The following is a 57,671-nucleotide window of genomic DNA, read 5'->3' as shown; positions in this document are numbered from 1 at the left end:
CGTAGTCACGGCCGAGTTCACGACTGCTTGCGAACTTCAGCTTGTACGCAACCGGATACAGCGTCTCGATCGACGCCGCGAACTGTGGTGTCGAGTTGGGGTCGCCCGATCCGTCGATCATCAAGTAGCGCATGGCCGGAACGTCGAGAATGCGGAACTGGCCGCGCCGCGCCTTGTACGAGTCCAGCGTCTTCTTGAAGTCCACCTTCTCGGGCACGCCCTCGACACTATCCGGGAATGCGTCGCCGCTCATAGGTTCGCAGCGCGAGAAAGAATGCGGCCCCGCCGATGGCGAGACTCCAGGCGAGCGAGGCGACAACACTCGCGGTGTGGACCGGAGCGTCGGTGAGGGTTCCGCGCAGGACCTCGATGACGGGGGTGAAGGGCTGGTACTCGGCGAACTGCCGCAACCCGGTGGGTAGGGATTCGGCCGGGACAAACCCCGTACTGAGGAACGGCAGGATCGTGAGGAACATCGGTGTGTTGCTGGCGGTCTCGACGCTCTTGGCCGCCAGCCCGAGGTAGACCGAGAGCCAGATCAGCGCGACGGAGAACACGGAAGTCACGCCGAGCGCGCCCAGCCAGTCGAGCGGACCGGCCGACGGCCGGAATCCGATACCGACCGCGACGGCGAGGACCACGACGATGCTGAACAGCGCCTGCAGGAGGCTGGCGAGTACGTGACCGGTGAGGACAGCGGAGCGAGCGATGTCCATGGTGCGGAAACGGTTGATGATCCCCGAGGTCATGTCCATGGCAACGACGATGGCGGTGCCCTGAACCGCCGACGCGACAGTGACCAGCACGATCCCGGGCACCACATAGTCGAGGTAGGCGGCCCGCCCGCTGTCGCCGGACTGCGTGGTCATCCCGGCGCCGAGCTGGCCCCCGAACACGAAGACGAACAGCAGCAGGAAGACCACCGGGATGCCGACCAGCATCACGGTGAGCACCGGGAACTTGATGAGCCGCCGAACGTTGCGGCGGACCATGACCCGCGAATCCGACACCGTGTGTGCCAGGGTCGTCATGAGGCGGCTCCGGACGGATCCGGGTCGGTGGCACCGGGTTCGCCGGTGTCGGCATCGGCGGCCGCGGAAGCGGGATTGCCGGTGAGCGCGAAGAACACATCGTCGAGGGTCGGGGCGTGGACACCGACGTCGGTGACCGTGATGCCGGCGGCCTCCAGCTGGTTCAAGGTGGTCCGGACAGTGGTGACGGTGTCGTCGGTCGCGATGTCGAGGCGTCGTGCTTCGGGAACCGGACGCGCATCCGGCAGAAGCGATGCCGCCTTGTCGAAGGAGTCGCGGTCGGCGAAGGTCAGGCGCACCTCGGAGTCGTGCACCCGGCTCTTCAATTCGGCGGCGGTGCCCTCGGCCACGATGTGGCCGTGGTCCAGGACGGCGATGCGGTCGGCGAGCTGGTCGGCCTCCTCGAGGTACTGCGTGGTGAGGAAGATCGTGACGCCTTCGGCGGCGAGCCGGGAGATGGTCTCCCACAGCATCCGTCGACTCCTGGGGTCGAGACCCGTGGTCGGTTCGTCGAGGAAGATCACTCGCGGAATGGACACCAGAGTCATGGCGAGATCGAGGCGCCGACGCATGCCGCCGGAGTAGGTCGACACCGCGCGGTCGGCGGCCGCGATCAGATCGAACTGCTCGATCAACTCCTGGGCGCGGGCCTGTCCGTTGCGTCGGCCCAGCCGTCGTAGGTCGGCCATGAGCACCAGATTGTCGCGCCCGCTGAACAATTCGTCGACCGCGACCGACTGGCCGGTGACACCGATCATCGCGCGCACCGCACGCGTCTGCGCGAACGTGTCGTATCCGCCGATCGTCACCGTCCCCGAGTCGGCGGGGAACAGGGTCGACGCGATGCCGACGGTCGTGGTCTTGCCGGAACCGTTCGGCCCCAGCAGGGCGGTCACGCTGCCGGCGGGTATCTCGAGATCGATGCCGTCGAGAACGCGGTGTCCGCCATAGCTTTTCGTCAACCCGCGGATCTCGATGTCGGCGCCGGTGGTCAACCGATCGGGTCCGTCCGGCGGGCCGGTGCGCTCATCGGTCCTGCGCGTCGAGCCGGGCCGCGACCTCGGCGGGGAATCCGCCGGTGGCCACCGGACCCCACCTCGTCGGCGTGATGCGGATCAGCGACTTGCCCTGTGTTCGCATCGCCGCTCGGTACTCGTCCCAATCGGGGTGCTCACCGGAGATGCTGCGGAAGTAGTCGACGAGCGCGTCCTCGGCCTTGGGCATGTCGAGGACCTCGGCATCACCGTCGACCTGGACCCAGGCGCCGTTGAAGTCGTCGGAGAGCACCACGACACTGGCCACCGGCGTGTGCCGGAGGTTCGCCGCCTTCGCCCGGCCGGGATAGGTCGAGATGACGATGCGGCCCTGCTCGTCGACCCCACCGGTGACCGGCGACATCTGCGGGCTGCCATTGGAACGGACGGTGCTGAGGATCATGTGGTGGCGCGGCCGGATGAACTCCAGCAGTTCGGCACGGTCGACACCATCGGCTTTCGCGACTGTTCTGGCCATGCGCCGACCTTACGCCGGGACCGGGGTCTCAGGGCAGCGCGGCGATGAGGCCGGCCTGGACGGCGCTGACCGGGGTCGTCGACTTGCCGTCGACCGTCATCGCGTCGTCGGTGTTGATCACGATGATGATCGTCGTGTCCGAATCGTAGTTGTGGAACAACGAGGTGTTGTATCCGGGGAAATCCCCGTCGTGACCCCACCATCCGTCGCGGTTGCCGATACCGATTCCGTATCCGGAGGTGGCGGTGTTCGGTGGCGGCGAGGTGAGAATCGAATCCCGGCGCAGTTGCTGGGTCGCCGGATTCAGGACGCCCTGCCCGGTGAACAAGGCCTCACCCCAGCTCTGCAGGTCGTCGACGGTCGAGATGACGGCACCGGCGGTGGACGCGAAGGACGGATTCCAGCGCGTCGAGTCGACCGTCTGCCCGTCGGGCTGACCCTGATCGGTGAGGCCGTCGAGATGCGGATCGGGGATCTCGACCGACCCGCCGGGCCACGAGGACTCGTCCATGCCCAAGGGGGTGAAGATCCGGTCGGCGAAGACCTCGCCGATGGGTTTCGCCAGCACCTTCTCGATGACCAGGCCCAGCAGGACGTAATTCGTGTTGGAGTACTCCCAGCCCTGCCCCGGCGGAAAGCTCGGTGGCAGCGCCTTCGCGGTGTCCACCAGTTCGGTGGGCGTCCAGACGGATTCGGGGTCGGCGAAGAACTTCCGGTCGAAGGACTCGGACGCGGTGTACGACGGGATGCCGCTGGTCATGTCGGCGACCTGGCGCAGCGTCGCGCTGCCGTTGGGGGCGTCCGGGACGAACCTGTCGATGCGGTCGTCGAGCGAGACGCGGCCCTCCTGGACGAGCTGCAGCAGCAGGGTGGCCGTCATCGTCTTGGTGAGCGAGCCGATGCGGGTGTGATCCGCCGCCTGGATGGGATCGTCCCTGCCGGCCGCCCGGACCCCGGACGTCCCCGTCCAGGTTCCGGCCGGTGAGATGACCCGGGCGATGACGCCGGGGAGATTCCCGGCGGCCCGGGTGTCGTCGATCGCCTTCTGGAACGCCGCCGCGGTGTCGGCCGGCACCGAGGTCGTCTGACCCGAGCCGGGCGCTGCACTCGACGATCCCGCACCGGATGCCGTCTCCGAGGGTGAGCATGCGACGAGGCCGAGTACGGCCGCTGCACCGATCGTCACCATGCGGAGGAGGGCCGTGGCGCGCACGGGGTTTCGGCTCATGTGGTCACTCTAACGGCAGGTCGGCGCACCGAGGCGACTTGGCGCAAATGGGACAACGTCCGGGGCGGGTATGTCAGATGCGGTGCGCCAGCGCCGGCGAGACCGGGTAGATGTCGACGGCCGTGGCGAGCTTCGAGGCGACGGCCCGCTCCCGCGCCACCGGGTCGAAACCCCGCCCGTACGGCCGGTCCGGGACGGACGTACCGGAATCCACCACCGTCCAGTCCGAGCCGGCCTCGACCAGTGACCAATGTTTGGTGGTGTAGTAACCCGGCATCGCCGCGACCGCGATCCCGGGATCGCCCGCGGCCGCGGCCATCAGGTGCGGGTGGAACCGCGTGCTGATCCAGGTGTTGTGGTGACCGGCGGGCAACCCGTCGTTCCAGACGTCGCGGAAGGTGCGCACGGTGGCACCGGCCAGACGTGTTCCGAGCCGGTAGGGAACCTCGTAATCGTGCCCCGGGATTCCCTCGACGACGGTGACCGCCGAACCGGGTACGTCCCAGGCGTCGAGCGTCGCCCGCACGAAGTCGGCCAGGGCTTCGACGCCGGTCGCCCGCGGTCCGGTGAACCGCTCCGTGAGATCGGACTGGAAGCACAGGACGACGCCGTTCTCGGCCGGTGCATCCATCTCGCGATACAGCGGAGGTCGCGGTCGGTGCAAGGCCAGCCACGCGTCGTCGCCGGAATGCCGTGCGCCGACGACGCCGTCGAGCACGTCGTACGACGCGGTGTCGCGCACGTCCACGACGTCGAATGCGGCGAACGCCTCGGTCAACGCCGCCCACGCGGCGCCCTGCAGCGCGGGAACGAGTCCCTGACCCGTCGCGGCGAGGCGCGCCCCGGAGCGCCGGGCCACTGCGGCAGCTGCGACGAACAACGAGACATGGTGTGGCCACACGGTATTGAGGTAGCCGCCGCCCAGGAGGTGGATGGTGGTCGCCGACTCCAGGAGGTCGATCCCGGCGGTCAGTCGCGGCGCCAGACCTGAGTCGAGGGCGGCGGCGCCGACCCACTCCCAGGGCGCGGGTTGTTCGGCCTCCGCGGCGTAAGTGGTCAATTGCCACAGGGTGTCGACGACGAGCATGTTCGGGTGGGCATCGCGCAGCAGCGTCGTGGCCGTGCCCGGGCTGTGGCAGTCCAGCACGATCGTGGCATTCGGACGCACCCGGGTCAGGTGCCGCAACCAGGTTCTTGCGATCAGTTCGTCGCCGTAGTTCGGGTGGCCGGCCGGTGCCACCAGGTAGATCACCTCGCCGGCACCCATCGCGCGGCCGAGACGTGACTCGGCGGAGCGCTGCCGGGCCGAGGTGCCGATGCGGTCGGCGAGCACGCCCGCGGCCCGGAACAGGGGGCGGTTGGGTGCCGGTCTGCTGGTCACGATCCCCAAGGTTACGGCGTGCGCGGCCGGTGGCCCCGGTCGGACAGAGATCGGACGACACGGCGCGCGCTGGTACGAGGTGTCGCCGCTACCCGAAGGTGCCCTCGAGGTGACGCAGCGCGGCCTTGCCGTCGGTGGTCGGCCCGCGGTACCCGACATACCCGTCGGGACGGATGACGAACACCGTCGAACCGTCGGGGCGGTAGCCATCGGCGAAGCGGCCGTCGGTGTCCCGGAGCAGCGGTAGTTCGGTGCTGCCGACCTGCGCGGTCGGCGCGGCGATCACATGGATGTCGAGGTGGCCGTGCGCCTTCGTCGACATCTCGTCGGCGAGTGATTCGAGCACCGCGACCTCGTCGGCGCCGGCGGTGGGGTCGGCGTACAGGACGAGCGAATGGTCGACGCCGCCGATCACGTCGAACAGTCGCAGCGGGAAATTGACGGAATCGCGGCTGAGGCCGGCGGCATCCGGTGCGCGTTCACCGGCACGCGGCGCGGCCGGCGCCGTGGGCACCGCCGACCCGGCGACGAGCGGACTGTCGGCGTAGGAGATCAGCAATTGGCCCTCGCGCCGCATGATGAAGTCCAAGTCGTTGGAATCGGCGCCGATGCCCTCGCGGGCGTCCCGGACCGTGCGTCCCACGACCTCCTCGCCGACGGGCCGACGTTCGAGGTCGTAGCTGTCGAGGAGCCCGTCGGAGCCGACACCCGCGACAGCGAGGGCGAGCTTCCAGGCGAGGTTGTGTGCATCCTGCACGCCGGTGTTCATCCCCTGCGCACCCGTGGGCGGGTGGATATGGGCGGCGTCGCCGGCGACGAACACGCGTCCACGACCGTAGGAATCGACGATGCGGTGACTGATCCGGAACACCGAGGACCAGCGCAGGTTCGACACCGTCGCGGGTTCCGGTGCGAGGCGGTCGACCACGGCCTGGATGTGGGACAGTTCCGGCGCCCGGGTTCCCTCGAAACCGTGCGCCACACCGTCTCCGCCGGTGGTCGGTGCGACCGCGAGTTCGTCGGGGACGAGCATCGACATCCGGTAGCGGCCGCGGCCGGGAAGGGGGATGCACACCAGCTGGTCGTCGGTCGTGCCGTCCGCGGTCTGGTGCATCGAGCGGATCGCGTACCCCTGGGGCATCGACCAGTCCGCCACGACGTCGCCGAGCATGTACTGCTCGGTGAAGGCGGCCCCTTCGAAGGACAGCCCGAGTCCCTTGCGCACCACGCTGTGGGCGCCGTCGGCGCCGAGCAGATAGCCCGCACGGACGGTGGTGTCCCCGTCCGGACCCGTGAGCGTCACGGTCACCCCGTCCGCGTCCTGGTCGAACGCGGACACGGCGGTGCCCCGGTCGACCTCGGTACCCAGATCGGTCAGGCGCGCACGCAGGATGCGCTCGGTCGCGTACTGGGGGAGCAGGTGGAATCGGTAGGGCACATCCGGTGGCGTCGACAGATCGACCCGCGAGACCTGACTTCCGTTGACGTAGACGAGTTGTCCGCGCATCTCGAGCCCGGCGTCGAGCACCTGTTTCACGACGCCCATGCTCTCGAAGACCTCGAGCGTCCGCGGTTGGATCCCGACCGCCTTGGCGTACTGCGGGGGTTCGAGGAGCGGATCGACGATCCGCACGCGAACTCCGCGCCTGCGCAGCTCGATGGCGGCGGTCAAGCCGATGGGGCCCGCGCCGGCGATCAGGACATCGACTTCGGTCATGGAATCCTCCCGTTGTCGGCAGTCGCCGACGCTCTGAGGATTATCGGGCGGGTGGCATCCCACCGCCACCAGAACGGAAAAATAGGACGTCAAACGGACGGTCGACTCCGGCCCGGTCACCTCGGGATGGCGGCGGGGCCGATCGTCCGGGCGCCCAGTTGCGCGACTCTGGCCCGCAATTCACGGTCGGCGGTGACGACGATGCGCTCGCGACGAGGATCCGAATCCGCGACGACGCCGACGATCGTGTCGTCCCCCGAACCCGGCGCGTCGACGATTCGGACCTGTTCGCTCGCCACGACACCGCGGGCCCGACCCTCGACGACGAGCACCACCTCGAGTGGCCCCGGCAGTCCTTCGAGTCCGCCGACGGCGACGGAATCGAGACGCGTCCGCAACCGTTCGGTGGCTCCGCGGCGATCGCGCCACCACCCGTCGGGCACCGAACCCACGACGTTGGCGGCGTCGACGACGAGCAGGGGCCGGTCGTTTGGGGTGCGATCGTGCCGGGGTTCGGACGATTCAGACATGCCGACCATCAGTCCACATCCGGCCACCCGGGGCAAGTGCGCCGTCCGGTCGGCCGATCACAGGTCGCCGTGACAGAAGCGATTCGCCGGGTCGAGGGCGGCCTTGATCTCGTCGAGCCGGCGACGGTTGTCCGCGCTGAACGCGTCCGCGGCCCGGGCGACGCGTTCGGAGCCGGAGGTGAAGTTGAGGTAGGCGGCGCCGGTCACGTAGGGCTCGAGCTCGGCGCGGGTCACCCGCAACGTCGACTCGACGGCCAATGCGACGTGCGGATCGGGCACCGCCGCAACGAGTTCGAGAAGGAACCGGCCCTGTCGCCCCCGATCGTTGGGCGCGTTGTCCGCGCTGCGAGCGATCGCTCCACCGGCGTGGCGGATCTCGCCGCACACGATGAGCGGCGCCGACGCCGGGGCCGGCCGGACCCGCGCGGCGACGATGTCGACGGCCACGTCGGGGAGATCGTCGAACCATTCGGTGGTGACCATCACCGGCATCGGCTCGGTCGGGTCCATGCTGACGGCGTCGATCGCCGCGAACGGCAGCGCACCCCACATGTCGACGACCGGCGTCCGCCACTCGCGCCATTCGTCGACGACCGCGCGACCGGCGTCGAGATCCCCGGACCAGCAGCCGCGCACGACGGCGAAGCTCCGGCCGCGGAGCGGCGCCGGGACGTCGTCCGTGGGCGGGAGGTTGAGAATCGCGACCGCGGACGTCAGCTCCTCGGACTGGGCGGGGGCCCAGTCGCGGAACCGGCGGATGATCTCCTCGGCGTCGGCGGCCGGATAGAAGAGGTTGCCGGCGTATACGGTCGACACCTCGACGAGCGCGATCTCCATGGACGTCACGACACCGAGACCGCCGGCGCCGGCGCCGCGCAACGCCCAGAAGAGGTGCGGGAAACTGGTGTCGGTGACCCGGATCGGCGTCCCGTCCGGAGTCACCAGGTCGAACGAGAGCACGCGGTCCGACGAGAGGCCGTGGCGTCGACCGAGCCAGCCGAAACCGCCCCCGAGCGTGTAACCGACCGCCCCGACCCCGCCGGCCGAGCCCATCAGTGGCGCGAGACCGTACGGCGCCGCCGCGTCGACGACCGTCTGCCATGGGGCGCCGGCGCCGACCCGGGCGGTCCGGGTGACGGGGTCGACGCTCACCGACGAGAGCCGGGAGGTGTTGATCAGCAGTCCGCCGTCGGCCGGTCTCCCCGTGCCGTGACCGGTCGCCTGGACGGCGACGCGTAGATCTTCCTCGACGGCGAAGCGGACCGCCTCGACCACGTCGAAATGATTGTCGGGCACGGCGATCACGGCCGGGCGGTGCACGTCGAGCCGGTTGAAGCCGGATCGCGCGTCGAGGTAGCCGGCATCGCCGGGGCCGAAGACGTCGCCGGCGATCCGGTCGCGTAGTTGCGCGAGGACCGAGGTACGGGTCCGGACGGTGAGGCGCTCGGCGTGCTCGGGCAGGGAGGAGGCGGGTGTTGCGGGCATCGGCAGGTCCTCGGTCGCGGCCGGAACGATCCGGCGGAATTCGTCGGGCTCCGGACGACGCCGGAGTCCTGACCAGGGTCGCCGACGGCGCTTGAAGGCGACTTGAGGCGGACTTGGCGACTCAGGTCGGGGACGTCAGACCCCAGGTCGTGGCCAGCGAATCGATCCGTCGGATCAACCCGGCCGCCTCCTGCGCGCGGGCGGTGTCGCGCGCGGTCGCCAGCGTGGCGCCGACCACGGACGCCGGACGCCCGTTGGCGTACTCGTAACGTGCGCGGACGAGGAGGCGGTGGGCGTCGGCATAACGTTCACCGGTGCGGTCGGCGAAGTCGTCGGCCCGGTCGAGCAGTGTGGCGGCGTCGGTGAGCTTGCCGGCGACGACGAGGACCTCGGCGTGCAGACCCAGCCAGTAGCCCTCACCCGTCCGCGGGTGATCCTCCATACCGACCTCGTCGGCACCCAGTCGCTCGATGTGCTCCAGGGCGTCGTCGAGGTCGCCGGTGAGGGCGCGCGCCCACCAGTACATGCGTTCGCCGCCGCGACGGAGGTAGGCGAGGGGCCCGACGCCGTCGGACGTGATGGCCGGGCCCGCGTCCAGAACCCACCTCGTGTCGCCGAGCATCGACGCCGCGCCGACGGCGAAGATGGCCATGGCGAGCCGGGACCGTGGATCGGGATGGGCATCGGCCATCGCGGCGAAGAGGTCTCGGCCGGCGTCGACACCGCGATGCACGGTCGCCGCCCAGGCGCGGAAACCGCGGGCCATCGCGAGCTGATCGTCGCGGAGACCGTCGACGACGACGTCGATCGGCGCATAGTCCTCCAGGATGCGATGCGCCGCACCGAAATTGCCGCGTGTGAACTCGTCGATGCCGGCGGCGTGCATGCCCAGATGGGTGACGACCGGGTCGTCGGATCTCTCGGCGCGCCGACGCAGATCCTCCGCGAGACGGTGGCCGGTGTGTGCATCCGCGATCTGGATGTGGGCCGCGCAGCGGGCGTAATCGAGGGTGGCGAGGAGCCGGGCGTCGCCGAGGGCGGAGGCGAGTACACGGGCGCGGTCCTGCAGCTCGGGATCGGCGGCGAAGTACCCGTGCGCCGCGACGTCTCCGGCCAGTTGGGTGGTGATCGCGACGAGCTCCGCCTGCTGGTCACCGGTCGCGCGGGCGAGCGTCGCCGCATCCCCGAGATGCCGGCGCGCCCCGTCGAAATCGTAGGTGCGCAGCGCGATGTTCCCCGCCGCGAGGAGGGCGGTCGTGGTGCGCTCACGGTCGGCCAGCGGCCCGGCGGACCACAGATGCCGCGCGACTCTCGCCACGGCATGCGGCGAGGAGTTGCCGGCGAGGGCGTCGGCGATCGCGAGATGCAGTCGCCGTGCGCGCATGGCGGCGATGCCGTCCGCGATCGCCTCCCGGATGATGTCGTGACTGAAGCCGAATCCGAACGGATCCTCCGGTCCGAGATCGATGACACCCGCCTCGCCCGCGGGTTCGAGGAGGTCGAGCGCCTCGTCCACCGGGCGCTTCGCGGCGGTCGCCAGCAGGACCAGGTCCACGCGGGTCCCGATGAGGGACGCGAGTTCGAGTAGTTCGGTCGTCGCCGCGGACATGCCGACCAGTCGCTGGCGCACCACATCACGGATGCCGGACGGGACGGCGCTGCCCGCGATGGACCCCCGGTCGGCCAGGATGCGGGCGAGTTCGCGCACGAAGAAGGCGTTGCCTCCGGTGCGTCGCTGGATCGACGACACGGTGGCGACCTCCGGCCACTGCCGGGTCTCGCGCCGGATGAGCTCGGAGATGTCGTCGCCGCCGAGCGGGCCGACGTGGAGGCGGCGATGCTCCGGCAACCGGGCCAGCGTCGCCAGGGTGGTGGCGACGACGGGCCGGTTCGACGGCGAACGCAACGAGGCGAAGAACGTGACCCCCGCGGTGCGTCGGGCGGCCATGTGCGCGAACAACTCCAGAGACGCACCGTCGGCCCACTGCAGATCGTCGAGCACGATGATCAGCTTCGACGTCGCGGCCACCCCCTCGAGGAGATCGGCGGCCTGGTCGTAGAACTGGAATCGAGCGGCCGCGTCCGGCATCTGCCGGGGCGGCGGGATCACGTTGACGCCCTCGGTCACCATCCGGCCGAGTGAACTGTCGAGGAGTCGTTCCCGATCGGCGGGATCGAGCCGGGGGAGGACCGCACCGAGGATCTGCACCCACGGCCACATCGAGGGTGCGGCCGGGTCGTCGACGCAGCGCCCCCACAGCACCCGGAGGTCGGCGGCGCCCGCGGCCCGACGGCCGGCTTCGTCGATGAGCGCCGTCTTGCCCGCGCCCGGCTCGCCCTCGACCACGACCACGCCGCCGTGTCCTGTCATCGAGGCGAGCACCGCCCGATGCAATGCCGCGAGTTCGTCGGTCCGGCCGACCACCGACGGGCCGTCGTCGAGGTCGGCGTCGTCGACCGATTCGTCCGTCATCGACTGCGCCGACGTCCGCGGGCCCGGTGCCGGGACGTCCGGCGCAAGCGTCACCTTGCCCGCGGCGGTGGCGGCCGGGGCGTCGAGATGCGGAGCGTGGTCGAGGATGTCGCGTTCGAGGGTGCGGAGACGGGGTCCCGGGTCGACGCCGATCTCCTCGGCGAGGGTCCGGCGGGCGGTGGCGATCGCCCCGAGTGCGTCGGACTGACGGCCGAGTCGGTAGAGGGCGGTGGCGAACAGCACCCACAAACCCTCGTCGAGCGGCGCGCGTTCGACCTCGGTCTCCAGTTCGGTGACGAGCAGGCGGTGGTCGCCGTCGGCCATGCGGGCCTCGAAGGACATCTCCCGCGCCGCCTGCAGCATGCGGTCGAGGTGATCGGCGGCCTCGTCCCGGAAGGCGAGGCCCTCGAACTCGGGGAGCAGGGGACGATAGTCGGCGAGCACCTGGTGCAGCAGCGGTGCGGCACCCGCCGCGTCGCCCTGTTGCATCAATGCACGAGCATCGCCGACCCGGGCGGTCAGCCGGCGCACGTCGACGTTGTCGGCGGCCGTCGGGAGGCTGTACCCCGTCCCGTGGGTGAGCAGGACCGTGGAGGGAGTCCGAGGCTTTCGATGCGGCTCGAGGACTTTGCGCAGGCCCGAGATGTAGGACTGGAGCGACACCTCTGCGCGCTCCGGAGGCGAATCGCCCCAGATGCCCTCGATCAGACTGTCGGCGCGCACCGGAACACCCTCGGCAAGGATCAGCTGGGCGAGTGTCGCCCGCTGCTTGCGCGTGCCGAGTTCGACGGGGTCGGAACCGATCTGAGCCCCGAGGCCGCCCAAGACCGTATAGGAGATTTCGAGCATCAGCGTGAGTGTAAGTGGTGATCGGGTCCTTCCGGGCGGCTAGCGGCGAACGTGCCGACGATCTGCCCGCGACCGCCCGGGGATGTCGGTGGCCGGGAGTAGCTTGGCAGGCATGAGTCTCGCACTGGGCATGATCACCGTCGACGCACTCGCGCCCGCGCCCCTGGCGACGTGGTGGGCCGAGCAGCTCGGCGGCCGCATCGTCGAGGACAACGACGGTTACTTCGTCGTCGTCGCGGTCGGGGAGGGCGGGCCGCTGTTCGCGTTCCAGCAGGTCGAGGACCCCACACCTGGCAAGAACCGCATCCATCTGGACCTGACCACCGACGATCTCGAGACGGAGGTGGATCGACTCGTGGCGGCGGGCGCGAGCCGGATCGCCGATCGTGAGATGCCCGGCTTCGCGTGGGTGACGCTCGCCGACCCCGACGGCAACCAGTTCTGCGTGTCGGCCCGACACGGTGCGGAGACGGCATCCTGACGCGTTCCCGCATCGCCCGGCCGGATACCCGGTGTGCCTGATGGGATTCACCCGGGCCGACCTGCTCGCCTACCGAGACCGCACCGTCGACGACCTCGTGGGCGAGGGCTGCAAGCTGCTGTTCGTCGGCATCAACCCCGGCCTGTGGACCGCGGCCACCGGTGCGCATTTCGCCCGGCCCGGCAATCGGTTCTACCCGGCGCTCGCCCGGGCCGGCATCGTCGACCACGTGATCGACGCATCGACGGGCATGTCCGACGCCGACCGGACGATGCTGCTCGACAGCGGCGTGGGGATCACCAACGTCGTGCCACGCGCCACCGCGACCGCCGCCGAACTGACCGTCGACGAGTTCCGCGAGGGGGGACGCCGCCTGCGCGAACGGGTTCGTGAGATCCGCCCACGGGTTGTCGCGGTCGCCGGGATCACCGCGTATCGCAGCGCGTTCGGGCGCCGCGATGCCGTGCCGGGGCGGCAGGACGAGACGTGGGACGGGGCCGAACTCTGGGTGGTCCCCAACCCGAGCGGACTGAACGCGCACGAGACGGTCGAGTCCCTCGCGGCCGCCTACCGCCGGGCCGCGGTTGCCGCCGGGGTCGTCGACGACCTCAGAAGTCCTCCGAGCTGACGACCCGGCGTCGCACCGACAGCAACTCGACTTCGGGATGGGCTGCCGCAGAACGTTCGACGGCGTCGAGCACGTCGACGACATGTCCGCGGTCGGCGGCCACCGCACTGACCCCGATGACGGTTCGCCGATGGACGTCGAGGTGTCCGACCTCGGCAGCCGTCACCGTGTACCGCTTGCGCAGGTCGGCGACGATCGGTCGCACCACGGACCGCTTCTGTTTCAGCGAGTGCACGTCACCGAGCAGATAGTCGAACTCGCAGAACCCGATCCACATCAGTGGTCGGTGCGGATCAGCGTCGCCACGTGGTCGGGTACGTACTTGGACAGCGAGCGCGGCGGGCGGTGATAGTTGCCCGACTCGATCGGATGCTTGGGCAGCGACACGCGGGGGCGGGGGACCTCGGCGTACTCGATGGTCGACAGCAGATGCGAGATCATGTTCAGGCGAGCATGCTTCTTCACGTCGGATTCGACGACGTACCACGGACTCAGCGCGGTGTCGGTGTGGACCATCATCTCGTCCTTGGCGCGCGAGTAGTCCTCCCACCGGTACACCGACTCGAGATCCATCGGGCTCAGCTTCCATTGCCGCACAGGGTCGTTCATGCGTGACCGGAACCGCTTGAGCTGTTCGTCGTCGGACACCGAGAACCAGTACTTGCGCAGCAGGATGCCGTCGTCGATGAGCATCTGCTCGAAGATCGGGGTCTGCCGCAGGAACCGCGAGTGCTCCTCGGGGGTGCAGAAACCCATGACCTTCTCCACGCCGGCGCGGTTGTACCAGGACCGGTCGAACAGGACGATCTCGCCGGGCGCGGGCAGATGCGCGACGTAACGCTGGTAATACCACTGTCCGCGTTCGCGATCCGTCGGCGCCGGGAGCGCGGCGACCCGTGCGATCCGTGGGCTCAGATACTCGGTGATGCGCTTGATCGTTCCGCCCTTGCCGGCAGCGTCACGCCCCTCGAAGATGACCACGACGCGGGTGCCGCTGTCACGGACCCATTCCTGGAGCTTCACGAGTTCGGTCTGCAACCGGAACAACTCCGCCTCGTAGACCTTGTTCCCGATCCTGGCCCTTTTCGCCTTGTCCTTCTTCGACATGAGCAGAAACACTACGGGGTGGACACGGCCTCGCGCTCGGATTGGAGTTCGGCGACCGACGCGTCGATCCGCGCCCGCGAGAACTCGTTGATGTCGAGACCCTCGACGATCTGCCACCGGCCGTCGACCGAGCGCACCGGAAACGAGCACACGAGTCCCTCGGGGACTCCATAGGCTCCCGGGGACGGCAGCGCCACCGACGTCCAGTCGTCGGGCGGTGTCCCGAGCACCCAGTCGTGGACATGGTCGATGGTGGCGTTCGCCGCCGAGGCCGCCGACGACGATCCGCGAGCCTCGATGATCGCGGTGCCACGGCGGGCGACGGTCGGGATGAAGTCGTCGACGAGCCAGTCACGGTCGGCGGCGATGTCCGCGCCGCTTCGGTTGCCGACCCGGGCGTGGAAGATGTCGGGGTACTGCGTGGCGGAGTGGTTGCCCCACACGGTGACCCGGCTGATTTCGTCGACGCCCGCGCCGGTGCGTCGGGCCAACTGGGCGATGGCGCGATTGTGGTCGAGGCGGGTCAGGGCGGTGAACCGGTCGGCCGGGACCTCGGGCGCGTTGGCGGCGGCGACCGCGGCGTTGGTGTTGGCGGGGTTGCCGACGACGATCACCCGGATGTCATCGGCGGCAACGTCGTTGATGACCGAGCCCTGGGCGGCGAAGATGTCGGAGTTGGCGGCCAGCAGGTCGGCGCGCTCCATGCCCTTGGTGCGCGGACGGGCCCCGATGAGCAGACCGAAACTCGCCCCGTCGAACGCCTTGCGCGGATCGTCGAGGACGTCGACGGACTTCAGGAGGGGGAACGCGCCGTCGTCGAGTTCCATCGCGGTGCCGACTGCGCCGGAGATCGCCTGCGGGAGTTCGAGGAGTCGGAGAGCAACCGGTTGGTCGTGACCGAGCATCGCGCCGGCGGCGATGCGGAAGACGCTGGCGTATCCGATGCTGCCGGCGGCACCCGTCACGGTCACCGTCACCGGTATCCGCCGGTTCATGCCGGCTTCTCGGTCAACAGGACCTGCGCCGCGGGGCCGACGAGGATGAGCGCGTGGCCGACCGAATACCAGGTCAGCGGTTCCTTCGTGAACTCGGTGACCCAGGTGTCGGCCTCGGCGCGCGGCCCGGGGCAGGCCATCATCGTCGAGGCGAGGGAACCCAGGCGCAACAGCGAGTTGTCGACGCGGAGGTCGCCGATGTGTCGGTTGCAGCCGGCCGACAGAGCGATCCGGTTGGCGGCGGGGAAACTGACCTCCAGCGGTCCGCCACCGGGGATCTGCTCCCCGGCCACCGCGGTCGAGGTGTAGGTCTTGCCGACGAAGCCGGGGGCGGGGGGAGCGGCGACCGCGGACCCGGGGCCGACGAGCATCGTGCCGGCCGCGGCGATCACCGCGCTGAGCAGTAAGGCCATGCGTAGGCTGATGCGGTGTTCGCCGGAACTCACGTGCACAACGGTAGCCGACCGGACAGGGGATGGATATGACGAATGTGGGGGATCCATGGTCCCGGTGACGTGTCGGACCGAGTACCTGACCGGTCGCCACCATCGTTCGGCCACCGCCGCCTGGGTCCTCATGGTCGCCGGGATGATCGCACTCGTCGCGCTCAACATCGCCGGGGTCGACGGTCTCATCACGTCGGCGGTGGTCGGTGGCGCGATCGCGGCGTCGTTGCTCGGGGCGGCCTTCGGCCGGCTCGGTGAACGCGGCGCGGTCCTGCTGACCGTCGACGACGACACGGTCTACTTCGGGAACGAGGACCGCACACTCGTCGGCTACCCGCTCGACTCGCTCGTCACGGTGGCCGTGGGTGGGCCGGCGGACGCGACTTCGGAGATGGCCGGCGAGCGTGCGCGTCACCTGACGGTCGTCGGGCAGAAGTATCTGAAACTCACCTTCGCGAGCCGGGACGGTGAGCCCGTTCCCGCCGACCGGACGCCACCCGGCTCGCGGGACGAGTCCGACGACACGCCCGAGACGGAGTTCTGGCGGGTCGCCGTCGTCGAGGGGGATCCGGCGGTCGCGGAGATCCTGGCCCGACTCCGCCGGCACGCGCCCGAACGCATCGCCACGAAGAAGAAGGGCGCCCCGACGCCGGCCGGGTCGCGGGCGGCAGCGGCGAGCGCCCCGCCGGACGAAACGGTCGACCTGACCCGACCCGCATCCGGCGGGCCCCGGATCGCCGACGCGGGTTCTGACGAAGCGGCGCAACGGTTGTGGGAGGAAGCGGCGCGTCGCCACGACGAGGTCCTCGGCGCCTACGGAACATACGAACTCGATCCCGCCATGCTGCTGAGGTATCCGGCCGTGACCGACGTGACGGTCGAACAGACGCAGACCTTCCATCTCGCGCTCGACGAGGCGATGGCTCTGCGGACCGACGACTACCCGGACAACCGCTCGCGCGCCGACGCCTACCAGCAGTCCGTCGCCAGACTGCGGCGGGCCTGGATCGCCTGCGAGAAGAACGGCCGGCGGGTGGGCGCAAGCTACCTGGAGCAGACCGATCAGGACGACCTCGATCGCGCGCTCAAGCTCTACAACCACGCCGCCGCCAGCAGCACGCCGGCCGAGCAGGCGACGTACTACGGCCGCGTCCGCGACATCGTCACCACAATGACCGATCGCGGGGTGCTGCATCCGCCCGAAGCGGCGGTGGCCGAACTGCAGGCCGTCACGCGGAGGGCGCTGGAAGCGGGGACGCCGAAGGTGTGAGGCCGGCCAGTGTGGTCGCGCCGGCCGGCTCCGGCGTCAGTACCGGCCTTCCTTGATGAAGCGTCCGTCCAACGAATAGACCGCCTCGGCGTCGTCGGTGTTGGCGATGTCCATGCGGATGACGAACTGCGGAGCCTCGTCGATGCGGTTGCGTTCGACCTCGACGCCCACCGCATCGCGGTCGTACTCCGGGACCGACGCACGTCTCATCAAGTCGGCCCTGACCTGGTCGAGGGTGTCTGCCGAGATGCTGTCGAAGCGGAAGCCTTCGCTTCGGTAACGGCCTTCGCTGACAGAGGCCACCGGGAATTCGCCGGGCGCGACGGCGACTTCGCCGCCACGGTCGCCGAGCCGGTACCGGACCAGGACCCCGCCAGAGTTCTGGATGATGCTCGCTGTGACCGGGGACACACCGTCCGCTGTCCCCTGGATGATGAACTCCTCGATGACGGGTGCGTCCAGAGGGACACGCGCAGCCGCCAGTTCACGTCGTGCCAGTTCAAACGACTTGGCGAAGTCCGCGGGGTCGAAGAACTCGGCGACGGTGCCGTCGGGTGTCGCCTGGACAACGTAATCATCGACGACGCCCTCGTCGGGTTCGATGGTCCCGGTGATCAATACCGGACCGTCCGGTCCGCGCCGTTCGATGACCACCTTGTCCAGTTCCGGTTCGGTGGAGTACGGCCGGACCGCCGCCACCATCGGGTCGGCGAGTGAGCCAAGCGTGTTCGGGTCGATGGCCGCGGCGTCGAAGGTCTTGTTCGCTCTTTCGGTGTTGGGCACGACTGACGAATTCGAGTACCCGTCACCGATGTTGATCGTCCTGGCACGGCCGGTAGTGGGATCGAAGACGCGCGCAGAGGCCGACGGAGAGCCGATCTCGTAGTCGAGTTGCAGCACGTTGTGTACGCCCTGCGGGCCCGCGTATTCAGCGATTGCATCCAGCATCCGCCGATGGTGATCGGCGAGAGTCGCCGCGTTGTCTTCGTCGGCCTCGTCGTCGGAATCAATCGCGGAATCGAACCCGGAGAGCGACGGCCCCTCGACGTGCCACCCGCCGGCGACACCGAACAGCAAGGCGCCGGCCACGAGCAGGGTGACCGCGGGATAGACGAGCGCCCAGCGGCCGGGCTGATCGTCGAATTCGGGGGTCTCCGGCTGGTCGCGGGGCGGGAGAGCATCCGGCGGCAGTGTCGTGAACGGGGTGTCGGTCAGCGACTGGAAATTCCCCTTGGTCATCGAGGTGATCCAGCGCGCCCGGTACGCGGTGTCGTTCGGTGGGTTGATCCTCGCGGTGACCATCGTCGGTTGCGAGTCGTCGGCGGTCAGGCTGCTGCGGGTGAGCGCCTCGACCTCCACCTGCGGGGCGTCCGGCGACGTGGCGCGCCGGAACTCCGGCAGTTCCGACACCCGGGAAGCGCGGGGACTGACCGCGATGCCGGCGAAGACCAGGGGGATCCCGAAGAACAGCGCGACCCACCAGTCGTTGAATGCACCGAGGCCGACCCCGACCGCGATGAGCGACCCGGCGATCGTCGCGCGCAGGAGACGGAGTCGAACCCTGGTCCGGCGAGTCCTGGTCATGGGCCGTCCTTAGTCCTCGAACCGAATCGGGTGGACTGATCATAATGTCGGCGTCCTCGGTCGACCAGCGGCCGCGTACCGTTGTTGCTGACCTGACCCGCCCGGAGGGGGTGGGTCGCGACGGAACCGGGAACGATCAGGAGAAATGTTTCGGTGGGAAAGCTGAGCAACAGCATGTGGCGCCTTCTGGGCGCCCAGTCGACTCGCAACCAGTCGAAGTCGTTGGGTGTGATCAAGGACGCCGAAGCCCACACCGACTGGGCCGCCGAACTCGCCGACGACGCGTTCGGCGCGGAGGCCGAGAAACTCGACATCGCCGAGAAGCCCGCGGACCGCGCGAAATTCCTCGCCCTCGTCCGCGAAGCCGCCGACCGCACCATCGACCTGCGGCCGTTCGACGTCCAGTTGCAGGGCGCCCTCCGGCTCCTGGAGGGCGACATCGTCGAGATGGCCACCGGTGAGGGCAAGACGCTCGCCGGCGCCATCGCCGCGATCGGCCATGTGCTGCAGGGACATCAGGTCCACGTGATCTCGGTCAACGACTACCTGGCGACCCGCGACGCGGAGTGGATGAAGCCGCTGTTCGATGTCTTCGGCATCACCGTCCACGCGGTCTCGGAGAACTCGAGCCGCGAGGAACGGCGACGCGCCTACACCGGGGACGTCACCTACGGGTCGGTCAACGAGATCGGCTTCGACGTCCTGCGCGATCAACTCGCCCTGTCCGAAGCGGACCTCGTCTCGCCGACACCCGACGTGGCCATCATCGACGAGGCGGATTCGGTGCTCGTCGACGAGGCGCTCGTGCCGCTGGTGCTCGCCGGTTCGACCGAGACCGAGGTACCGGACGCGGCGATCCACGACGTCGTGTCGCGGATGAAGAACAAGCACTACGAGGTCGACGCGGAGGGCCGCAACGTCACCCTGACCGACGAGGGTGCGGTGTTCGTCGAGGAAGAACTCGGCGGCATCGACCTCTACAGCGAGGAACACGTCGGCACGACGCTCGTACACGTCAGCATCGCCATGCACGCCCACTATCTCCTCGAACGCGACATCCACTACATCGTCCGCGACGGCGGCGTGCACCTCATCAACGCCTCGCGCGGCCGCGTCGCGCAGCTCCAGCGCTGGCCCGACGGGGTGCAGGCCGCGGTCGAGCTCAAGGAAGGGCTGACGCAGACCGATTCGGGTGAGGTCATCGACACCATCACGGTGCAGGCACTGATCGGCCGCTACCCGAAGGTCTGCGGCATGACCGGCACCGCGCTCGCCGCCGGCGAGCAGTTCCGCCAGTTCTACGAACTGCGCGTCTCGCAGATCCCGCCGAACACCCCCAACGTCCGGACCGACCTGCCCGACCGGGTCTACGACACCAAGGCCAACAAGGTCGAGGCGATCGTCGCCTACGTCAAGGAGATCCACGAGACCGGACAACCCGTCCTCATCGGTACCCACGACGTGGCCGAGTCCGAGGAACTCGCGTACTTCCTCGACAAGGCCGGGGTGTCGTCGGTCGTGCTCAACGCGAAGAACGACGCCGAAGAGGCGAAGATCATCGCCGAGGCCGGCGCCCGGGACGCCGTCACCGTGTCCACCCAGATGGCCGGACGGGGCACCGACATCCGCCTGGGCGGTTCGAAGGACGACGCGGACGCCCACGACGAGGTCATCGAACTCGGCGGGTTGTGCGTCGTCGGCACGGGCCGCCACGACACCGAACGTCTCGACAGTCAGCTGCGCGGACGCGCGGGGCGTCAGGGCGATCCCGGTACGTCGGTGTTCTTCTCCAGCCTCGAGGACCCGGTCGTCACCAAGAACCTCGCGTTCAAACGAGATCCCGTGTCGCCCAACGAGGACGGTTCGATGGGCAGCAAGGGTGTCGACCTCATCGAGCAGGCCCAGCGGATCGCCGAGGGCGTGATGCTCGAACTCCACGCGAACACCTGGCGTTACAACAAGCTGGTCAATCAGCAGCGGGACATCATCGTCGAACGTCGTATGCAGATCCTGACCACCGACGCCGCGCTCGAAGAGCTGGCGGATCTGGAACCGGACCGCTACGCGCAGTTGACCGGGAGCACGACGACGGCGGAGACCACCACCGATGAGGCCGACGCCGAGAAGGCCGACGCCGAGAAGGCCGACGCCGAGAAGGCCGCGACCGATCACGGGGCCACCCCCGCCGTCGCGCCCGTGCCTCGCGAGGTGTTGTCACAGGCCGCGCGCGAGATCGTGCTCTACCATCTCGACCGCGCCTGGGCCGACCATCTCGCGTTCGTCTCCGACGTCCGCGCCAGCATCCACCTCCGGTCGCTGGGCAAGGAGAGCCCGCTGGACGAGTTCCACCGGCTGATCCTCGCCGAGTTCGCCGATCTGCCCGGTACGGCCCTCGCGAAGGCGCGTGAGACGTTCCGGGAGGCCGACATCACCCCCGACGGCGTCGACCTCGGGTCGGCGGATCTGCACCGGTCGACGACCACCTGGACCTACATGGTCCACGACAACCTGTTCTCCTCGGGCGGAGCGAAAACCCTGCAGGGCATCATCGGGATCTTCCGGTGACCGAGCCGGAGGCGGCGACCACGCCGGCTCCGGACCGGATCGTCACGGTCCCGAACGCGTTGAGCGTGCTTCGGCTCGCACTCATCCCGGTGTTCGTGTGGCTGCTCCTCGTCGAGAAGGCGGACGGCTGGGCCTTCGCCGTCCTCATGTTCTCGGGCTTCTCCGATTGGGCCGACGGCAAGATCGCGCGACTCCTCGACCAGTCGTCGAAGATCGGTGCGCTGCTCGACCCGGCCGCCGACCGGCTCTACATCGTGATCATCCCGATCGCGTTCGGCATCCGGGAGTTCCTGCCGTGGTGGCTGATCGGTGTGATCATCGCGCGCGACGTCCTGCTGTTCGCGTCTGCGCCGCTGTTGCGATCGCGGGGCGTGCTGGCGCTCCCGGTGCTCTACATCGGCAAGGCGGGGACCTTCGCGTTGATGAGCGCATTCCCGTGGCTTCTTGCCGGACAGCTCGATTCGATCGTGGGGACCATCGCCTACCCGATCGGCTGGGCTTTCATGATCTGGGGCGTCGGACTGTATCTGTGGTCCTTCGTCCTGTACTGGTATCAGACGATCCTGGTGATGCGGCTCATGCCGCCGCGTCACCCGGCAGGCGACTCGGCAGACAGTAGAGTCTGACGAGGACGAAAGGGGTTCGCGTGACCGACAGCAAAGTGCCAGAGACCTTGCGCTACACCGCGGAGCACGAGTGGATCGAGCGACTCGGGCCGACGACGGTGCGCGTCGGGATCACCGACTACGCCCAGGACGCCCTCGGCGACGTGGTGTTCGTCCAGCTACCCGAGAGCGGTGCGGAGGTGACCGTCGGCGAGTCGTTCGCCGAGGTCGAGTCGACGAAGAGTGTCTCGGACATCTTCGGGCCGCTCGCAGGCACGGTGTCGGCGGTGAACGACGCCCTCGACGCCTCGCCGGAACTGGTCAATTCGGACCCGTACGGCGAGGGGTGGCTGGTCGAGATCGAGGCGGCAGACGAGGCGACCCTCGACGAACACCTGGGTGAGGTACTCGACGCCGCGGGGTACCGCGCCGTCATCGAGGGGTGAGTTCTCCCGGCCGTGAACGGCCGGAGCCCCGATCGACCCGGCTGATCGCCTCCGGAACGATATGATCGTCGATGCCGGAGTCGACTCGCGCGCCGGTGGGATCGGCAGGACCGGTACGGTTACGGCAGTGGGAACGAGGCGCGACGTGACACCGATGCTCACGATCTCGCGCCGAGAACTACCCGGCCGCACAAGTCATGTAGATTCGACCGGCCATCGTGGCGAGAGCCGACGGGCACCGTCCCAGGCGATGCCGGCGGTTCCGAGAACGAGGTTGGCGACTGTGCGGTCGGCACTGACGACGACGAAGGAGAAGTGGTGAGCGAAAACGACAGGGACTTCGAGGCGCCGGTGGAGACCACATCGGTGTTCCGGGAGGAGTTCATCAATGAACTCGATGCCGGGACCAGCACCTCGAGTGAGCCGGCCGACACGGGGGTCGAACGACTCGCTCCCGGGACCGCGCTGCTTGTCGTGAAGCGAGGACCCAATGCGGGGTCGCGGTTCCTCCTCGATCAGCCGACGACCTCGGCCGGCCGGCACCCCGACAGCGACATCTTCCTCGACGACGTGACCGTCAGCCGTCGTCACGCCGAGTTCCGTCTCGGCGACAACGACTTTCAGGTCGTCGACGTGGGCAGCCTCAACGGTACGTACGTCAACCGCGAGCCGGTCGACACCGCGTCGCTGAGCAATGGCGACGAGGTTCAGATCGGCAAGTTCCGTCTGGTGTTTCTCAGCGGTCCGCGCGACGAAGCAGACGCCTGACACCCGTGACGGCGTCCACGGCCCCCCGCGGCGAAGGATCGATGTCGATCGGCACGGTTCTCGCCCAATTGCGTGATGACTTCCCGGACATCACGATCTCGAAGATCCGATTCTTGGAGTCGGAGGGTCTGGTGACCCCGGAGCGGGCTCCGTCGGGGTATCGGCGGTTCAGTCAGGCCGACTGCGAACGGCTGCGGTTCGTGCTGACCGCGCAGCGGGACCGGTATCTCCCGCTGAAGGTGATCAAGGAACAGCTCGACGCGATCGACAACGGCAACGGCGGTTTCGGTCCTGGCGGAACGCGCGTGCTGTCCGCGGCCCGCGGGACCGTGGCGCCGGCCACCGACTTCGGTGCGCGCGCCGGACGCGTCTCCCGGGAGTCGCTGATCGAACGCACCGGGGTGGATTCGGCGTTCGTCACCGAACTCCAGCGCAACGGCCTGTTGGCCGCCGGGCCCGCCGGGTTCTTCGACGAGGACGCCGTACGGCTCGTCGAGGCGGCCGCGGCCCTGGCCAGTTACGGCCTGGAGACGCGTCATCTCCGGGCATTCAAGGTGTCCGCAGATCGCGAGGCGGGCCTCGTCGCCCAGATCGCCAACCCGATCGCCAAGGGCAAGGGCACCGGTGCGCGCGACCGTGCCGAGGAACTCGTGCGCGAGATCGCGGCCTTGTCGGTGACGCTGCACACGCAGTTGGTCAAGGCGGCCGTCAAGGGTGCGCTGGACTGAGATCGCGGTGCGCGCGTGCGACCGCCGCACCGGACTGAACAGCGACGATCCGTCGAGGGCATCCGCTGAGGGGATCCGCTGGGGCGCCGCGAGTCGGCCGCCGCTGTCCGCTCAGTCGGTGTAGCGTCGAGGTCACTGAATCGAGCGCCGTACAAGGCGTCTGGGAGGTGCGAGATGAGCGAGATGCGTGTGGTGGGCATCAGGGTCGAACCCCCGCAGAGTCAGCCGGTGTTGTTGCTGCGCGAGGTCGAGGGCGAACGCTACCTGCCGATCTGGATCGGGCAGAGTGAAGCTGCGTCGATTGCGCTGCGGCAGAAGGGGATCGAGCCTCCTCGTCCGTTGACCCACGATTTGATCGTGAACCTCATCAAGGAGTTCGGGCAGACCCTCGTCGAGGTCCGGATCGTCGACATGCAGGAGGGCACCTTCTACGCCGAGATGATCTTCACCGGCGATCTGCGGGTGTCGGCGCGGCCGTCGGATTCGATCGCGGTCGCGATGCGTGCCGAGGTGCCGATCATCGCCGACGAAGAGGTTCTCGCCGAGGCGGGGTTGCTGATCCCGGACGAGGATTCCGACGAGTCCGCCGAGGTGCAGCCCGAAGAGGTCAAAGAGGACGAGGTCGAGAAGTTCAAGGAGTTCCTCGACAACGTGTCCCCGGACGACTTCAAGGCAAGCGGCGCCTGACCGGTTCGTGGAATCCGTCGACGAACGTGTTCGCCGACCGGAACCGAAACTCAGATCACGGAATCGACACCGCCCGATCACCATTTGTCTTGATCTCAAGTTGAGGTTGAGTGTCGTGGCGAGTCGCGTTGATCCACCGTCCTCCGCCGCATAGCGTCATCAGCGACATCGAGCACCGGACACGGGCCGATGAAGATGATCGGCCGACCGGAAACAGCCTGGACCGCGTACTGTGGACGTGGACGTCAGGCACCGTGGTGCGGCGTCCGATCCGAGCTTTGCGAGGGAGTCAGAAGTGGGCGATCGTCCGGTCGACAGCGAAACGACGTCGAGCGACCAGTCACCCGATCGTCCGGTGGGCGAGCGTCCCGACGCCGTCCCGACCCAGGGCAGTCTCGGCGACATCGCCCCGGGCCTCTTCCCGGACGACACGGTGCCCGACGAGCTCGTCGGCTACCGGGTGCCGAGCGCCTGCCAGATCGCCGGGATCACCTACCGCCAGCTCGACTACTGGGCCCGCACCTCGCTGGTCGTCCCGTCGATCCGTGGAGCGGCTGGTTCCGGAAGCCAGCGCCTGTACTCGTTCAAGGACATCCTCGTCCTCAAGATCGTCAAGCGTCTGCTCGACACCGGGATCTCCCTGCAGAACATCCGCGTCGCCGTCGACCACCTCCGTCAGCGCGGTGTCGAGGACCTCGCGAAGATCACCCTGTTCTCGGACGGTACGACCGTGTACGAGTGCACCTCGGCCGAAGAGGTCGTCGACCTCCTGCAGGGCGGGCAGGGCGTGTTCGGCATCGCCGTCAGCGGCGCGATGCGCGAACTCACCGGCACCATCGCCGACTTCCCCGGCGAGCGGGCCGACGGCGGTGTCAGTGAGACCGCACCCGAGGACGAACTCGCTGCGCGACGCAAGAACCGCGCCCGTCGCACCGGGTAGTCGAGACTCCGCGTAGACTGGCCCCGCGTCGCTACGCTGCGGGAGAGCGCCGTCGGATACTCATCGCCGGCGGCCGCCGAAGGAGCAACACCTCTCCGTCAAACTCTCAGGCACCCAGGACCGCGGTGGTGACGACGTCTCTGGAAAGTGACGATCCGTCGTCCGCCCACGGTGAAAGGCGATCGCGCAGAGTTGCGCAGCGCCGAATCTCTCAGGCGTCACATCGGCTGTGGCCGAAGACATGACAGAGGGGGAGGGTCAGCAGCCGGTCTGTGTACCGGCGCCTGCGAGAGGTTGCCCGCCACCGTGTCCACCACTGAAGCGACCCCGTCCGACGCCCCAGAAGGATCCAGCCCAGAAGGATCCAGCCCAGAAGGTTCCAGCCCGGATCCCACTCCGGCCGCTCCCCAGCTGTCGGCCGCCTTCGTCGACCGCCATGTCGGTCCGGACGCCGACGAGACCCGCCGGATGCTCGAGGCGATCGGCGCGGCTTCCCTCGATGATCTGGCGCACCGTGTCATACCCGCAGTCATCGCCGACGAACTCGATTCCGATGTCCTGGGGGCGCTGCCCGCACCGCTGAGCGAGAGTGCGGTCCTCGCACAACTCGGTGACCTCGCAGCCCGCAACACCGTGGCCCGGTCGATGATCGGGCTCGGCTACTACGGAACCCACACGCCCGGCGTCATCCTGCGCAACGTGCTGGAGAACCCCGCCTGGTACACCGCGTACACGCCGTATCAGCCGGAGATCAGCCAGGGACGTCTCGAGGCGCTGCTGAACTTCCAGACCATGGTCGCCGACCTCACCGGCATGGAGGTGGCCAATGCCTCCATGCTCGACGAGGCCACCGCGGCCGCCGAGGCGATGACGCTGATGCGTCGCGCGGGCAAGTCGAAGTCGAACCGCGTGATCGTCGACGCGGACCTGTTCCCGCAGACGCGTGCCGTCCTCGACACGCGCGCCGAGCCCCTGGGCATCGAGGTCGTCGAGGCCTCGTTGCACCCCGATCTGCCCGGATGCGGACTGCCGGACGGCGACTTCTTCGGCGTGATCCTCCAGGTGCCCGGCGCATCGGGTCGCATCGTCGACGCCACCGCGATCGTCGACGCCGCGCACGAGCGCGGCGCTCTCGTCGCGGCCGGTGCCGATCTCCTGGCGATGACACTGGTCACGCCGCCCGGCGAGCAGGGAGCCGACGTCTGCTTCGGCACGACGCAACGCTTCGGTGTGCCGATGGGCTTCGGCGGACCGCACGCGGGTTACCTCGCCGTCGGGTCGAAGCACGCCCGACAGCTTCCCGGGCGGCTCGTCGGCATCTCCAAGGATGCCGACGGCAACCTGGCCTACCGACTCGCGCTGCAGACCCGCGAACAGCACATCCGCCGGGAGAAGGCCACGAGCAACATCTGCACCGCGCAAGTGCTGCTGGCGGTGATGGCCGCCATGTACGCCTCGTACCACGGGGCGGACGGCCTGCGTGCCATCGCACGACGCACCCACGACGCAGCGGCCCGGATCGCCGACTCGATCGCCGCGGGCGGGTTCTCGGTGGCACACGCGAACTTCTTCGACACCGTCGAGGTGCACGCACCCGGTCAAGCCGACACGATCCTCGCCCGCGCCCGCCACGACGGGATCAACCTGCGACGCGTCGACGCCGACACCATCGGCATCGCCTGTGACGAGACGACGACCGACGCCGACATCGATGCCGTCCTGCGGGCCTTCGACGTCGCCGGCGTCACCCCGCGGGCACTCGCGCAGCCGATCGAGAATCGCACCAGCGAGTACCTGACCCACCCGGCGTTCAACCGGTACCGCACCGAGACCGCGATGCTGCGTTACCTGCGGGCCCTGTCGGACAAGGACATCGCGCTCGACCGCAGCATGATCCCGCTCGGGTCGTGCACGATGAAACTCAACGCCACCACCGAGATGGAACCCATCACGTGGCCCGGCTTCGCCCAGCTGCACCCCTTCGCCCCGGCCGACGACACCGCGGGCATCCGCGAGCTGATCACCACGCTCGAGGGCTGGCTCGTGGCGGTCACCGGTTACGACCGCGTCAGCCTCCAGCCCAACGCGGGTTCACAGGGGGAGTTCGCGGGACTGCTTGCCATCCGCGGCTACCACCTCAGCCGCGGCGACGTCGACCGGGATGTCTGCCTCATCCCGTCGAGCGCCCACGGCACCAATGCCGCGTCGGCCGTCATGGCCGGAATGCGCGTCGTGGTGGTCGGGTGCCGCGAGAACGGCGACGTCGACCTCGACGATCTGCGCGCCAAGATCGCGGCAAACGAAGGCCGGGTCGCGGCGATCATGATCACGTACCCGTCGACGCACGGCGTCTTCGAGCACGACGTCCGCGACGTCTGCGGCGCGGTGCACGACGCCGGCGGCCAGGTCTACGTGGACGGCGCCAACCTCAACGCGCTCGTCGGTGTCGCACGGCCGGGTCATTTCGGCGGTGACGTCAGCCATCTCAACCTGCACAAGACGTTCTGCATCCCGCACGGCGGCGGCGGGCCCGGCGTCGGGCCCGTCGCGGTCCGGGAGCATCTGGCCCCGTTCCTCCCCGGACACCCGCTCGCCGACGAGCTGCCCGGGTCGGCCACGATCGCCGCGGCCCCGTACGGCTCGGCGGCGATCCTGCCGATCACCTATGCCTACATCGCGATGATGGGCGCAGACGGTCTCCGGCGGGCGACGCTCACGGCGATCACCGCCGCCAACTACGTCGCCAAGCGGCTCGGTGAGCACTATCCGGTGCTCTACACCGGCGAGGACGGCTTCGTCGCCCACGAGTGCATCCTCGACCTCCGGGCCATCACCAAGGCCACCGGCGTCACCGTCGACGACGTGGCAAAACGACTCGCCGACTACGGTTTTCACGCACCGACCATGAGTTTCCCGGTGGCCGGCACGCTGATGGTCGAGCCCACCGAGAGCGAGAACCTCGACGAGATCGACGCGTTCTGCGATGCGATGATCGCCATCCGCGGCGAGATCGAACTCGTCGGACGAGGGGAGTGGCCCGCCGAGGACAATCCGCTCCGCGGCGCCCCGCACACGGCCGAGTCGCTCGTCGGCGAGTGGGACCACCCGTACTCGCGGGAAGTCGCCGTCTACCCGCAGGGACTGCCGTCCGCAGGCGGCCGGGCGAAGGTGTGGCCGGCCGTCCGGCGGATCGACGGGGTGTACGGCGACCGCAACCTGGTGTGCAGCTGCCCGCCGATCGAGGCCTACAGCAGCTGACTTCTTCATCGTCTTAAGCTCCTCACCTGTTCGTTGAGCAGGTGAGGAGCGCAGCCACGAACCGTGTCGAAACGACCCGTCCTCGCGAGCTCTAACCCCCCGCGCTTCCCGACGGCACCGAGGGCGGCGTGGAGCTCGCCGGAACGCTGGCCGGCCCGTAGACGAGCCGGTTGATGGCGACGATCGCGCCGTTCTCGGGTGTCGGCATCGGATCGGGCGTGCGCGGGAACGTCACGGTCGGGGTCGGGGAGGGCATCGGGGCGTCGCCGCGGAAACCGAGCTCGGTCAGCAACTGCAACTGCTCGGGCTCCGAGGCGAACTGGATGAACTCGGCGACGGCATCGGCTGCCGACTCGGAGACCTCGGGACCCGACATCCGGATGACAGGGTAGTCGGCGATCGGCGTCGGACCCGACGGGATGAGTTCGGCCAGGCGTGCGCGGTCGTCCTCGCGGGTCATCTGGAACAGGCGTTGTTCGGTGATGGGCACGACGTGGATCTCCGCTCGGGCCGCGTCCGGCGCGTCGGCGATGGCCGTTGCCGCGCCCTGGGGTGTCCCGTCCGGGGAGAGCGGCGCGCCCTCCAGCATGGCGCGGACACTGGAACTGACCCGCGGCGACTCGGCGTCGGCGGTGGTCAGCGGTCCGGTGGTCCGGGTGACGCGTGTCGCGACCGCCTGGGCGGCCAACGCGCTGGCGTCGGACTGTGCTCCGATCGGCATCGCCATGCGCAACGATCCCCAACCCTGGAGTCCGAAGTCGGCGAGTGAGTTGTCGCGGCGCTGCAGGGTGGGGATCTGTGACCAGTCGAGGCGGCCGGTCAAGGAGCTGTTGAGCTCGGGGGACACCGCCAGCACGACCGGCGTCGAGACCAGCGATCGGGTGTTGCCCTCGATCGCATCGGGTTTCGCCGCCGCCAGATCTGCCGACCACACCGACGACTGCGGCACCCAGGCGGCCGGGTACGCGCCCATCGACATGGTGTCCCACGACCCCGACAGACCGTCGAGGGTGATCTTCGCGTCGCCCGGCCGGACGTCGACGCTGACGCATTTGTCGCGCACGACGGGGTTCGTCTCGCCGAAGTTGCGGGCGACGGCCGCCAGTCCCGGCGCAATATCCGGATCGGCGACGATCGGTACCGACTCACGACCCTCGACGCACTGCGCGGCGGCCTCCTCGGCCTGGCGATCGATCTGATCGCCGAGGTCCTGCCAGATGACGACGACGGCCGCGACGAGCAGGATCGACAAGAGTGCGGCGACGACACCTCGGCTCACGCCGCGGCTTCGGATGCTCTCCCCGCCGCTACTCCGGTGATGTGCCAACGCCGATGCCCTCCCTGCTCGGTGCGTCCCTCGCCCGGTCGGCCGTGGCGAGCCGGTGCGCAGTGCAGGGTACGACGATACGCCGTGCCGATCCTCGGCAGTTCGGCACGGTCGTATCGCCTACGTGGAACCCGGTGCTCAGCCGGCCGGGTTCGCCGCCTTGTACTCGCGGCGACGGCGGTGCAGGATCGGCTCGGTGTAGCCGCTCGGCTGCGTCGTGCCCTCGAGGATCAGCTCCTTGGCCGCCTGGAAGGCGATGTTGGAGTCGAAGTCCGGCGCCAGCGGGCGGTAGGTCGGGTCACCGGCGTTCTGCCGGTCGACGACCGGGGCCATCCGCTCGAGCGAGGCCACCACGTCGGCCTCGCCGACGATGCCGTGGCGCAGCCAGTTCGCCAGCAGCTGGCTCGAGATCCGAAGCGTCGCACGGTCTTCCATGAGAGCGACGTCGTGGATGTCGGGGACCTTGGAGCAGCCGACACCCTGGTCGATCCATCGCACCACGTAACCGAGGATGGACTGGCAGTTGTTGTCGAGTTCCTGCTGCTTCTCCTCGTCGGACCAGTCCGTCTTCGGCGCGAGCGGGATGGTGAGGACGTCCTCGACCCGGGCGGGATCGCGCTTGGCGATCTCGTCCTGGCGCTCGAAGACGTCGACGAGGTGGTAGTGCAGCGCGTGCAGTGTCGCAGCCGTCGGCGAGGGGACCCACGCGGTCGTGGCGCCGGCCTTCGGATGCCCGATCTTCTGCTCGAGCATGTCGGCCATCAGGTCGGGCATGGCCCACATGCCCTTGCCGATCTGCGCCTTGTGCTGCAGGCCCGCGTGCAAGCCGGTGTCGACGTTGAAGTTCTCGTACGCGCCGATCCAGGTCTGCTGTTTCATCTCGGCCTTGCGGACCATCGGCCCGGCCTCCATGGACGTGTGGATCTCGTCGCCGGTGCGGTCGAGGAAGCCGGTGTTGATGAACACGACGCGCTGCTCGGCCGCCTTGATGCAGGCCTTGAGGTTCACCGTGGTGCGGCGCTCCTCGTCCATGATCCCGACCTTGAGCGTGTTCTCGGGCAGGCCGAGGACCTTCTCCACACGGCCGAACAGTTCGACGGTGAAGGCGACCTCGTCGGGGCCGTGCATCTTCGGCTTCACGATGTAGACCGATCCGGTCCGCGAGTTCTGTAGACCCTCTGCTTGCGATCCATTCGGCCCGCTCGCTTCGCTCCCGGCGCCGCTCAAACCGTGGATGCCGATCAGTGACGTGATCAGACCGTCGAGGATGCCCTCGGGAACCTCGTTGCCATCGGCGTCGAGAATCGCGTCGTTGGTCATCAGGTGGCCCACGTTGCGGACGAACAGCAGCGAACGCCCGTGCAGGTCGAAGGTGGTGCCGTCCGGCGCGGTGTACTCGCGGTTGCCGTTGAGCACGCGCGTGAAGGTCTTCCCGCCCTTGGTGACCTCTTCGGACAGGTCGCCCTTGTTGAGGCCCAGCCAGTTCCGGTACCCGACGACCTTGTCCTCGGCGTCGACCGCAGCGACCGAGTCCTCGAAGTCCATGATCGTGGTGATCGCGGATTCGACGACGACGTCCTTGATTCCGGCCGGGTCGGTGGACCCGATGGGCGAGGACGGATCGATCTCGATGTCGAGGTGAAGACCGTTGTTGCGCAGCAGGATCGAGGTCGGCGAAGCCGCGTCGCCGCGGTAGCCGACGAACGCGGTCGGGTCGGCCAGGGTGGAGGTCTTGTCGCCGTCCAGCGTCACCTGCAGCGCGCCGTCGGTGACGGCGAACGCCCGCACATCGGTGTAGCTGCACTGTTCGAGCGGCACGGCCTGGTCGAGGAAGTCCTTGGCGTAGGCGATGACCTTGTCACCGCGCACCTTGTTGTACGACGAACCCTTCTCCGCGCCGTCGGCCTCGGAGATCGCGTCGGTGCCGTAGAGCGCGTCGTACAGCGAACCCCAGCGGGCGTTCGAGGCGTTCAGCGCGAACCGCGCGTTGAGGATCGGGACCACGAGCTGCGGGCCCGCGGTGTCGGCGATCTCGCGGTCGACGTTCGACGTGGTGATCTGGAAGTCGGCGGGGACCTCAGCGAGGTAGCCGATCTCGGTCAGGAACGACTTGTAGGAGTCGAAGTCGGCGCTGCCGGGGGTGAGGTCGGCGTCCTTGTGATCGCGGTGCCAGGCGTCGAGCTTGGTCTGCAGGTCGTTGCGGACGGCGAGCAGTTCGCGGTTGCGCGGGGCGAGATCGGCGATGACCGAGGCCGCACCGGCCCAGAAGGCGTCCGCATCTACACCGGTACCGGGCAACGCCTCGTTGTTGATGAAGTCGTGCAGGACGGTAGCGACCTGCAACCCGTTGACGGTGATCCGGTCAGACATGGCAGCCTTTCTCGAGCGAATGACGACGCATACATGCTACTCGTCGGTAACGGCGGACGGCAGGCGCCTCCCGCCGGGCACGGTCGCGAGGTCCGCGAGCTCCGTACAGATGGTGAGCAACCGCGTCCGCAGGGTCATTCCCCGTTCGGCGATCGCCGACTGCTCGCGCACGTAGTCGGCCCTGCCGGCGGCTGTCTCGATGCGGACCGGCTCGTAACCGAGGTCGCTGAGATCGTAGGGACTGGCGCGCATGTCGAGGTCGCGGGCTCGGAGTGCCAGCGCGAAGCAGTCGAGCGTCAGGTCCGACGGCACGAGCGGCGCGAGGGTGAAGCAGTACCGGTAGAGGTCCATCGTCGCGTGCAGGCAACCCGGTTGTTCGTGCGCGATCTGCGTCACCCGGCTCAACGTGGTGTCGTTGCGCGGACGCGCCGGGTCGGTGAAGAACCGGTAGGCATCGAAGTGGGTGCACCGCAGCGGCATCGACTCGACGACCGCGTCGGTGCCCGCGGACCCCAATCGCAGCGGCAGGTCGTGCCGGGTGTCGTCGGTGCGGTAGACCATCGCCCACTCGTGCAGGCCGAAACAGCCGAGCCGAGCGGGTCGTCGGGCGGTGGCGCCGAGCATGTCCACGGCGGCGGCGAGCGCTTCGCCGCGGTGCCGGAGATAGGCGTCGCCGACGCTCACACCGGCGGCGGTCTGCTCGTAGCCACGCAGGCCGAGGAACTCGTCGCCGTCCTCGATCGTCACACCGAACCCGGGATGCCAGCGCAGCACGTGCGCCGGACGTGACGAGTAGTAGGTGAACAAGAAGTCGATCACCGGGTGACGGGCGCCGCGACGCCGGGCGTCGAGGTAGGGGCCGATCAGCTCCTCCACCGCCCGCCGATGGGCGTCGCGGCGTGCTCGCCACTCGTCGGCGTCCAGGACCTGCGCCGCCAGGTCGAGATCCGGATGTTCCAGTTGCGCGGTCATCGTGGTCACACCCGGTGTGTCTCGTCGCGGACGTTGCCGACGAACTCCTCCACCAGGTCGGCGAGCGGGACGATGCCGATGGTGCGGCCGCTGTCGTCGACCACCGCGCCCAGATGCGAACTGGTCCGCCGCAGCACTCCCGTGGCCTCGTCGAGGGGCGTCGTCGAATCGATGACCGGCAGCGGCCGGATCTTGTCGACGCCGATGATGGTGTCCGGTCCGACGTGCTCGTCGAGGATCTCGTCGAGTACGTCCTTGAGGTGCAGATAGCCGGTGAAGGTGCCGTCGGGTCCGCGGACGGGGAACCGGGAGAACCCCGTCTCGCCGACCGCTTTCTCCACCGCACCCAGGGTCGGTCCGATGCCGCCGGAACCGGACACCTGCACACCGACACTGCGCATCTGGTCCAGCGGGATCATCACCTCCGACACCGTGCGGCCGATGGATTGCAGGGCGCGGGTCAGTCGTTCGTGCTCCTCGGCGTCGATGAGGCCTTCCTGCTTGGACTCGCCGACCATCTCGGCCAGCTCGCCCAGCGACACCGTGGACTCGAGTTCGTCCTTCGGTTCCACTCGGAGGAGCCGCAGGGAGATGTTTGCCAGCCAGTTGTAGAACGCGATCAACGGCCGGACCAGACGGATGAAGAGCAGATGTGCCGGCACGAGGAGCATCGCGGACGACTCCGGGCCGGCCAGCGCGATGTTCTTCGGCACCATCTCACCCAGCAGGATGTGCAGCACCACGACCAGCGACAGCGCGATGGCGAACGAGATCGGGTGGAGAAGGGCATCGGGAACGTGCGCCAGGTGCAGCGGCGCCTCGATGAGATGCGCGACCGCGGGCTCGCCGACCCGGCCGAGCAGGATCGAGCAGATCGTGATGCCGAGCTGCGCACCGGCCAGCATCAGCGACAGCCGTTCGCCGGCGTGGATGACGGTCCTCGCGCGGCTCTTGCCGCTCTCGGCGAGGGCTTCGAGGCGGTCGCGTCGAGCCGAGATCAGGGAGAACTCGGCACCCACGAAGAACGCGTTGCCGGCCAGGAGGACGACGGTCAGCCCGACCGCCCACAGATCACCGCCCATGCGGGTCCTCCTGGATGTGCGACGGTTCGCCGTTTCGTTCGGAAGCGGCGGAGAGGTCTCGGTCCGCGTGAGCCGCCCGGACCTGATCCGCGGGAGCCGGCCGGATGGCGACCACGTCGACCCGGCGTCCGTCCATCTGGGTGACGGTCGCACGCCAGGTGACGTCGGGGCCGCGGTCGGGCGACTGGGCGGTGTCGTCGTCGGTCTCGCCGACGGCCGAGCGTCGTGGGAGGTCCACCTCGTCGTCGACGGTGGGGATGCGTCCCAGGCAGTACATGACGAGTCCACCCAGCGTGTCGTAGGGCCCTTCGGGGGCGTGGTAGCCGACGGCGTCGTACAGCTCGTCGATGCGCAGCAGTCCGGCACAGAGGTAACCGTTGCCGTCGACCGCGACGTCGGCGCGTTCGTCGTCGTGTTCGTCGGTGACGTCGCCGAGGATCTCCTCGATGAGGTCTTCGGTGGTGACGATGCCGGCGGTCCCGCCGTATTCGTCGATCACGACGCACAGCTCCATCCCGTCGGCGCGGATGCGTTCCATCAGCGCGTCACCGTCGAGGCTGGCCGGCACACGTGGCACCGGCCGGGCGATCGAGGTGACCGAGGTGGTGGCCTGTCGCTCGGGCGGAACGGTGAAGGCCTGTTTGATGTGCACGACCCCGACGAGGTCGTCGAGGTCGCCGTCGATGACGACCGGGAAACGGGAGTGCCCGGTGCGCGACGACGCCATGACGAGGTCGCGGACGGAGTCGGCGCGGTCGAGACAATCGATGGTCACGCGGGGGGTCATCAGGTCCTCGGCGGTCAGTTCGCCGAAGCGCAGCGAGCGGTCGACGAGGGTCGCCGTCTGCTGGTCGAGGGCACCGCGACGTGCCGAGTTACGGACGAGCGAGACGAGTTCCTGGGGCGACCGCGCGGAGGCCAGCTCATCGGTCGGTTCGATGCCGAGTCGGCGGACGATCCAGTTCGCCGTGCCGTTCAATCCGTTGATCGCCCAGCGGAAGACCGCGGAGAACACGGTCATCGGGCCGGCGGTGGCCCGCGCCACCGCGAGCGGCTTGGCGATCGCGAGGTTCTTCGGGATGAGCTCGCCGAGCACCATCGACAGGGAGGTCGCGATCACCAGCGCGAGGATGAGCGAGGTCGCCGAGGCCACCGACTCGCCGACGCCGAGTGCGGTCAGCGGCGGCCGGAGGATCCGGGCGAGGACCGGTTCGGCGATGTAGCCGGTGATGAGGGTCGTGATCGTGATGCCCAGCTGCGCGCCCGACAGCTGGAACGACAGGGTGGAGTGCGCGCGTTGGACCATCCGAGAACGACGGTCCGCGCGATCGGCCACGTCGGCGGTGATCGTCGACCGCTCCAACGCGGTGAGGGAGAACTCGGCCGCCACGAACAGCGCCGTCCCGAGCGTCAGCGCGATGAATCCGACGAGACTCGCGACCAGGAGCAGGATCTCCACGTCACCACCCGCCCGGCAGGGGCCGTCCTTCGGCGAAGCCGGCGGGCGACTGGATGCCCAACACCACCTTGTCGTGGAGTTCGCGCAGGTTGCGGGCGCCGGTGTACGTGGCCGTGCTGCGGACGCCCGCACAGATGTGGTCGATGACGTCCTCGACGCCGGGCCGCTCCGTGTTCAGGCGGATCCGTGAACTCGAGATGCCTTCTTCGAACAAGCTCTTGCGTGCTCGGTCGTAGGTGCTGTCGCCGCTCGACCGGGCCGCGACCGCCCGCTTCGAGGCCATGCCGAAACTCACCTTGTACGGACCCCGCTCGTCCACGAGCAGGTCGCCCGGTGACTCGTGGGTCCCGGCGAACCACGAGCCGACCATCACGTTCGACGCCCCGGCGGCCAGTGCGAGCGCGACATCGCGCGGGTGTCGGACACCGCCGTCGGCCCAGACCGCTGCACCGTGTCCCGCGGCGACCGCGGCGCATTCGGCGACCGCCGAGAACTGGGGACGCCCGACGCCGGTCATCATGCGGGTGGTGCACATCGCGCCCGGCCCGACACCGACCTTGATGATCGACGCGCCGGCGTCGATGAGGTCGAGCGTGCCCTCGGCCGACACGACATTGCCGGCCGCGATCGGGACGCCGAGGTCGGCGTCGGCGACCGCGGACAGCGCGGTGAGCATCTTCTCCTGATGGCCGTGCGCGGTGTCGATCACCAGTAGATCACCTCCCGCGGCGACCAACGCGCGAGCCTTGCCCACGACGTCGCCGTTGATGCCGACGGCCGCCGCGATCCGCAGGGCGCCGGCGGAGTCGAGGTTCGGCGTGTAGATCGCATGCCGCAGGGCACCGACGCGGTTGAGCACCCCGGCGAGCCGGCCGTCGGGTTCGACGAGCACGGCCAGGCCCAGGTGCAGGTCACCCAGCGCGTCGAAGACCTCGCGGGGCGGGGTGTCGACGGGCAGCGTCACGATGTCGGGGTCGGCGATCTCGCGGACCCGGGCGAACCGGTCGACGTCGCGGCACCGCCTCTCGGTCACGACACCCACCGGCCGGCCGTCCTCGACCACGACGGCCGCGCCGTGGGAACGCTTCGGGATCAACGCGACCGCATCGGTGACCGACGCGTCCGGGTCGAGGGTGACGGGTGTGTCGGCCACCAGGTGCCGTGACTTCACGAAGGCGATGGACGCGGCGGCCGCCTCGATGGGCAGGTCCTGGGGGAGGACCACGAGCCCACCGCGCCGGGCCACCGTCTCGGCCATGCGCTTGCCCGCCACCGCCGTCATGTTCGCCACGACCAGCGGGATCGTGGTACCGCTGCCGTCCGACGTCGACAGGTCGACGTCGAATCGGGAACTGACATCCGACCTGCCGGGGACGATGAACAGATCGTCGTAGGTCAGATCATGTGTCGGCCGGTGGCCTTCGATGAATCGCACTGGGGTTCGCAGGCTCCTATTCGGTCACTTCGGAGCGGTCGCCGCTCCACAGTGTGTGGAACGTGCCCTCCTTGTCGATGCGCTGGTAGGTGTGCGCACCGAAGAAGTCGCGCAAACCCTGGGTCAGCGCGGCCGGCAGCCGTTCGGCGCGCAGACCGTCGTAGTACGACAGCGACGACGCGAAGGCCGGCACGGGTATACCGAGCAGCGTCGCGGTCGAAACCACCCGGCGCCAACTGTCGATGCCGACCTCGACGGCTTCGCGGAAGTACGGCGCGAGAAGCAGGCTCGGAAGGGCGGGGTCGTCGTGGTAGGCCTCACGGATGCGGTTGAGGAACTGTGCCCGGATGATGCAGCCGCCGCGCCAGATGGTGGCCAGTGCTCCGCGGTCGACATCCCAGCCGTACTCGGCGCTGCCGGCGGCGATCTGATCGAAGCCCTGGGCGTAGGCGACGACCTTGGAGGCGTACAGGGCGGTCTTGATGTCGTTGACGAAGCTCTCGCGGTCGGCGGGGGCCGAGCCGAGGTTGCCCGACGACAGGCCGCGCGCGGCGACGCGCTGATCGGTGGCGCTCGACAGGGCGCGGGCGAACACGGCCTCGGCGATCCCGGTCGTCGGGATGCCCAGGTCGAGTGCGGACTTCACGGTCCAGCGGCCGGTGCCCTTCTGACCCGCGGCGTCGACGATGACGTCGACCAGCGGCTTGCCGGTCTCGTCGTCGACCTGGCTGAGGACCTCCGCGGTGATCTCGATCAGGTAGCTCTCGAGTTCGGTGGTGTTCCAGTCACGGAAGACGTCGGCGATCTCCGAGACCGGCATGTCCAGGGCCTTGCGCATGAGGTCGTAGGCCTCGCCGATGAGCTGCATGTCGGCGTACTCGATGCCGTTGTGCACCATCTTGACGAAGTGGCCGCTGCCGTCGGGCCCGATGTGGGTGCAGCACGGTTCGCCGTCGACCTGGGCGGCGATGGACTCGAGGAGGGGCCCGAGCGACTCGTAGGACTCGGCGGGTCCGCCCGGCATGATCGACGGGCCGTTGAGCGCGCCCTCTTCGCCGCCGGAGATGCCCGCGCCGACGAAGTTGAGTCCGCGGGCCGACATCGCGGCCTCGCGCCGGATGGTGTCGGTGTAGAGGGCGTTGCCGCCGTCGATGATGATGTCGCCGGGTTCCATCGCGTCGGCGAGTTCCTCGATGACCGCGTCGGTCGCGTCGCCCGCCTTCACCATGATGAGGACCCGGCGCGGACGCTCGAGTGCGGCCACGAACTCGGCCACCGTCTCGGTGCGGATGAAGTTGCCGTCGCCGCCGTGGTTTTCGAGCAGCGCGTCGGTCTTGGCGATGCTGCGGTTGTGCAGCGCGACCGTGTACCCGTGACGGGCGAAGTTGCGTGCGATGTTCGAACCCATGACGGCCAGGCCGGTGACACCGATCTGGGCCTTCGCGGAGGAGGACGATGCGTCGACATTGTTCATGCGGACAGCCTATTGCCTCTGTGTCCGAAGCGGCGATCTGCCTCCACGTGTGACGGCGGGCAGATGAGGCCGGGGGGCAGGAGTCGTCAGAACGCCGACATGAGTCGGTTGAGCTCGGTCAGCCACGGGATCGCGACCGCGAGTGTCGGCAGGACCAGGATCGCGGCGGCGGCGATGTAGGCGCCGGCCGCGAGAACGCGTGCGGGACGGTCGTCGCGGAGCCGGTGGACGCGGGTCAGGGTGGTCGGCCCGCCGACCGCCATCGCCCCGCGGGGAGCCACCGCGTCGGCGCACGCGACCAGTGCGCGACCCAGTGTCGTCGGGGTGGTCGCGCGGACGGCCTGGTCGTCGGCCAGTGCCTCGACGAGCAGTTCCGCGGCGCCGAGCGCCGAGCTGCTGCGGACGAAGCGGGGGAACGCCTCGTGCAACGCGATGAAGGCCTCGAGGACGAGGTCGTGGCGGGCGCGGAGGTGCGCGCGTTCGTGGGCGATCACCGCGACGAGTTCGTCACGGGTGAGCCGATGCACCACGCCTTCGCTGACCACGACGCGCTGACGCAGCCCGGGCAGGCAGTAGGCGAGGGGTTGTTCGACGTCGATCATCCGGACGTCGCGGGCGTAGAGCGGATCGTCGGCGTCGTCGGTCCGGTCGCAACGGTCGAGGATGTCGATGAGCTGACGGTGCGCCTTGCGCCGGGCGCGGGTGCGCAGGCCGACGCGGATCACGGTGTAGAACAGCCGCGCGCCGACGAGCAGGGTGAGCACGAAGACCCCGACGCAGAGGAGCCACAGCGGCCAGCCGAGGCGTTCGATCTCACGGACCGGGTGGGTCGTCGGGGTGCCGTCGGGACCGATCACGAGGATGTTCGCCGCGATCGCCAGGCCACAGCTGAACGCCGACAGCACGGCGGCCAGGGCAATGGCCTGCCACAGCGTCATCGCCGCGCGTGGTGCTCGGATCGGCCAGCGGGCCCGGGACAGTGCCTCGGGTACGGGTCCGGCGAGCACCAGGCTGACGATGCCGAAGAGCAAGGCGGTCATCTGGTGATTCCTCAGGGTGGGCTGCGAGTGGTGGTGCCGCGAATCTAGCCGGTGTCGCTCGTTCCGCGGGCGGCTTCGAGTTCATCGAGTGCGGAACGGAGGGCGGCCGCCTCGTCGGCGCCCACGCGACCGACGAAGGACACCAGGGCCGCATGTCGGGAGCCGGGAGCGGCGGCCTCGCTGAGCGCGTCGACCATGAGGCTGGCGACCAGGTCCTCGCGGGGATGGGTGGGGACGTACTTGTGGGCCCGGTCGTCGCGGATCTGCGTCACCAGGTTCTTCTTCGCCAGTCGCTGCAGGACCGTCATGACGGTCGTGTACGCAAGGGAGCGGTCCCGGGACAGTGCGGCGTGTACCTGCCGCACGGTCTGCGGGGTCGAACTCTCCCACAACGTGTCCATCACAGCGCGTTCGAGGTCGCCCAGGCCATTCATCTTTCGCATTTTACTGCTGTGCCTCCGTTTGTGGGTCCGGTGGATACCCAGTTGTTGCGTGTCGGTGTGCCGAGCGACGCCGATGTCGGTCACCACGCTCCTGACGTGGCCTTTTCCCGAACGCTTGACAGGTTGGTAAGGCTAGCCTACATTAAGTGTCACGTCGGACCGCGCGAGAGTCCTGAGGGCTGCAGAGACCCCCGGTCCACGGCACGGAAGGCCCCGCATCTCCCAGAGATGCGGGGCCTTCTGGGATCCTCGGGGGGCAAACGATCGGCGGTCGAGCCCGGTTCCCCGCCGAGTCCCGGACTGCTGTCGCCACGATCCGACCGACATGCGACTGTTGACGTCATGACTGCTGACAGTGCGGACGATGTTCTCCGGGATTCATTCGGCAAAGGGCTCGACGGGGTCCTGGGACTCGAGGTCGTCGAGGCCGGGCCGGACCGGATCGTGGCCACGATGGAGATCACCGAGCGTCATCATCAGCCGTTCGGCATCGTGCACGGCGGCGTCTATTGCGCGGTCGGTGAGAGTGTCGCCAGCATGAGCGGTTTCCTCTGGCTGCAGGATTCCGGGATCGGCGGCACCGCCGTCGGGGTGAACAACAACACCGACTTCCTCCGGTCCGTCCGCGCCGGCACGGTCACCGCGACGTCGACCCCGATCCACCGGGGCCGTCGCCAGCAGCTGTGGGCTGTCGACATGGTCGACCAGGACGGAAAGATGCTGGCCAAGTCGCAGGTGCGGCTGCAGAACATCGAGGTCACATAGGCCGTTGAGGCCCGCGTCACCCCATCGCCACTCGGCGCGCCGACCCCGTGTCGGCATGGCAGGATGACTCCTACTGCCCGGCCGGACCCACCGAACAGACCGTCCGGCCGAACACTCTCGAGGAGCGCTCCCGGTGCGACTGTCGCCGCATGAACAAGAACGGCTGTTGATCTCCTACGCGGCCGAGCTGGCCCGGCGGCGGCAGGGGCGCGGCCTGAAGCTCAACCACCCGGAGTCGGTCGCGCTGATCACCGATCACGTCCTGGAGGGCGCCCGCGACGGCCGGTCGGTGGCCGAGCTGATGACCTCCGGCCGCGAGGTGCTCCGGCGCGACGACGTCATGGACGGGGTGCCGGAGATGCTGCACGACGTCCAGGTGGAGGCGACGTTCCCCGACGGCACCAAGCTGGTGACCGTGCACGACCCCATCGCCTGACGCCCCGCGATCGGGGCACCGTCCGAGGTGGATCGTGGCGCCCCGCGCCCGTCCATCGAACAGCAGCAGTCCAGAGGAGACCGAAATGTCGGGTACGCATCCCGGCCCGCGATCGACACTCGTGCCGGGTGAGGTCATCGCCGCTGACGGGACCATCGAGCTCAACGCGGGTGCCGACGCCGTCGAACTCCGGGTCGTCAACTCCGGCGATCGTCCGGTGCAGGTCGGCAGTCACGTCCACTTCCCGCAGTCGAACGCCGCACTCGTCTTCGACCGCGCTCGCGCACACGGCCGCCGCCTCGACATCCCGGCCGGGACCGCGGTGCGTTTCGAGCCCGGCATCGAGATGACCGTCGGTCTGGTCCCGCTCGGCGGAACCCGCGAGGTGTACGGGATCTCCTTGGAGCCCCCCGGCGCCTGCGGGCCGGTCGACGCCGTCCGTACCGACGAGAGTGAGTGACGCATGGCCATCCTGGGACGTGACCGGTACGCACAGCTGTTCGGCCCGACCACGGGCGATCTGATCCGCCTCGCCGACACCGATCTGCTCATCGAGGTCACCGAGGACCTGTCGGGCGGACCGGGTCGCGCCGGAGACGAGGCCGTCTTCGGCGGTGGCAAGGTGATCCGCGAGTCGATGGGACAGAGTCGGGCGACCCGCGCCGACGGCGCCCCCGACACCGTCATCACCGGCGTCGTGGTCCTCGATCACTGGGGGATCATCAAGGCCGATTTGGGAATTCGGGACGGTCGCATCGTCGCGATGGGCAAGGCGGGTAATCCCGACACCATGGACGGGGTGCATCCGGACCTGGTCATCGGGCCGTCGACCGAGATCATCGCCGGCAACGGCAAGATCGTCACCGCCGGCGCCATCGACTGCCATGTGCACTTCATCTGTCCGCAGATCATGGACGAGGCGTTGGGCAACGGGATCACCACCGTGATCGGTGGCGGTACGGGTCCGGCCGAGGGCAGCAAGGCCACCACCGTGACACCCGGCGCGTGGCATCTGGCCTCGATCCTCGCCGCAACCGATCACTGGCCGATGAACATCGCGCTCCTCGGCAAGGGCAACACCGTCAGCGCCGAGTCGATGCACGAGCAGATCCGCGCGGGCGCTTCGGGTTTCAAGCTGCACGAGGACTGGGGCAGTACGCCCGCGGCCATCGACGCCTGCCTACGGGTCGCCGACGAGACCGGCGTGCAGGTCGCCCTGCACTCCGACACCCTGAACGAGGCCGGGTTCGTGGAGACGACCCTCGGCGCGATCGCCGGCCGCGGCATCCACGCCTACCACACCGAGGGCGCGGGCGGTGGTCACGCGCCGGACATCATCACGGTCGCGGCCTACCCGAATGTGCTTCCGTCGTCGACGAATCCGACGCGCCCGCACACGGTCAACACACTCGACGAGCATCTCGACATGTTGATGGTCTGCCACCATCTCAACCCCACCGTGCCGGAGGACCTCGCCTTCGCCGAGAGCCGGATTCGGCCGTCCACGATCGCGGCCGAAGACCTCCTGCACGACCTGGGCGCCATCTCGATGATCGGCTCGGACTCGCAGGCGATGGGCCGGATCGGCGAAGTTGTGCTCCGGACGTGGCAGACGGCGCACGTGATGAAGCGCAAACGCGGATCGCTGCCCGGCGACGGTCGGGCGGACAACAATCGCGCACGGCGCTACATCGCGAAGTACACGATCTGTCCGGCGCGTGCGCATGGCTTCGACGACGAGATCGGATCCGTCGAGGTCGGTAAGCTCGCCGACCTCGTGCTGTGGGACCCGGCGTTCTTCGGGATCCGCCCCGATCTGGTCATCAAGGGCGGCGCCATCGCGTGGGCGGCGATGGGCGACGCCAACGCCTCGATCCCCACGCCGCAACCGGTCTTCCCGCGCCCGATGTTCGGCGCCGCACCGAAACTCGCGGCCGCCACGTCGGTCAGCTTCGTCGCCCCGGGTGCCGACGCCGATCTCGCCGGGCGCATCGGGGTCGACCGCAGGCTCGTCCCGGTCAAGAACACCCGCGGCGTCGGGAAGGCCGACATGGTCAACAACGACGCCTGCCCGACGATCGAGGTCGACCCCGACACGTTCACGGTGCGGGTCGACGGTGAGGTGTGGGAGTCCGAGCCCGTCGCCGAACTCCCGATGGCGCAACGGTATTTCCTGTTCTGATGCGACCCGACGACACGAACCCGGGCGCCTCCGCGCCGCTGGCGATGATGCTGGCCCTGGCGGATTCGCGTCTACCGGTGGGCGGGCACGTCCACTCCGGTGGCGTCGAGCAGGCGATCACCGACGGATTCATTCGCACCGCAGGCGATCTCGCGTCCTTCCTGTACCGCCGGGTGACCACGAGCGGTCTCGTCGCGGCATCGGTGGCGGCGGCCGTGGCCGACGGCGCACTCGACGTGCCCCGCGCGCAACGCGAAACGGATGCGCGCACACCGTCGGCGGCCGCACGGAAGGCATCGCTGGCGCAGGGCCGGGGGATGGTGCGGCTGGCGCGGCGGATGTGGCCGGACGCCGACTGGTCGGCCCACCGGCCGTCGACGCATCTCCCCGTCATCAGCGGGTCGATCGGCGCGGTGTCCTCGCTGTCGGGTTTCCACACGGCCCTGATCCTCGTGTACACCACGATGAGCGGGTCGGCGACCGCCGGCCAGCGCCTGCTCGCACTCGACCCGGCCGACGTGTCGATCATGATCGCCGAACTCGGTCCCGAGTGCGAACGCGTCGCCGCCGAGGCCGCGGTCGGCCTGGCGGACCTGTCCGATCCGGTGCTCGACATCTTCGCCGAACGCCATGAGCGGCAACCGATGCCGCTGTTCATGTCCTGACCACCGCCCCACCCATCCCGTGACCCGGCGAAGTCGCCGTCGCGAACCGAGAGGAGTTCCCATGCCCCCGCATCTCATCGACGGGCAGCCGCACACCCACGACCACAACCGGCCGCGCCGCAAGCGCGAGCCCGGCGAGGCGCTGCGCATCGGTGTCGGTGGCCCGGTCGGATCGGGCAAGACCGCGCTGGTGGCCGCACTGTGCCGACAGCTCCGGGACGAGTTGTCGGTCGCCGTGCTGACCAACGACATCTACACGACCGAGGACGCCGACTTCCTGCGCCGCAACGCCGTTCTGCCCGATGAACGGATCACCGCCGTCCAGACCGGCGGATGTCCGCACACCGCCATCCGGGACGACATCACCGCCAATCTCGACGCCATCGACGATCTCGTCGAGGCGAACCCGCCGCTGGATCTGATCCTCGTGGAATCGGGCGGCGACAATCTCACCGCAACGTTCTCGACAGGTCTGATCGACGTGCAGATCTTCGTCATCGACGTCGCGGGCGGGGACAAGGTGCCCCGCAAGGGCGGACCCGGCGTCACGTTCTCGGACCTGTTGGTGATCAACAAGATCGATCTGGCCGAACGCGTCAATGCCGACCTCGAGGTCATGCGGCGCGACGCGGCGAAGGTCCGCGAGGGCCGGCAGACCGCCATGATCTCGCTGACCGAGGACCCGGCCGCGACGGACGTGCTGGCCTGGGTCCGGGCCCAACTGGCGGCCCCGGTCGCCGCCGGGTGACGATGCGCACCGAGGTCGACATCGTCGCCACCGTCGAGCGTGGCGTGCGTCATCGGGCGGTCGGGGGACTGGGCGTGCGGCTGACCGCGCCGGGCCACGTTCAGCTGATCGGCACCGCTGCCACGCCGCTCGGTGGTGACGAGATCGTGGTGCGCATCGAGGTCGAACCGGGTGCGCAGTTGCGCCTCGGCAGCGTCGCGGCGACGATCGCGCTGCCGGCCCGCGACCGTCCGGACTCGTCGGCTCGGTGGGAGATCGCCGTCGGCGACGGTGGTCGCCTGCGCATCGACCCGCAACCGACGGTCGTCGCCGGTGGCGCGGTCCACCGCTCGGACATCACGGCACGACTCGCCGCCGGCGCCACCCTCGATCTCCACGAGCACGTCCAGATCGGCCGGGCGGCGAGCATGACGGACGCCACCCTGGTCGACCGCGACCGGATGGGTGCCTGGACCGGGGGTCTGCGCGTCGAGGTCGACGATCAAGCGGTGCTGGCCCATCGGCTCTCGCTCGGTCAGGGCACACCCGCGGGGGCCGCGGGCCACCGGGCGGCGAGCAGCGTGTTCCGGTACCCCGACAACCGGCCCGGCGACGTGCACGGGACCGAGTTCGCCGCGCGTCTGCAACTGGCCGGCGGCGCCAGTCTGACCACCGCCCTCGGGACCTCGGTCAGCGCCGCGCGGCGGTTGGCCGACGGCCTGGAGATCGACTCTCTGGCCGTCGTGCCGTAGACGACCGCCGGCGAGCCGGCCGCCGTCCGCGGATCAGCTGGCCTCGGCCTCGGATTCCTTGCCGTCGGCGTCCTTGCCCTCGGTGGGGACCGAGCCCGTCTCCCCGGGAGCGGTCGACGCGGAGTCGACTGTTCCGGCATCGGTCTTCGCCGGTTCGGCATCGGAGGTCTCGCCGGCCTTCTCGAGCGCCGACAACTGGCCGATCGCGGTGCGCGCGTAGACCTGCTGCTCGGTCACCGCGAGCTGCGAACGGCCGCGCGTGGTGAACGCGAAGAACCAGTTGATCAGGGTGTTCAGGCGGTTGCGGAACCCGACCAGGTACACGAGGTGCAGCGCCAGCCAGCCGAGCCAGGCGAAGTAGCCCTCGGTCTCGAACGTCTTCTTGATGCCGGGGATCGGGACCTGCATCACCGCGGAGTACCGCGAGATGGTCGCCATCGAGCCCTTGTCGTAGTAGCTGAACGGCTTGCGCTGGTCGGGGGTCTGCCCCTTCAGCTCGGCCTTGATGGCGTCCGCGGCATAGCGGCCGCCCTGGATCGCGCCCTGCGCCACACCCGGGACCCCGTCGACGGCCATCATGTCGCCGACGACGAACACCTCGGGATGGCCGGGGATCGTGAGGTCGGGGAGCACCTTCACCCGGCCGGCGCGGTCGAGTTCGACGCCCGACTGCTCGGCGAGCTGCTGGCCGAGCGGGCTGGCCTGCACGCCGGCCGACCACACCTTGCACTGCGACTCGATGCGGCGGGTGGTGCCGTCCTTCTCCTTGACGACCAGGCCGTCGTAGTCGACGTCGACGACCATCGCGTTCAGCTGGATCTCGACGCCCATGCGCTCGAGGCGGGCCGCGGCCTTGCCGCCGAGCTTCGGGCCGAACGGCGGCAGGACGGCCGGCGCGGCATCGAGCAGGATCACCCGGGCCTCGGTCGGGTCGATGTTGCGGAACGCGCCCTTGAGGGTCTTGTCGCTCATCTCGGCGATCTGGCCGGCCAACTCGACACCGGTGGGGCCGGCGCCGACGACCACGAAGGTCAGCAGCTTGGCGCGCTCGGCGGGGTCGTGGGACAGCTCGGCCTGCTCGAAGGCGCCCAGGATCCGACCGCGCAGTTCGAGTGCGTGGTCGATGGTCTTCATGCCGGGCGCGTACTCGGCGAAGTGATCGTTGCCGAAGTACGACTGATCGGCGCCGGCGGCGACGATGAGGTCGTCGTACGGGGTGACCGTGATGCGCTCGAGCAGGCGGGAGGTGACGGTCTTGGCCTCGAGGTCGATGTCGTACACATCACCCATGAGCACCGCGGTGTTCTTCTGCTTGCGCAGGACCACGCGGGTGGCCGGTGCGATCTCGCCCTCGGCGACGATGCCGGTCGCCACCTGGTAGAGCATCGGTTGGAACAGGTGGTGGGTGGTCTTGGCGATCAGCGTGACATCGACATCGGCCTTGGCCAGTCGCTGGGCGGCGAACAATCCGCCGAAGCCCGAACCGATGATGACCACTTTCCGACGGGTCGTGGCTGCTCCAGCGGGGGCCTGGACGGCGGGGCTGCTCATCTCCAGACATCTCCTTCCAGGTCGTTGGGCAACGGTCGTGCGGACTTCGGCGGACCCGAGTGGGGTGCTACCCGAGGGGGCCGTGTAGCGCCGGGGCCGGAGTACGACCGTGCATGTTCTCAACGGTAGTCAATGATGATCCGATGGGCGCGGCCAGAGGGGTGTTGCGCTCACGCGGTGAGACCCCCGGCCGACGACCATCGTTGCGAGCGCTCCTGCCAGTCGGCTCGGAGGAGCTCGTATTCGACCTCGGACCGGTCGCGGTCCGGGTGGATGGTCAGCAGCTCGGCCGAGTCCGCGGCGTCGTCGCAGAGGTGGATGGCGCACAGCGTCATCCCGAGCTTCTCCATCACGCGACGCGACGAGGCGTTGCGGGCGACCGTGCTCGCGAACACGCGCTCGGTGCCGAGGTGGTCGAACGCGAACGCGACGAGGGCGAACGCCGCCTCGGTCGCCAGGCCGCGGCCCCACACCGTGCGCCGGAGGCGATAGCTCAGTTCGAGTTCGGCACGGTTGCTGTGCCGTGGTGTGCGCAGCGAGATCCAGCCGAGGAAGGCGGCGGTGGCGGGGTCGCACAGGATCCAGGTGCCGGTGCCGTGTCTGCGGTGTTCGGTCTCGGCGCGGGGGACCACCCAGTCCTCGATCACGGCGCGCGGTGTCGCGGCACCGCCGCTCACGTACCGCATGACCTCGGGATCGCTGTCGAGGTGGACGAGCTCGTCGACATCGGCGGCGGACACCGGGCGCAGCCGAGCCCGTGCCGTGTCGATGTTCACCCGAGCCCCTCACCGCGCGCGGGGGTGCGCGCACCGATTCGCCTGACGTCCTGCCCCGGCGAGTGAGTCTACGGTCTGGTCGGCTGTGACTCCTGCAGTTCGTCGTACGCGTGTCCCGCACTAAGATCGCGCCGTGGCCCCCCACCGAGATGCCCCCGATCCAGATGCCCTCGATCCCGAGGCAACCGCAGCCGGTTCCGCCGGACCGGACTACGTCCTCGACATCCCGGTCGCGCTGCGCTGGGGCGACATGGACATCAACAACCACATCAACAACGTGCAGATCTCCCGGATCTTCGAGGAGAGCCGGGTGCGTTCGTTCTATGAATGGATGCCCGACCGGCCGCGGAAGTTCTCGTTCCTCGTCGCGCGTCAGGACATCGAGTTCTCCGCTCCCGTGCACTACTCGCTCGACCCGGTGCACGTGCGCACCTGCATCGGACGCGTGGGCCGGTCGTCGTTCGTCATGGCGCTGCGCCTGATCGACCAGTCCGGGACGCTGTGCGCCACGGCCGAGACCACGATGGTCGTCGTCGACCCGGACACCGGCCGACCCACCCCGATTCCCGACGACGCCCGGCCGCTGCTGACCGCGCGCCTCGGCGAGCCGGTGCGTTTCCACACGCCCCGGTCGAACGCCGCGGGCTGACCGGGCCGGGCCCCGGAGTCACAGCCGTCCCATGCTCATCCTGCACCGCGCCGAACGCACCGACACGCTGGCCGATGCGCTGGCCGAGGTCCTCGCGCACCCGCTGGGCGACCCGATGCGCCCGGAGATCGTGTCGGTTCCCGCCGCGGGAGTCGAGCGGTGGCTCGCCCAGCATCTGGCCCGACGCCTGGGGGCAGGGGCCGGCGACGACGGGATCGCGGCCAACATCGATTTCACCGGACCGCCCCGCCTGGCTGACGCCATCGTCGCGGCGGTGCTCGGTGACACGCGTCTGAACACCTCGGGCTCGCTGACGGCGCCGGACGATCCGTGGCGCGCGGCCGAACTGACGTGGCCGGTGCTGCGTGTCCTCGACGACCGCGTCGACGACCCCGCGCTCGACGTGATCGCGCGGCACATCGGCGCGGGCGACACCTCCTCGCCCCGGATCGGGCGCCGCTACGCCACCGCACGCCATCTGGCCGAGTTGTTCGACCGGTACGGGCGGTCGCGCCCGTCGCTGATCGCCGACTGGGCCGCCGGCCACGATCTCGACGGTGCCGGCCGCCCCCTGCGGGACGACCTGGCGTGGCAGCCCGGGTTCTGGCGCGCGGTCCGCGCCGAGATCGGCCGGCCGCATCCCGCGGAGGATCTCGCCGCGGTCTGCGATCGGCTGCGCACCGACCCCGCGGCGGGGGGATTGCCGGAACGACTGTCGGTCTTCGGGCCGACGCGGATCACCGAGTCGTTCCGTCAGATCGCCGCGGCCGCAGCCGTCCACCACGATGTCCACCTGTTCGTGCCCCACCCGAGTCCGCGGCTGTGGGCGGACCTCGGTGCCCTCGTCGACCCCGACTCCGGCAACGGGGTCCCACCTCGACGCGGGGAGTGCGAGCTCCCCGAACTGCGAAACCCCCTGCTCGCCGGTCTCTCCCGTGATCTGCAGGAACTCCAGTTGCGGCTCGCTCCGATCGTCGATCGGGACCTGCACCATGTGCCGCGGGAGTCGGTGCTGGGCGACACCGCGCTGCACGTCGTCCAGTCGGGGATCCGCGACGACCTGGCTCCCGCGCCCGGCCTCACCGACACGTCGGACCAGACCGACACGTCGGACCCGACCGTCTCCGCGGACCCGTCCGTCGAGGTGCACGCGTGTCACGGGCCCGAGCGGCAGATCGAGGTCCTGCGGGATCGGTTGCTGCATCTGTTCGCCGCCGATCCCGAGCTGCAGCCGCGCGATGTCCTCATCATGTGCCCGGACGTCGAGACCTTCGCGCCCCTGATCCGTGGCGCATTCGGACAAGCGGGACTTCCGCATCCGGCGTTCGACCTGCGAGTTCGGCTCGCCGACCGTGGAATTCGCCATGTGAACCCGATCCTCGACGTGATCGTCGGAGTCGTGGAGCTGGCCGCGGGCCGGGTGACCGCCGGTGACGTCGTCGACCTCCTCGGCGCCCCGCCGGTACGAACCCGGTTCGCGATGACCGACGACGACCTGGATCTGATCCGGCAATGGCTGGCGCACAGCAACGTCCGGTGGGGGATAGGCGTCGCCGAACGCGCCCGCTACGGTCTCGAACGGTTCCGCCAGGGCACCTTCGACGCCGGCCTGGACCGCATCGCCCTCGGCGTCGTCGCCGAGGAGGCCGACGACGAATGGCTCGGTACCGCACTGCCGCTCGCCGGAGTGGAGAGCACCGGCATCGATCTCGTCGGTAGGTTCGACGAGTTCCTCGACCGACTCGGTCGGGTGCTGGCCGAACTGCGGGAAGCCGCTCCCGCGCACCGATGGGCGGAGACGCTCATCGACGCCGTCTCGTCGCTGACGGCGACCGAGCCCGCCGAGGATTGGCAACGCGCACAGGCCATCCGAATGCTCAGCGAGGCCTTCGGGGACACCCGACCGGTCGAGCCGGAGGAGGTGCTGCGTCTGGCGGACGTGCGGGACCTCCTGTCGGCGCTGGTCGCCGGCCGGCCGACGCGCTCGAACTTCCGTACCGGAGAACTGACGGTGTGCACGATGGTGCCGATGCGCTCGGTGCCGCACCGGGTGATCGTGCTGCTCGGGATCGACGCCGAGGTGTTCCCGCGTGTCCAGCGTATCGACGGGGATGACGTACTCGGCGTCGATCCGCTGGTGGGCGAACGCAATCCGCGGGACGAGGACCGGCAGTGTTTCCTCGACGCGATCTGCGCCGCGCAAGATGCCCTCCTCGTCTTCTACAGTGGCGCCGACCCCGTCTCCGGCCGGCGGATCCCGCCCGCTGTGGTCGTGAGCGAACTGGTCGACACGCTCACCGGTCTGACCGGCGTGAGTCCCGTTCGCCGGCATTCGCTGCACGGGTTCGACGCGCGGAACTTCACCCCCGGTGGCGTGCCGGGAATCGCGGGGCCGTTCAGCCACGACGCGTCGATGCTTCGCGGAGCCGAGGCCTTACGCGAGCCGACGCGGCGCGTGGTGGTCGCCGCTGCCGAGGTGCTGCCCGCGCCGGAACGGAACCCCGACACCGAGGACATCGACCTCGCGACCCTCATCGACTTCCACGTGGACCCGATCGTGGCGTTCGTCCGCCAGCGCCTCGGTGCCCGCATCCCCGACGACGACCGGCCACACGACGACCAGCTCGATGTCGAACTGGAACCACTGGACAAGTGGGGGATCGGCGACCGATTCCTCTCCCGGATGCTGACCGGGGTGTCCATCGGGGAGTGCGAGGCGGCCGAGCTCCGGCGCGGCACGCTGCCGCCGTTCGCCTTCGGCACCCGCGAGCTCCGCGCGATCTCGCGGACGGTCACGCGGCTGTACGGCGTCGTCGAGCCGTTGCGCACAGGGACTCCCACGACCCTCGACGTCCTGGTCCGACTACCCGACGGCCGCCGGGTGCACGGAACGGTCGGTGACGTGTTCGGCGACACCGGGCCGGCCGCGTTGGTGCGGCCGACGTACTCCAAGCTCAAGGCCAAACAGCAACTCAGCGGCTGGATAACGCTTCTCGCGGTGGCCGCCGCCGCGACCCAGGGCAATGCCGCGGCGCGGTCGGTGGACTCGGCGGTCCTGATCGGGCGGGCCCCGCGAGGCGGCGGGACCACTACCATCACACTCCGGCGCCCCGAGGATCCGGTTCCGTTGCTCCACGACCTCGTCCGGCTACGTGACGAGGGTCTTCGTCGTCCGCTGCCGCTGCCGCTGGAACCCGCGTACACGTTCGTCGAGAACGACGGGCCCGGCCGGCGCAGCACGTTCTCGCTCGCCAACGCCCGCCGGAACTTCGACGACAGATTCGGTGCCGCGCACGACCCATATGTGAAGCTCGCATTCGGCGGGGACGTGCTGGCCGAGATCGATTTTGACGACCTCCTCGACGGCGCGACACCCGACCACCGCACCGTCGGCGGTGTCGAACTGCCCATGGCCGACGACGAACCGTTGTTCGCCGGGCTGGCGCGAACCGTGTGGGTGCCACTCGATGAGCACCGGGAGGGCACGTGAGACGGCCGGCCACCTTCGACGTCACCGCCGACCTGCCGGATCACACCACGGTCCTGGAGGCGAGCGCCGGAACCGGAAAGACCTACGCCATCGTCGGACTCGCCGCCCGGCACATCGCCGAGGGAGTCCCGATCTCGGAGATGCTGCTGGTGACCTTCAGCCGGGCCGCGACCGCCGAGCTGCGCGAACGCATGCGAGACCGTGTGCGCGAGTTGCTCGACGGGCTCGACCGTCCCGGTGCCGCCCCCGGCCACGACGCGCTGCTGCAGATGCTGGCGCAGGGAGCACCGGACGAGGTCGCCACCCGTCGTCGCAATCTCGCCCGCGCTCTGAGCGACTTCGACGCGTCGACGATCGCGACCACCCACACGTTCTGCAACCGCATGCTGGAGGCGCTGGGGTTCCTGGGTGAGCGTGAACTGGTCTACTCGATCGTCGAAGAGGTCGACGAACTCACCGAAGAGGTGGCACTGGACCTCTACCTGCGCGGCTTCTGGGCAAGCGACACACCGGAATTCGACTTCACCGAGGCGCGGTCGATCGCCCGCGACGCGGTGCGCCAGGCGTCGGTCGCGCTGGCGCCGGACGAGTCCGAGTCGACCGACGGGCCGGGTGCCGATGCGGTGGCCGCCCGTCGGGTGAGTTTCGCGTCCGCGGTCCGCCGCATCGTCGAGGCGCGCAAACGTGATGCGCGCGTACGGACCTACGACGACCTGCAGGCCATCCTGCAACGCATCGTGACCGACCCGGTGGTCGGCGAGCGCGCGTGCGAACGTATCCGCAACACCTTCACCGTGGTCCTGGTCGACGAGTTCCAGGACACGGACCCGTTGCAGTGGGACATCCTGCGCCGGTGTTTCCACGGCCATCGCCGACTCATCCTCGTCGGCGACCCCAAACAGTCGATCTACGGGTTCCGCGGTGCCGAGGTCCTGAGCTACCTCGCCGCGGTGTCCTCGGCCGACACCTTGCAGGCGCTCGACGTGAACCGGCGATCCGACGGCGCGCTCGTCGACGCCCTCGGACATCTGTACGGCGAAGCGGCGCTGGGACATCCGGGCATCGTGGTGCATCCGGTCTCGGCGGCACACCCGGGCAGCCGGCTCGACGGTCGTCCGCCGCTACGCATCCGCGCGTTCCTGCGCACCGACTTCACGTCCCGTAACGCCTACAACCTGCCCGCGGTGAAGGACGTCCGCGACCGGATCGCGGTCGATGTCGCCGACGACATCGCGCAGACCCTCGCCCAGGGCGCTCGGCTCGAGGTCGACGGAACCTCCCGCCCGGTGGATCCCGGCGACATCGCGATCCTGGTGCGGCTCAACAGCACCATCGAGCCGCTCCAGCGGGAGCTCGCCGAGCGCGGCATCAACTCGGTGATCGGGTCGGGGGTCAACGTGTTCTCCACGACCGCGGCCCAGCACTGGCTGTGGGTGATGCGTGCCGTCGAACAACCCTCCCGCGCGGACCGCGTGCGGTTGGCGGCGCTCACGACCCTGCTCGGCTGGTCGATCGAGAAGGTGGCCACCGCAGGCGAACCCGAGGTCGCCGAGCTCGGGGCCGAATTGGCATCGCTGGGACGGGTGTTCGTGCAGGGCGGGTTCGCCGCGATGGCGCAGCGCCTGCTCGACTCGCACGGTGTCGCCGCGCGCGTCCTGGCCACCGAGAACGGTGAACGCATCCTCACCGATCTCCTGCAGGTGTCCGCGCTCTGCAACAAGCACGTGGTCGAGACCTCGGCGGGAGTCAGCGGCCTCGTCGAGTGGCTGGCCGAGCGGATCGCCGACACGTCCGCGCGCCAGCGATACGAAGACCAGAGTCGACGACTCGACCGCGACACCCAGGCCGTCCAGATCATGACCGTGCATGCCAGCAAGGGCCTGCAGTTCCCGATCGTCTACGTGCCCTACGGCTGGGACGGGACGTGGATCGGCGACCGCGGCAACATCACCTACCACGACGAGTCGGGTACCCGGCGTCTCGATGTCGGTGGCGGGCAGGCGCCCGGCCGCGCGGCGCGGCGCAAGCGGTACGCCGAGGAGACGGCCGGCGAAGACCTCCGGCTGCTCTACGTCGCGCTGACGCGGGCGCAATCGCAGGTCGTGGCGTGGTGGGCGCCGTCGATGAACACCACGAGCGGGCCGCTGCACCGGCTGATCTTCGGGCGCGACACCGCGACCCGAATCCCTTCCGAGACCGGCGAATCGGTGTGGTCGGTCGCCCCCGACGTCCCCATACCCGACGACGACGCCACGTGCGTCGGCGTCCTGCGCACCCTGACCGGGCGCGATGCCGCGATCTCGGTCGAGCCCGCCGGCCGGATCGAGGCCGGTGCGGTGGCGGCCCCGCCGCACGCCGATGTCGAGACGGCGACCCTCGGGGTCGCGCGGTTCCGGCGCGCCATCGATCAGGAATGGCGTCGTACGTCGTACTCGGCCATCGTCGCCGACGTCGCGCACGGCGCACCCGGGGGCCCCGCCGGTTCTGTCGTCACCACCGGCAGCGAACCGGCCGACGACATCCTGGGTGACGAGCCGGCCGCCGACCCGGTCGAGCACGACGAGCCGCCCGCAGAGGGGCACCGAGCGGGGTCGCCGTCGCTGATGAACGGGCTGCCCTACGGTGCGGCGTTCGGCACCCTGGTGCACGAGGTCCTCGAATACGTCGACACCTCGGCGCCCGACATCGAGACCCATGTGCGCGAATTGTGTTCGCGCGCACTCGGGGTCCTGCCGGCCGACATCGACGCCGACGTACTGGTCGCCGCGCTCGTCGGCGTCCTCACCACGCCACTCGGTTTCGGCGATCTCTGGGGCGTCGAGCCGGGAGATCGCCTCGCCGAGCTCGACTTCGAGCTCCCGCTGGGGCCGCCGGATCGCGCCCCCGGCGCCCGTGGGGCGACGCCGGGGGTGTTCGCCGAACTGCTGGACCGGTATCTGCCCGACGACGATCCGTTGCGTGACTACGTCGATCACCTCCGCGAGCTCCCCGATCGTGAACTGCGCGGCTTCCTGACGGGCAGCATCGACTCGGTGCTGCGCACCCCGGACGGCCGCTACGTGGTCGTCGACTACAAGACCAACCGCATCCGGGCGGGGGACCTGGTCGTCGAGGACTTCGACACCGCGGCCATGGCAGGCGAGATGATCGCCGCCCACTATCCGCTGCAGGCGATGCTGTATTCGGTTGCGCTGCACAGGTATCTGCGCTGGCGCGTCGTCGGCTACGATCCGGTCCGGCATCTCGGCCCGGTGCAGTACCACTTCGTGCGCGGCATGGCCGGGCCGGGCACGCCGCCCGGTTGCGGCGTGTTCGAGTGGGATCTGCCCGCAGACCTGATCCTCGCATTGTCCGATGCACTGGCGGGTGCGTCCCGATGACCGTGTCCGACGTCCAGGTGGTGGAGTGGGCCACCGGTGTGCTCGCCGAGTGGAACGCGGCCGGAGTCCTCGCCGCCGCGGACGTGCACATCACCGACCGTCTCGTGACGATGTGCGCCGAGCCGGTGTCCGAGATCGCGCGTCTCGGCGCCGCGCTGGCGGTCCGTGCGGTGCGGCTCGGTTCGACGTGCCTCGCGCTGGACCGTTTGGGCGAGCTGGCCGGCGACGACACCGCCGACCTCACCATCCCGTCGTCCGATGCGGTGCTCGACGCACTGCTCGAGAGTCCGCTCGTCGCGGGCAGCGAGGCGGGTCCGTTGCGTCCGTTGGTGGTGCGACGGTCCATCGATGGGCCGCTGGTGTACCTCCAGAAGTACTTTCGGCAGGAACAGACGATCCGCGAGACGCTGGCCCGCCGCGCACAGACGACACCCGTGGTCGAAGCCGATGCGCTGCGCGCTGCGATAGCCGCCGTCTACACCTCGCCCGAGGACGGGCACCTGCAGAAGCTGGCGGCAGCGGTCGCCGCGACCCGCTGGACCACCGTCCTGGCGGGCGGTCCCGGCACCGGCAAGACCTACACGGTCGCACGCATTCTCGCGGTACTGGACGCCCTGCAGGGACCCGGCCTCCGTATCGGACTGTGCGCGCCGACGGGCCGGGCGGCGGCTCAGCTGCAGGCCTCGGTGGAAGCGGAGTCGACGGTTCCCGTCACGGCGCACGCCGTCACGCTCCACTCGTTGCTCGGCTGGCGCCCGGGTGCCAACCCGAGGTACGGCCGCGGGCGGACCCTGCCGCACGACGTCATCGTCGTCGACGAGACCTCGATGCTGTCGATGACCGCGATGAGCCGTCTGCTCGACGCAGTCCGTCCGGATGCACGGGTGATCTTCGTCGGTGACCCGCATCAGCTCGCGTCGGTCGAGGCCGGAGCGGTGCTCGCGGATCTCGTCGAACGGGCGGATGTCGCTGGAGTGCAAGGAGATTCGGGAACCGTGACGGCGGTATCACAGGCCGCGCTCGAGGCGGTGGGCCTGGATGCTGATCATGAACTGGAACCCGAGGACACCGATCATCTCGCCGGTGGCGTGATCACCCTGCGGCGCCAATTCCGTTTCGGCGGCGGCATCTCGCGGGTCGCGGCGGCCGTGAACGCCGGTGACGCAGACGAAGTCCTGAGACTGGTCGCCGCGGACGACGTCCCGAACGTCGAACTCGTGGCGCCCGACGACCTCGATGCCGTCCGTGCCGATCTCGTCGAATGGGGCCGGGCGCTGCGGGCAGCGGCCCGTCGTGCCGATGCCGACGGGGCGCTCGACGCGCTCGATGCCCACCGGGTGCTGTGCGCGCACCGGGAGGGGTCATGGGGTGTCCGTGGCTGGTCGGCCAGGATCACCGAGTGGCTGGGCACAGCCGGCGCCGAGCTGGCCGGATGGTATGCGGGACAGCCCATCCTGGTCACCGCCAACGACCGCCAGACGGCGACGTTCAACGGCGACACGGGCGTGGTGATCGCCGATCCCGAGGGCCGGACGCAGGGGGCCGACGGCGTCCGGGTCGCCTTCCGTCGCGGCGGATCGGTGCGACTCCTGCACCCGACGCAGCTAGCCGACGTCGTGTCGGTTCACGCGATGACCATCCACCGCAGCCAGGGCAGCCAGTTCCGACAGGTCACGGTGATCCTCCCACCCACGGGCTCAGAACTGCTCACCCGGGAGTTGCTGTACACCGCCATCACCCGCGCCCGCGACCACGTGCGGATCGTCGGGACACCCGAGGTGCTGGCCGCGGCGGTCGACCGCCGCGTGCAGCGGGCCAGCGGTCTGCGATCGGCCGTGACTCCGTACGACCGCTCCTAGTGGTGTGTCTCGGTTTTAGCTAACTCCTTGTTCGAGTGCGGCGCGGGCGCGGGCGACCTTGGCCAGGATCGACCTGGAGGTTGCGGTCCAGACATATGGTGTCGGGTTGTCGTTGTGGGCGTT

Annotated in this window: 48 protein-coding genes and 1 riboswitch (1 of these 49 running past the window's edge); of the genes, 22 read left to right on the top strand and 26 right to left on the bottom strand. The window is 69.3% G+C overall.

Annotated features, from left to right (window positions below):
* From JW364_RS13565 to JW364_RS13520, 10 genes are all read right to left on the bottom strand, one after another.
* Positions 1–217 carry the start of a GyrI-like domain-containing protein gene (locus tag JW364_RS13565; protein ID WP_205333691.1) on the bottom strand. 419 nt of this gene lie to the left of the window's left edge, so only the first 217 of its 636 coding nucleotides appear in the window; its start codon is at positions 215–217; its stop codon lies beyond the left edge, outside the window.
* A 10-nt stretch (positions 218–227) separates the two neighbouring features.
* Positions 228–1,031, bottom strand: coding sequence for an ABC transporter permease (locus tag JW364_RS13560; protein WP_137810024.1), 804 nt, complete (start codon positions 1,029–1,031; stop codon positions 228–230).
* A complete protein-coding gene (locus JW364_RS13555) occupies positions 1,028–2,026 on the bottom strand; it encodes an ATP-binding cassette domain-containing protein (RefSeq protein WP_205333690.1) in 999 nt (332 codons plus the stop codon). Before JW364_RS13555 ends, JW364_RS13560 begins: the two co-directional genes overlap by 4 nt.
* Before the next feature lie 31 nt (positions 2,027–2,057).
* Positions 2,058–2,543, bottom strand: coding sequence for a PPOX class F420-dependent oxidoreductase (locus tag JW364_RS13550; RefSeq protein ID WP_205333689.1), 486 nt, complete (start codon positions 2,541–2,543; stop codon positions 2,058–2,060).
* Positions 2,544–2,571: 28 nt separating this feature from the next.
* Positions 2,572–3,771 carry a serine hydrolase gene (locus JW364_RS13545; protein WP_205333688.1) on the bottom strand — a complete coding sequence of 400 codons (1,200 nt, stop codon included), beginning with the start codon at positions 3,769–3,771 and terminating at the stop codon, positions 2,572–2,574.
* Positions 3,772–3,844: 73 nt separating this feature from the next.
* Entirely contained in the window at positions 3,845–5,152 is a 1,308-nt protein-coding gene (locus tag JW364_RS13540; RefSeq protein ID WP_205333687.1) for a polysaccharide pyruvyl transferase family protein, read from the bottom strand.
* 88 nt (positions 5,153–5,240) lie between these two features.
* Positions 5,241–6,869, bottom strand: a complete 1,629-nt coding sequence (locus tag JW364_RS13535; protein WP_058253175.1) for an FAD-dependent monooxygenase — start codon at positions 6,867–6,869, stop codon at positions 5,241–5,243.
* Positions 6,870–6,985: 116 nt separating this feature from the next.
* On the bottom strand, positions 6,986–7,399 hold the full coding sequence (locus JW364_RS13530; RefSeq protein ID WP_058253226.1) for a hypothetical protein: 414 nt from the start codon (positions 7,397–7,399) through the stop codon (positions 6,986–6,988).
* A gap of 57 nt (positions 7,400–7,456) precedes the next feature.
* Entirely contained in the window at positions 7,457–8,884 is a 1,428-nt protein-coding gene (locus JW364_RS13525) for an FAD-binding oxidoreductase (protein ID WP_205333686.1), read from the bottom strand.
* 121 nt (positions 8,885–9,005) lie between these two features.
* Positions 9,006–12,206: a BTAD domain-containing putative transcriptional regulator gene (locus tag JW364_RS13520; RefSeq protein ID WP_205333685.1), complete on the bottom strand. Its 3,201-nt coding sequence runs from the start codon at positions 12,204–12,206 to the stop codon at positions 9,006–9,008.
* Between the two features lie 112 nt (positions 12,207–12,318).
* On the opposite strand from JW364_RS13520, the gene JW364_RS13515 reads away from it, so the two are divergent.
* Together JW364_RS13515 and JW364_RS13510 are read left to right on the top strand one after the other, a co-directional pair.
* The gene (locus JW364_RS13515; RefSeq protein ID WP_205333684.1) at positions 12,319–12,687 is read left to right on the top strand and encodes a VOC family protein; all 369 of its coding nucleotides are present in this window, start codon (positions 12,319–12,321) and stop codon (positions 12,685–12,687) included.
* 40 nt (positions 12,688–12,727) lie between these two features.
* Positions 12,728–13,315, top strand: a complete 588-nt coding sequence (locus JW364_RS13510) for a mismatch-specific DNA-glycosylase (RefSeq protein WP_205333683.1) — start codon at positions 12,728–12,730, stop codon at positions 13,313–13,315.
* Here JW364_RS13510 and JW364_RS13505 read toward each other — a convergent pair.
* From JW364_RS13505 to JW364_RS13490, 4 genes are read right to left on the bottom strand one after another with little or no spacing between them, the layout of a single operon-like run.
* Positions 13,296–13,592 (bottom strand): DUF503 domain-containing protein, encoded by a 297-nt coding sequence (locus JW364_RS13505; protein WP_205333682.1) that lies wholly within the window; start codon positions 13,590–13,592, stop codon positions 13,296–13,298. The genes JW364_RS13510 and JW364_RS13505 overlap by 20 nt on opposite strands.
* Positions 13,592–14,422 carry a polyphosphate kinase 2 gene (gene ppk2 / locus JW364_RS13500; RefSeq protein ID WP_205333681.1) on the bottom strand — a complete coding sequence of 277 codons (831 nt, stop codon included), beginning with the start codon at positions 14,420–14,422 and terminating at the stop codon, positions 13,592–13,594. Before ppk2 ends, JW364_RS13505 begins: the two co-directional genes overlap by 1 nt.
* A gap of 11 nt (positions 14,423–14,433) precedes the next feature.
* Positions 14,434–15,417 (bottom strand): malate dehydrogenase, encoded by a 984-nt coding sequence (locus JW364_RS13495; RefSeq protein WP_205333680.1) that lies wholly within the window; start codon positions 15,415–15,417, stop codon positions 14,434–14,436.
* Positions 15,414–15,830, bottom strand: a complete 417-nt coding sequence (locus JW364_RS13490) for an META domain-containing protein (protein ID WP_205333702.1) — start codon at positions 15,828–15,830, stop codon at positions 15,414–15,416. Before JW364_RS13490 ends, JW364_RS13495 begins: the two co-directional genes overlap by 4 nt.
* Positions 15,831–15,918: 88 nt before the next feature.
* On the opposite strand from JW364_RS13490, the gene JW364_RS13485 reads away from it, so the two are divergent.
* Positions 15,919–17,133 carry a hypothetical protein gene (locus JW364_RS13485; protein ID WP_205333679.1) on the top strand — a complete coding sequence of 405 codons (1,215 nt, stop codon included), beginning with the start codon at positions 15,919–15,921 and terminating at the stop codon, positions 17,131–17,133.
* Between the two features lie 36 nt (positions 17,134–17,169).
* Here the strand turns inward: JW364_RS13485 and JW364_RS13480 are convergent, their stop codons facing one another.
* Positions 17,170–18,717 (bottom strand): hypothetical protein, encoded by a 1,548-nt coding sequence (locus JW364_RS13480; protein ID WP_205333678.1) that lies wholly within the window; start codon positions 18,715–18,717, stop codon positions 17,170–17,172.
* Positions 18,718–18,870: 153 nt separating this feature from the next.
* On the opposite strand from JW364_RS13480, the gene secA2 reads away from it, so the two are divergent.
* The 8 genes from secA2 to gcvP all read left to right on the top strand — a co-directional run bounded on the left by secA2 (position 18,871) and on the right by gcvP (position 28,714).
* Complete coding sequence (secA2, locus tag JW364_RS13475; RefSeq protein WP_205333677.1) at positions 18,871–21,282, top strand: accessory Sec system translocase SecA2; 2,412 nt, start codon at positions 18,871–18,873, stop codon at positions 21,280–21,282.
* Positions 21,279–21,908: a CDP-alcohol phosphatidyltransferase family protein gene (locus JW364_RS13470; protein WP_055475391.1), complete on the top strand. Its 630-nt coding sequence runs from the start codon at positions 21,279–21,281 to the stop codon at positions 21,906–21,908. Before secA2 ends, JW364_RS13470 begins: the two co-directional genes overlap by 4 nt.
* A 20-nt stretch (positions 21,909–21,928) precedes the next feature.
* On the top strand, positions 21,929–22,333 hold the full coding sequence (gene gcvH / locus JW364_RS13465) for a glycine cleavage system protein GcvH (RefSeq protein ID WP_055475392.1): 405 nt from the start codon (positions 21,929–21,931) through the stop codon (positions 22,331–22,333).
* A gap of 315 nt (positions 22,334–22,648) precedes the next feature.
* Positions 22,649–23,101: a glycogen accumulation regulator GarA gene (gene garA, locus JW364_RS13460; protein ID WP_055475393.1), complete on the top strand. Its 453-nt coding sequence runs from the start codon at positions 22,649–22,651 to the stop codon at positions 23,099–23,101.
* A gap of 41 nt (positions 23,102–23,142) precedes the next feature.
* On the top strand, positions 23,143–23,829 hold the full coding sequence (locus tag JW364_RS13455; RefSeq protein ID WP_137810012.1) for a MerR family transcriptional regulator: 687 nt from the start codon (positions 23,143–23,145) through the stop codon (positions 23,827–23,829).
* A gap of 174 nt (positions 23,830–24,003) precedes the next feature.
* On the top strand, positions 24,004–24,516 hold the full coding sequence (locus tag JW364_RS13450) for a bifunctional nuclease family protein (RefSeq protein WP_055475394.1): 513 nt from the start codon (positions 24,004–24,006) through the stop codon (positions 24,514–24,516).
* A gap of 295 nt (positions 24,517–24,811) precedes the next feature.
* Complete coding sequence (locus JW364_RS13445) at positions 24,812–25,456, top strand: MerR family transcriptional regulator (RefSeq protein ID WP_065629841.1); 645 nt, start codon at positions 24,812–24,814, stop codon at positions 25,454–25,456.
* 29 nt (positions 25,457–25,485) lie between these two features.
* A riboswitch (glycine riboswitch) is annotated at positions 25,486–25,589 on the top strand.
* A 173-nt stretch (positions 25,590–25,762) separates the two neighbouring features.
* Positions 25,763–28,714, top strand: a complete 2,952-nt coding sequence (gene gcvP / locus JW364_RS13440) for an aminomethyl-transferring glycine dehydrogenase (RefSeq protein ID WP_374100829.1) — start codon at positions 25,763–25,765, stop codon at positions 28,712–28,714.
* 91 nt (positions 28,715–28,805) lie between these two features.
* Here the strand turns inward: gcvP and JW364_RS13435 are convergent, their stop codons facing one another.
* The 9 genes from JW364_RS13435 to JW364_RS13395 form a co-directional block, all read right to left on the bottom strand.
* A complete protein-coding gene (locus tag JW364_RS13435) occupies positions 28,806–30,041 on the bottom strand; it encodes a substrate-binding domain-containing protein (RefSeq protein ID WP_205333676.1) in 1,236 nt (411 codons plus the stop codon).
* Between the two features lie 138 nt (positions 30,042–30,179).
* Positions 30,180–32,411 (bottom strand): malate synthase G, encoded by a 2,232-nt coding sequence (locus JW364_RS13430; protein WP_205334522.1) that lies wholly within the window; start codon positions 32,409–32,411, stop codon positions 30,180–30,182.
* Between the two features lie 36 nt (positions 32,412–32,447).
* Positions 32,448–33,392 (bottom strand): 3-methyladenine DNA glycosylase, encoded by a 945-nt coding sequence (locus JW364_RS13425; protein WP_374100828.1) that lies wholly within the window; start codon positions 33,390–33,392, stop codon positions 32,448–32,450.
* Positions 33,389–34,465: a hemolysin family protein gene (locus tag JW364_RS13420; RefSeq protein WP_058253190.1), complete on the bottom strand. Its 1,077-nt coding sequence runs from the start codon at positions 34,463–34,465 to the stop codon at positions 33,389–33,391. The genes JW364_RS13425 and JW364_RS13420 overlap by 4 nt, the downstream gene beginning before the upstream one ends.
* Positions 34,455–35,924 (bottom strand): hemolysin family protein, encoded by a 1,470-nt coding sequence (locus JW364_RS13415; protein ID WP_265968348.1) that lies wholly within the window; start codon positions 35,922–35,924, stop codon positions 34,455–34,457. Before JW364_RS13415 ends, JW364_RS13420 begins: the two co-directional genes overlap by 11 nt.
* Before the next feature lies 1 nt (position 35,925).
* A complete protein-coding gene (locus JW364_RS13410) occupies positions 35,926–37,359 on the bottom strand; it encodes a GuaB1 family IMP dehydrogenase-related protein (protein WP_205333674.1) in 1,434 nt (477 codons plus the stop codon).
* Positions 37,360–37,375: 16 nt separating this feature from the next.
* Entirely contained in the window at positions 37,376–38,833 is a 1,458-nt protein-coding gene (gndA, locus tag JW364_RS13405) for an NADP-dependent phosphogluconate dehydrogenase (RefSeq protein WP_058253193.1), read from the bottom strand.
* An 86-nt stretch (positions 38,834–38,919) separates the two neighbouring features.
* Complete coding sequence (locus tag JW364_RS13400; protein WP_058253194.1) at positions 38,920–39,873, bottom strand: M56 family metallopeptidase; 954 nt, start codon at positions 39,871–39,873, stop codon at positions 38,920–38,922.
* Positions 39,874–39,917: 44 nt separating this feature from the next.
* Complete coding sequence (locus JW364_RS13395) at positions 39,918–40,316, bottom strand: BlaI/MecI/CopY family transcriptional regulator (protein WP_058253195.1); 399 nt, start codon at positions 40,314–40,316, stop codon at positions 39,918–39,920.
* A gap of 342 nt (positions 40,317–40,658) precedes the next feature.
* Between JW364_RS13395 and JW364_RS13390 the strand changes: the two genes are divergently transcribed.
* The 7 genes from JW364_RS13390 (at position 40,659) to JW364_RS13360 (ending at position 45,843) form a co-directional block, all read left to right on the top strand.
* Positions 40,659–41,081, top strand: coding sequence for a PaaI family thioesterase (locus tag JW364_RS13390; protein ID WP_058253196.1), 423 nt, complete (start codon positions 40,659–40,661; stop codon positions 41,079–41,081).
* 133 nt (positions 41,082–41,214) lie between these two features.
* The gene (locus JW364_RS13385; RefSeq protein WP_058253197.1) at positions 41,215–41,517 is read left to right on the top strand and encodes an urease subunit gamma; all 303 of its coding nucleotides are present in this window, start codon (positions 41,215–41,217) and stop codon (positions 41,515–41,517) included.
* 85 nt (positions 41,518–41,602) lie between these two features.
* Entirely contained in the window at positions 41,603–41,977 is a 375-nt protein-coding gene (locus JW364_RS13380; protein WP_058253198.1) for an urease subunit beta, read from the top strand.
* A gap of 3 nt (positions 41,978–41,980) precedes the next feature.
* The gene (locus JW364_RS13375) at positions 41,981–43,699 is read left to right on the top strand and encodes an urease subunit alpha (protein ID WP_205333673.1); all 1,719 of its coding nucleotides are present in this window, start codon (positions 41,981–41,983) and stop codon (positions 43,697–43,699) included.
* Positions 43,699–44,364, top strand: coding sequence for an urease accessory protein UreF (locus JW364_RS13370; protein WP_205333672.1), 666 nt, complete (start codon positions 43,699–43,701; stop codon positions 44,362–44,364). Before JW364_RS13375 ends, JW364_RS13370 begins: the two co-directional genes overlap by 1 nt.
* 61 nt (positions 44,365–44,425) lie before the next feature.
* Positions 44,426–45,112: an urease accessory protein UreG gene (gene ureG, locus JW364_RS13365; protein ID WP_058253201.1), complete on the top strand. Its 687-nt coding sequence runs from the start codon at positions 44,426–44,428 to the stop codon at positions 45,110–45,112.
* A gap of 2 nt (positions 45,113–45,114) precedes the next feature.
* Entirely contained in the window at positions 45,115–45,843 is a 729-nt protein-coding gene (locus JW364_RS13360; RefSeq protein WP_205333671.1) for an urease accessory protein UreD, read from the top strand.
* Between the two features lie 33 nt (positions 45,844–45,876).
* Here the strand turns inward: JW364_RS13360 and JW364_RS13355 are convergent, their stop codons facing one another.
* Both JW364_RS13355 and JW364_RS13350 read right to left on the bottom strand, forming a co-directional pair.
* Complete coding sequence (locus JW364_RS13355; protein ID WP_205333670.1) at positions 45,877–47,394, bottom strand: NAD(P)/FAD-dependent oxidoreductase; 1,518 nt, start codon at positions 47,392–47,394, stop codon at positions 45,877–45,879.
* Positions 47,395–47,564: 170 nt separating this feature from the next.
* Complete coding sequence (locus tag JW364_RS13350; protein ID WP_205333669.1) at positions 47,565–48,170, bottom strand: GNAT family N-acetyltransferase; 606 nt, start codon at positions 48,168–48,170, stop codon at positions 47,565–47,567.
* Positions 48,171–48,303: 133 nt separating this feature from the next.
* Here JW364_RS13350 and JW364_RS13345 point away from each other — a divergent pair, with 133 nt between their 5' ends.
* The 4 genes from JW364_RS13345 to recD are packed head-to-tail and all read left to right on the top strand — an operon-like array spanning position 48,304 to position 57,548.
* On the top strand, positions 48,304–48,819 hold the full coding sequence (locus tag JW364_RS13345) for a thioesterase family protein (RefSeq protein WP_159370924.1): 516 nt from the start codon (positions 48,304–48,306) through the stop codon (positions 48,817–48,819).
* A gap of 31 nt (positions 48,820–48,850) precedes the next feature.
* Positions 48,851–52,309 carry an exodeoxyribonuclease V subunit gamma gene (gene recC / locus JW364_RS13340; protein ID WP_205333668.1) on the top strand — a complete coding sequence of 1,153 codons (3,459 nt, stop codon included), beginning with the start codon at positions 48,851–48,853 and terminating at the stop codon, positions 52,307–52,309.
* Positions 52,306–55,689, top strand: coding sequence for a UvrD-helicase domain-containing protein (locus tag JW364_RS13335; RefSeq protein ID WP_205333667.1), 3,384 nt, complete (start codon positions 52,306–52,308; stop codon positions 55,687–55,689). The genes recC and JW364_RS13335 overlap by 4 nt, the downstream gene beginning before the upstream one ends.
* Positions 55,686–57,548: an exodeoxyribonuclease V subunit alpha gene (gene recD, locus JW364_RS13330; RefSeq protein WP_205333666.1), complete on the top strand. Its 1,863-nt coding sequence runs from the start codon at positions 55,686–55,688 to the stop codon at positions 57,546–57,548. The genes JW364_RS13335 and recD overlap by 4 nt, the downstream gene beginning before the upstream one ends.
* The last annotated feature ends 123 nt before the right edge of the window (positions 57,549–57,671 follow it).

It is taken from the genome of Gordonia sp. BP-119 (genome assembly GCF_016924115.1).
GTDB lineage: Bacteria > Actinomycetota > Actinomycetes > Mycobacteriales > Mycobacteriaceae > Gordonia > Gordonia hongkongensis.
Note: the sequence above shows the minus strand (reverse complement) of the source record. Positions and strands in the feature narration are given on the sequence as shown.

Coding starts and splice junctions, on each gene's coding strand:
- JW364_RS13560 (WP_137810024.1), bottom strand. CDS start 1,031: ATGACGACCCTGGCACACACGGTGTCGGATTCGCGGGTCATGGTCCGC.
- JW364_RS13550 (WP_205333689.1), bottom strand. CDS start 2,543: ATGGCCAGAACAGTCGCGAAAGCCGATGGTGTCGACCGTGCCGAACTG.
- JW364_RS13545 (WP_205333688.1), bottom strand. CDS start 3,771: ATGAGCCGAAACCCCGTGCGCGCCACGGCCCTCCTCCGCATGGTGACG.
- JW364_RS13535 (WP_058253175.1), bottom strand. CDS start 6,869: ATGACCGAAGTCGATGTCCTGATCGCCGGCGCGGGCCCCATCGGCTTG.
- JW364_RS13530 (WP_058253226.1), bottom strand. CDS start 7,399: ATGTCTGAATCGTCCGAACCCCGGCACGATCGCACCCCAAACGACCGG.
- JW364_RS13525 (WP_205333686.1), bottom strand. CDS start 8,884: ATGCCCGCAACACCCGCCTCCTCCCTGCCCGAGCACGCCGAGCGCCTC.
- JW364_RS13520 (WP_205333685.1), bottom strand. CDS start 12,206: ATGCTCGAAATCTCCTATACGGTCTTGGGCGGCCTCGGGGCTCAGATC.
- JW364_RS13515 (WP_205333684.1), top strand. CDS start 12,319: ATGAGTCTCGCACTGGGCATGATCACCGTCGACGCACTCGCGCCCGCG.
- JW364_RS13510 (WP_205333683.1), top strand. CDS start 12,728: ATGGGATTCACCCGGGCCGACCTGCTCGCCTACCGAGACCGCACCGTC.
- JW364_RS13505 (WP_205333682.1), bottom strand. CDS start 13,592: ATGTGGATCGGGTTCTGCGAGTTCGACTATCTGCTCGGTGACGTGCAC.
- ppk2 (WP_205333681.1), bottom strand. CDS start 14,422: ATGTCGAAGAAGGACAAGGCGAAAAGGGCCAGGATCGGGAACAAGGTC.
- JW364_RS13495 (WP_205333680.1), bottom strand. CDS start 15,417: ATGAACCGGCGGATACCGGTGACGGTGACCGTGACGGGTGCCGCCGGC.
- JW364_RS13490 (WP_205333702.1), bottom strand. CDS start 15,830: ATGGCCTTACTGCTCAGCGCGGTGATCGCCGCGGCCGGCACGATGCTC.
- JW364_RS13485 (WP_205333679.1), top strand. CDS start 15,919: ATGGTCCCGGTGACGTGTCGGACCGAGTACCTGACCGGTCGCCACCAT.
- JW364_RS13480 (WP_205333678.1), bottom strand. CDS start 18,717: ATGACCAGGACTCGCCGGACCAGGGTTCGACTCCGTCTCCTGCGCGCG.
- JW364_RS13455 (WP_137810012.1), top strand. CDS start 23,143: ATGTCGATCGGCACGGTTCTCGCCCAATTGCGTGATGACTTCCCGGAC.
- JW364_RS13450 (WP_055475394.1), top strand. CDS start 24,004: ATGAGCGAGATGCGTGTGGTGGGCATCAGGGTCGAACCCCCGCAGAGT.
- JW364_RS13430 (WP_205334522.1), bottom strand. CDS start 32,411: ATGTCTGACCGGATCACCGTCAACGGGTTGCAGGTCGCTACCGTCCTG.
- JW364_RS13420 (WP_058253190.1), bottom strand. CDS start 34,465: ATGGGCGGTGATCTGTGGGCGGTCGGGCTGACCGTCGTCCTCCTGGCC.
- gndA (WP_058253193.1), bottom strand. CDS start 38,833: ATGAACAATGTCGACGCATCGTCCTCCTCCGCGAAGGCCCAGATCGGT.
- JW364_RS13400 (WP_058253194.1), bottom strand. CDS start 39,873: ATGACCGCCTTGCTCTTCGGCATCGTCAGCCTGGTGCTCGCCGGACCC.
- JW364_RS13395 (WP_058253195.1), bottom strand. CDS start 40,316: ATGCGAAAGATGAATGGCCTGGGCGACCTCGAACGCGCTGTGATGGAC.
- JW364_RS13390 (WP_058253196.1), top strand. CDS start 40,659: ATGACTGCTGACAGTGCGGACGATGTTCTCCGGGATTCATTCGGCAAA.
- JW364_RS13380 (WP_058253198.1), top strand. CDS start 41,603: ATGTCGGGTACGCATCCCGGCCCGCGATCGACACTCGTGCCGGGTGAG.
- JW364_RS13375 (WP_205333673.1), top strand. CDS start 41,981: ATGGCCATCCTGGGACGTGACCGGTACGCACAGCTGTTCGGCCCGACC.
- JW364_RS13370 (WP_205333672.1), top strand. CDS start 43,699: ATGCGACCCGACGACACGAACCCGGGCGCCTCCGCGCCGCTGGCGATG.
- ureG (WP_058253201.1), top strand. CDS start 44,426: ATGCCCCCGCATCTCATCGACGGGCAGCCGCACACCCACGACCACAAC.
- JW364_RS13360 (WP_205333671.1), top strand. CDS start 45,115: ATGCGCACCGAGGTCGACATCGTCGCCACCGTCGAGCGTGGCGTGCGT.
- JW364_RS13355 (WP_205333670.1), bottom strand. CDS start 47,394: ATGAGCAGCCCCGCCGTCCAGGCCCCCGCTGGAGCAGCCACGACCCGT.
- recC (WP_205333668.1), top strand. CDS start 48,851: ATGCTCATCCTGCACCGCGCCGAACGCACCGACACGCTGGCCGATGCG.
- recD (WP_205333666.1), top strand. CDS start 55,686: ATGACCGTGTCCGACGTCCAGGTGGTGGAGTGGGCCACCGGTGTGCTC.